The sequence below is a fragment of the Stenotrophomonas koreensis genome, from assembly GCF_001431525.1.
Taxonomy (GTDB): domain Bacteria; phylum Pseudomonadota; class Gammaproteobacteria; order Xanthomonadales; family Xanthomonadaceae; genus Stenotrophomonas; species Stenotrophomonas koreensis.
In genome coordinates this window covers 55,863-112,971 of record NZ_LDJH01000008.1, presented here as the reverse complement: position 1 = coordinate 112,971, position 57,109 = coordinate 55,863, and the positions used below count along the sequence as shown (strand labels likewise).

The following is a 57,109-nucleotide window of genomic DNA, read 5'->3' as shown; positions in this document are numbered from 1 at the left end:
AAGCGGGTGGAGTAAGTGGTGAAGTCGCGGTCGAGCAGGTTGTTGATGCGTGCGTTGACGGTGACAAAGTCATTGAGCGCATACGAGCCGCCCAGGTGCAGCACGGTGTAGTCGTGGTAGTACAGCGGCTCACCGGTGATGGCCGAAACGTCCTCGAAACGCTTGGCACGGGTTTCGCTGCTCAGCGACAGATGCAGGCGTTCGCTCAGCTTCCAGTTGAGGCTGGCATTGGCCATGTGGCGGGCGCTGTCGCTCAGGGGCTGGCCCTTGAGTTCACCACTGCGCTGTTCCGAATCGGTATAGGTGTAGTTGGCACGCAGGCTCCAGGCATCGTTGAACTGCCAGCTGCCGGCGACCTCCACACCCTGGATCACCACCTTGTCGATATTGACCACGCGGGTGGCCGCCGGGGTGTAGCCGATCTGGCCGAAATCGCCGGTGGCGGTACACTCGGTCAGCCGGCCCGGGCCGCAGGGCTGGGAGGCGATCTTGTCATCGAAGGTGTTGCGGAAGGCGGTGGCATTGAAGTTGTGGCCATCGGCGTGCTGCCAGTACACGGCCAGCTCGACGCTGGTGCTGGTTTCCGGCTCCAGGTCCGGGTTGCCGAACTGCGGGCTGGTGCCCTGGCCGCCAAAGCCGACGACGCCGTCATACAGCTGGGTGGTCTTGGGGGTCTTGAAGCCGGTGCTGGCGCCGCCCTTGAGGGTCCATTGCTCATTGACGGTGTAGATGCCGTACAGGCGCGGGCTGAGATGGCTGCCGAACACTTCGTGGTCGTCATGGCGCAGGCCGGCAGTGAGCGAGAACGGTGCGGCAATCTTCCAGCTGTCCTCGACAAACACCGAGACCATGTTGTGTTCCTGCTGGCTGCCGGCGGTACCGGCTTCCATGCCGAACACGCCGTCGGTCAATTCACCACGGATGACTTGTGCACCGATCACCGCCACGTGCTCGCCGGCGGCCTGGAAGGGAATGTCGAGCTTGGCGTCCAGGGTGTACTGGCTGCTTTCCAGCGTGCGCGCCGGCCGCGGCAGGTAGGCCTGCAGTGCGGCAAACTGCTCGGCGCCGAGGTTGCCCTGCATCACCACCAGCTTCTGCGCTTCGGACAGGTTGTTCCAGGCGTTGGCATTGCGATAGCCCATCGCCGCTCCCGGCGCGCAATATCCGCTGGCGCTGCTGATGCTGCCACCAAGGTTGCTGCAGGCGGCATTCCACAGCTGCTGCAGGCCCTGCCGCTCGGCCACGGTAAAGGGCAGGGTGCGGCCCTTGTTGTCGGTTTCCACATAGGCCAGGGAAACCAGCGAGTTGCCGAAGTCCCAGTTGCCTTCGTGGGTCAGGGAGAAATTGGTCCGGGTGAATTCCTGGGTCGGCGCATAGCCGGCGCGTGGTTCGATGCGGCCGTTGCTGCCCACGCGCAGCATTGCGCCGTAGTTGTCCACCGTGCCGACCGGGTACTCCTCCACGCCGGCATCGTTGAGCTTGATCGCATTGTCATAGCGCTGGCGCGAGCCATCCACATCCAGGGTGACGGTCTGGCTCAGCGACGGTGTCCAGGCCAGCGAAACGCCGGCCGAGGTGTTGGTGTTGTCCACGGTCTTGCCACCGCCGCCAAAGCCCAGCGAACGGTTGTGCGCTTCGCCGGCCGGGTCAGTCACTTCGGCATAGGTGGGGTTGGAGGCATCGCGCTGGTACCAGCTGCCGCGGGCACTGAGGTTGAGCACGCCCGGCAACAGCGGACCGGTGATGAACACGTCTGCGGTACTGTCATCGCCGTAGTCGCTGTTGCTTTCAAAGGTGCGGCCGGCGGTGAGCGAACCGGACCATTTGTCCAGCTCACGCTTGGTGATCACGTTGATCACCCCGCCCATGGCATCGGCACCGTACAGGGTCGACATCGGGCCACGGATCACTTCGATGCGTTCAATCGCATCCAGCGGCGGGATGTGGTTGAACTGGTTGCCGCCAAAGCTGTTGGGGTAGATGTCGCCGTGGTTGTTCTGGCGACGGCCGTTGATCAGCAGCAGGGTGTAGTCGGCGCCCATGCCGCGGATGGACACCGTGCCCTGGCCGGTCTTGTCACGCGTCTCGCCGATGTCCACGCCTTCCAGGTAACGCACCGCATCGAGCAGGGTGATGTATGGGCGCTGGGCCAGTTCCTCGGCGGTGATCACCGAGATGCTGGCCGGGGCCATGGTGATCTTCTGCTCGAAACCGGAGGCGGTGACCACCACCTTGTCCAGGGTGTGGGCATCGAGCTCGGTCTTGCTGCCGGTATCGGCGCTGGCCGCCAGCGGCGCGGCCAACGCCGCCAGCAGGGACAGGGTCAGGGTGGAACGGACGGCAGTGATGGTGCGATTGCAACGGTTCATCGGATTCTCGACGGTAAGGCCGGAAGGCTGGCGAGGGCTGGCCTGGCGCGAAATGAACGGGGACCACGGACAGGCCGCCATCCCCAACGGCGCCATATTATTGAGAATCACTCGCAACTGCAATTGATTTTCATCAACTCATGCCGATGGATTCACCTGTAGCGGGAGCAATGGCCGGGTGGAACGGCGTTGGCCGCTGGTTTGGGTCAGGCAGGAGCCAGGGACGCCGGGGCGCGGGCAGCCGCAGCGCAGAGGTGGCGGCGATGTGTACGTCGTCGCCAGCGCAGCACAGGCGCGCACCCGGCGCGTGTAGAAATGGCTTGCTGGTGTCAGAGTGGGGCAGTCGATCGACGCTGTGGCCGGTGTCGAGACCGCCGGGTGAAGCCACTGCCTGAGGTCCGCACAACTCCAGACAGTGCCAACGGCTGCCGACCGGGATCCGGCCAGACAGGTACAGACGGTCTGCGCATCAGCGCCGGTTGCAGGCAGCGGCCGGCGGCAACTCGCGGGCGCGGGTCTGTGGCTCATTGCCGATAGTGCGTGATACGGCGCGGCGCCGGGGCAGGTCAGGTCAGGCCTGCAGCGACCATCGGCACTCCACTCCACCGCCCATCCTGCGGCCGTGCAGCCATGCAGTCATGCAGCCATGCCGCGGGGGGGGCGACCGCCGGGCAGGGCGCTGCGGGCAGTGAACAATGCCAGGGCCACGTCAGCGCCACCGCTGTGTGCGGCAGTGGCAATGCTGCCGCGGGGAATCAGTCCTCGCGGTCGTCGCGCGCCCAGATGCCGTCATTCTCGCGCTTGACCGGAAAGCGGGTGGCCGCGGTGTAGGCCGGTGCGCACAGGGCGCGGCCGTCACGGACATCGAACCGGGCACCGTGCAGCACACACTCCACGCTGCCCTCATCGGCATTGAAGACACCAGCCGACAGCTCGAAATCCTCGTGGGTGCACTGGTCTTCCAGCGCGTACAGTTCGCCGTCCAGGTTGAACACCACGATCGGGGCTTCGGTGATCTCATCAAAACCGGTGCGCATTTCACCGGGCAGCAGTTCACTGCTGGCGCAGATAAAGGTCCAGTGGCTCATGCCTGTGGCTCCAGAGTCTTTTGCAGGATTTCAAAACGCAGGTCATCGCGCTTGGGCAGGCCGAAGCGTTCATCGCCATACGGGAATGGCTTGGTGATGCCGGTACGCACGTAACCCCGGCGCTGGTAGAAGGCGATCAGTTCGCTGCGGCAGTCGATCACCGTCATCTGCATCGTGGTACGCCCCCAGTGCTGCTGGACGTAACGCTCGGCCTGCGCCATCAGCTGTTTGCCCAGGCCGCTGCCCTGTTGCTGCGGGTCCACCGCGAACATGCCGAAGTAACCATGGCCATCCTCATCGGCCAGATGGCAGCAGCCGCGCAGCACGCCATCGACCTCGGCCAGCAGGATCACACTGCGCTCGCGTGCGATGTCGGCCTCCAGGCCGGCGGCATCAATGCGCTGACCCTCAAGAATATCGGCCTCGGTGGTCCAGCCGGCGCGGCTGGCCTGGCCGCGGTAGGCCGCGGTGACCAGGTTGATCAGGGCCGGAATGTCGGCGGCGGTGGCCGTGCGGAACAGCAAGGGTATGGAAGTCATGACAAATGATGCAGCGGTCTGGTCGTATCAAGTATCCCCGAATGCGCAGCGACGTGCGCAGGACATTGGTTGGGGCAGGCCAGAGGTAGTGGTTGTCATGGCAACATGTGCAGCAAGCGCAAACGACAGGGGAAAACGTGGAAAAGCAGCAAGAACCGCTGAGTGGGGAGTCAGTGGAGCAGCGCAAGTGGACAGGCCTGGTGGCTTGGCGCCTGATCGTCATGACGGTGGTATGGATTGTGGTTGGCGGGGCCTTCCTGCTGACCCAGGTGCTGGCTGTAGAAGGGACGATGCTTGCCTTTGGCGCGCAGTTGCTGGGCATTGTGTACCGCCCGTTGACCTTGCTGGTCGTTGCGGTGGCCCTGCTGACGCTGGTGCAGTGGTTCTATCGGGAGCGCTGGCTGGTTTTCCAGCAGAAGCGGGGGTGTCTGCTTCTGCTGGGTATCCTGGTGCTCGCCGGTTTTTATCCCGTTTTGATGGATCTGGATAATTTGCAGGTCGTGCCAGACAGCTCTGGTGACGCACTGCTGCATGACGCCGGACAGTTTGACTGACCGGTGTCATGGGCCGGCTCAGCCCAGCAGGCGACGCACCTTGGTCAGTGCAGCCATGAAGGCTTCGATTTCCTCATGGGTGTTGTAGAACGCCAGCGAGGCGCGGCAGGTGGCCGCCACCCCATAGAACTGCAGCAGCGGGTGGGCGCAATGCTGGCCCGAGCGCACCGCCACCCCTTCCAGGTCGAGCAGGGTGGCCAGGTCGTGGGCATGGGCGCCGTCGATCAGGAAGCTGACCACCGCCGCCTTGTCCGGCGCGGTGCCGATCAGGCGCAGGCCATCCACTTTTGACAGCTCTTCGCTGAAGTGGGCCAGCAGTTCGGCCTCGCGTGCCTGCACCTGGTCCAGGCCAAGCGTGGTTAGGTAATCGGCGGCCGCGCCCAGGCCGATGAAGCCGGCAATATTGGGCGTACCGGCTTCAAACTTGTATGGCGCATCGTTGAAGGTGGTGCCCTCAAAGGACACTTCCTTGATCATTTCGCCACCGCCCAGGAACGGCGGCATCGCCTGCAGGTGTTCGCGGCGCGCCCACAGCGCGCCGGTGCCGGTCGGGCCACAGACCTTGTGCCCGGTGAAGGCATAGAAATCACAGCCGATCGCGGCCACATCCACCGGCATGTGCGGCACGGCCTGGGAGCCGTCGACCACGCTGATGATGCCGCGCTTGCGCGCCATCCTGCAGATCTCGCGTACCGGGTTGATGGTGCCCAGCACGTTGGAGACATGGGCAATGGCCAGCAGCTTGACCGCGCCATCCAGCGCCTTGTCCAGCGCGTCCAGGTCCAGCGAGCCATCGGGCAGCAGCTCGGCCACCCGGATCTGTGCGCCGGTGCGCTCGGCAATCAGCTGCCAGGGCACGATGTTGGCATGGTGCTCCATCCGCGAGACCACGATGACATCGCCGGGTGCAAGCCGCGGCAGCGCCCAGCTGTAGGCCACCAGGTTGATCGCGAAGGTGGTGCCGCTGCACAGCACCAGCTCGTTGCTGCGTGCGTTGATCAGCCGTGCCAGGGTGCTGCGCGCGGCCTCGTAGGCGTCGGTGGCTTCGCTGCCCAGCGCGTGCACCGCGCGGCTGACATTGGCGTTGTAGCGGCGGTAGAAATCATCCACCGCATCGATCACCACTGCCGGCTTCTGCGCGGTGTTGGCGTTGTCGAAATAGACCAGCGGCTTGCCATGCACCTGCCGGCGCAGCAGCGGGAAATCATCGCGCACCTTGGCCCAGTCAATCGCACTCATGCCATGCCCGCCTTTTCCAGCGCGCTGCGCAGGTAACCGGCAAGTGCCGCGCGCAGCTGCTCGTTCACGGCCGCCAGCGGTTCGCTGCAGAACGCCGCCGACAGCATGGCCTGGGCGGATGCCGCCGGGATGCCACGCGAGCGCAGGTAGAACAGCGCGTTCTGGTCGATCTGGCCAACGGTGGCGCCGTGGGCGGCCTGTACTTCATCGGCATCGATCACCAGCACCGGCTGGGTGTCGATTTCGGCATTGGCCGACAGCAGCAGGTTCTTGTTGGACAGGTTGGCATTGGTGCCATCGGCGCCGGCACGGATGTTGATGCCGCCATGGAAGACCACCTTCGAACGTTCGGCACCGACGCCGCGCCAGAGCAGCTCGCAGGCGGTGTCACGGGCGATGTGCTCGATCCCCAGGCGGGTATCGATATGGCGGCGACCACTGCCCAGCAGCACGCCGTTGGCGCTCAGCCCGGCGTTGTTGCCTTCCAGCCTGGCGTTGAGTTCATGCCGGCTCAGGGCGGCGCCCAGCTCCAGGTCGACGCGGTGGTAGCGCGCATCGCGTGCCAGCACCGCATCGGTACGCAGGAAGCTGGTCAGGCCATCGCCCTGGGCCTGCACGCGGGCATGTTCCAGGGTGGCGCCAGCGGCCAGGTGGACATGCGCCACGCTGTTGACCAGGTGCCTGGCAGTGCCCTGCTGCAGATGATGTTCGACCAGCTGCAGGCGGGTGCCGGCGCGCAGTTCGATGAAGTGGCGCAGGTGCCAGGCCAGTTCGGCCTGCTCGGCCTGGGCGATGAAGACCAGATGCAGCGGGGTCTGGGCACGGGCGTTTTCCTCCAGCCGGACCACCACGCCTTCGTCGGCCAGTGCGCCGTTCAGGCGCGCAAAGATTTCTTCGGCCTTGTCATAACGGCGGCCAAGGAAGCGGGCCTGGTCATCGCCGTTGGCCAGCAGCTGCGACAGCGCCTGGACGCTGACCCCGGCCTCCAGCTCGGCCAGGTCCGAAGCGGCCGGGTCGAGACGGCCATCGACCAGCACCAGGCGCGGGGCCGGGATATGCGCAATCAGGCCGTGGTCAGCCAGGCTGGCCACGCCGGGAGCCGGCTGGAAACTACGGCGCTCCAGCGCCTTGAGCGGGGTGTATTTCCACGCTTCGTTGCGTGCGGCCGGCAGCCCGGCCTCCAGTGCGGCGTCGAGCTCGGCGCGGCGCGCGGCGCTGCCGTTGAAGCCTTCGGCCAGGGAAGTGAGCAGGGCGGTCATTACTGGGCGGCCTCGCGCACGACGCGGTCCTTCAGGAAGTCATAGCCGTGGGCTTCCAGCTCCAGGGCCAGCTCCGGGCCGCCGCTCTTGACGATGCGGCCCTCGGCCAGCACGTGCACCACGTCCGGCTTGATGTAGTCCAGCAGGCGCTGGTAGTGGGTGATCACCACGAACGAGCGCTCCGGGCTGCGCAGCGCATTGACGCCGTCGGCCACGCTTTTCAGCGCATCGATGTCCAGGCCGGAATCGGTTTCGTCCAGGATGGCCAGCTTGGGCTCGAGCACGGCCAGCTGGAAGATCTCGTTGCGCTTCTTCTCGCCACCGGAGAAGCCTTCATTGACCCCGCGGTGCAGCAGCTCGTCCTTCAGGTGCAGCACGGCCAGCTTCTGCCGCACCAGCTTGAGGAACTGCATCGAGTCCAGCTCGTCCTGGCCGCGCGCCTTGCGCTGGGCATTGAGCGCGGCGCGCAGGAAATAGGTGTTGTTGACCCCGGCAATTTCCACCGGGTACTGGAAGGCCAGGAACAGGCCGGCGGCGGCGCGTTCTTCCGGCTCCAGCTCGAGCAGGGCGATATCGTCGAACTGCACCGTGCCTTCAGTGACCTCATAGCCATCGCGACCGGCCAGCACGTTGCCCAGGGTGGATTTGCCGGCGCCATTGGGGCCCATGATGGCGTGCACCTCGCCCGGCTTCACTTCCAGCGAGAGGCCCTTGAGGATTTCCTTGCCGGCGATGCCGGCGTGCAGGTTGTCGATCTTCAACATGATGTTTTTCCGTGTGGCGGTGCTCACCGCCGGATAAGGGGCAGGGGGAAGGGGGAGCGAGCGCAGGCTCAGCCGACCGACCCTTCCAGTGACACGTCCAGCAGTTTCTTGGCTTCCACCGCGAACTCCATCGGCAGCTCGCGGAAGACCTGCTTGCAGAAGCCATCGACGATCATCGACACCGCATCTTCCTCGCTGATCCCGCGCGAGCGGCAGTAGAACAGCTGGTCATCGCTGATCTTGGAGGTGGTGGCCTCGTGCTCGACGGTGGCGGTGGGGTTGCGCACCTCGATGTACGGGAAGGTGTGCGCGCCGCACTGCTTGCCGATCAGCAGCGAGTCGCACTGGGTGTAGTTGCGCGCGCCCTCGGCGCCACGGTCCATTCGGACCAGGCCGCGGTAGGTGTTCTGGCCACGCCCGGCGCTGATGCCCTTGGAGACGATCTTGCTCTTGGTGCGCTTGCCGATGTGGATCATCTTGGTGCCGGTATCGGCCTGCTGGCGGTGGTGGGTCAGCGCCACCGAATGGAACTCGCCCACCGAGTCATCGCCCAGCAGCACGCAGGACGGGTACTTCCAGGTGATCGCCGAGCCGGTCTCGACCTGGGCCCAGGTTACCTTGGAGCGGGCACCGCGGCATTCGGCACGCTTGGTCACGAAGTTGTAGATGCCGCCGACGCCGTTCTCGTCGCCCGGGTACCAGTTCTGCACCGTGGAGTACTTGATCTGGGCATCTTCCAGCGCCACCAGCTCGACCACTGCGGCGTGCAGCTGGTTTTCATCGCGCATCGGTGCGGTGCAGCCTTCCAGGTAGGAGACATAGCCGCCGTCTTCGCAGATCAGCAGGGTGCGCTCGAACTGCCCGGTGTTGCTGGCGTTGATGCGGAAGTAGGTGCTCAGCTCCATCGGGCAGCGCACGCCCTTGGGGATGAACACGAAGCTGCCATCGGAAAACACGGCCGAGTTGAGCGCGGCAAAGTAGTTGTCGCCGACCGGCACCACCGAGCCCAGGTACTTACGCACCAGCTCCGGGTATTCGTGGATGGCTTCGGAGATCGAGCAGAAGATCACCCCCTTCTCGGCCAGTTCAGCGCGGAAGGTGGTGCCCACCGAAACCGAGTCGAACACCGCATCCACCGCCACGCCGGCCAGCTTGGCACGCTCGTGCAGCGGCACGCCGAGCTTGTCGTAGGTGTCCAGCAGTTCCTTCGGCACTTCGTCCCAGGACTTGTACTTGGGGCCCTTGGGCGCGGAGTAGTAGCTCAATGCCTGCAGGTCGATCGGGGCGATTTCCAGCTTGGCCCAGTCCGGTTGTTCCATGGTCAGGAAGTGACGGTAGGCCTCCAGCCGCCACTGGGTCATCCATTCCGGCTCGTTCTTCTTGGCCGACAGCGCGCGGATGGTGTCCTCGTTCAAGCCCGGCGGCAGCGATTCGGATTCGATATCGGTGACAAAGCCGGCGTCGTACTTGCGCCCGAGCTGCTCGTGGATTTCACGATTGGGGGTATCGGCGGGGGTGCCGGCATCAATAGGTTGGGTGGCCATCGGGCTGCCTGCTTGCAGGGGATATCAGGAAACCAGGGCGGCGTTGATCGAACGCTTGCCCGGGTTGTCGGAAACGGGGGGGAGCATCTGCGCCAGGCTCACGCTGCGCAGGGCATCGGCCAGCACGTCGTTGATCAGGCGCCACTGGGTGCGCACGCCGCACTGGTGGGCGATGCCGCAGTTGCTGTGGTCCTGGCTGCACTCGGTGATGGCCAGCGGACCTTCCATGGCCTGCACGACCTCGATCAGGGTGATCGCATCGGCACTGCGGGCCAGCCGGTAGCCGCCATTGACACCGCGCAGTCCAATCACCAGCCCGGCCTGCGCCAGCGGCTTGAGCAGCTTGGCCACGGTGGTGGCTTCCAGGCCGGCCGCTTCTGCCAGCTCGGTGGCGCTGAGCACCTGCTCCGGCCGTGCGGCAAGCACGGTCAGCACAACGGTGGCGTAGTCGGTGAGCTTGGTGACGCGCAGCATTGCCGATCACAGGACGTTCAAAGGGGACTGAAATTGTACGCTTTTTGCCCCGACCCTCCAAGCCGGATGACAGCGCAGGATTCAGCCGACGGTGAATGTGCCGGTGCTGGTCTGGCGCTTGGCTCGGCATGGCGGTGGCAGTGCTTGCCGGCTGCTGCCAGAGGCAGGGCTGGGCGTGGCCCCGGGGATCGCGCAGAATCAACCACTGGCTCAACCAATCGGCAGACTTCATGGCCCTGAAAATCCGGCGGCGCAAATCCAGCATCCATGGCAACGGCGTGTTCGCGGTGGCGGCCATCGCCAAGGGCGAACGCATCATCCAATACACCGGTGAGCTGCGCAGCCATGCCGAGGTCGATGCCGGCGAGGCCGGCGATGTCGAAAGTGGCCACACCTTCCTGTTCACCCTCAACGACGAGTGGGTGATTGATGGCACCCGTCGGGGCAATGTCGCGCGCTGGATCAACCACAGCTGCGCGCCCAACTGCGAGGCGCTGATTGTCGAGCACGATGGCGGTGACCGCCGCCGCGACAAGGTGGTGATCGAGGCGCTGCGCGATATCGCCGTCGGCGAGGAGCTGACCTACAACTACGGCATCCGCCTGGCCGAACGGCACACCCCGCGACTGAAGAAGATCTGGGCCTGTCACTGCGGTGCTGCCGGCTGCAGCGGCACCCTGCTCCAGCCCAAGCGTTGACTCGCCAGTACCAGGGTCCGGCTCAGCGTGCGATGCGCACGCGCAGGCGGCCGTCCTCGATCTGCAGCGACTGCACCGCACCGGCCAACGCCGCATACGCCGGTGGCAGCTGGTAGACCGGCTGCTGGTTGGCGTAGCTGGCCAGGACCTCGTTGACCATGCCGGCCGTCTGCGCATCGATCGGCACGGCGCGGCCATCGGCCTGGGTAAAGCCCAGCAGGCGCGGCTGCTGCAGGTACACCGCTGCCTGCAGCGGATCAAAACGCAGGCCGCTGGCCACCTGTGCGCGGCCAAGATCGGTGCGCTGGCCCAGTGTGGTGATGCTGATATCCACCGCCAGCTGTGCCTGCGCATCGCGCAGCTGCAGTTGCGGCTGGCGGAACTCCACGCTGACCACGCCGGGCATCAGCTCGTACTGCCACGGAAACTGTTGCTGCAGGTGCGGGGTGATCTGTTCGACACCGACGCTGAAGCCATCGCCATGCCGTTGCGGCATCGCCTGCCCGGGGGGGATCCACAGCAGGGTGGTCAGCAGGCTGCAGCAAAGTGTGGTGGTCAGGCGCATGGCGGGGGAGAGCAGGCGGGTGGGAACACATCCTGGCGGCTTGGCGGCGCTGATGGCAATGCCGTGGCAAGGCGCAGGCAGGCGCGGTTTAGCTGCGCGCATGAAAAACGGGACGCGATGTGGCGTCCCGTTCGTTGGCAGCCTGATTGAAAATCAGAGGGCCGCGTCCTTGAGCTTCTTCAGCGGGCGCACCTTGATCTTGGTGCTGGCCGGCTTGGCGGCAAAGACGGTTTCTTCCTTGGTGAACGGGTTGATGCCCTTGCGCTTGGGCTTGGCCGGCACATGCACGGTGGTGATCTTCATCAGGCCCGGCAGGGTGAAGCTGCCAGCCCCCTTCTTGTGCACCGAGGCGGTAACGGTGGCTTCCAGGGCGGCCAGCACGTTGCGGACCTCCTTGGCGGCAACACCGGAGGCTTCAGCCAGGTGTGCCACCAGACCGGACTTGGTCAGGGCTTCCTTGATCGGCTTGATGGGCGCCGGCTTTGCAGCAACCTTGGTTGCGGCTTTCTTCACTGCCTTCTTGGGGGCAGCCTTACTGACAGTCTTTGCCATTTTTTCCTGTTCCGTGAACGGTTGGGTTGGTAGGTCTGCCGACCCCGTCGGCACTGGAAATGTAGGGCAATCAGATTGCCGCGCCAATAGGCATTTGCCTTTTTACCGATAAAAAGATCGGGTTCTGTGCCGATGGCAGGCAAATGGCAGGCAAATTGCCGCGTCCGGCCCGCGCAGCGCATGCGCCAGCACGCAGCTGCAGGCAGGGAGTTGGATCCTGCTGGCCGGGTTGCTGGCATAGTGCGTGGACTGACTTTTCGGCGAGGGGGATATCGGATGCATCGACATTGGGCTGCTTTTACCGCGCTTGGCGCCTTGCTGCTGTCACCGCTGGCCGCTGCGCAGCTGCAGCTGGTCAGCGCCAGGGAGATTGTCACCGGTAACCCGGACCAGCCGCAGGTACAGGCCATGGTGATTGATGGCCAGAGCGGCCGGGTGCTGGCGCTGGGCGAAAAACACACCTTGCAGGCCCGCTATCCCCAGGCCAGCGCGCATGATCTGGGCCAGGCCACCGTGATCCCCGGGGTGATCGATGCCCATGCGCATCTGGTCAACCTGGGCCATGGCCTGAGCGAGGCCAACCTGTGGGGTGTGCGCAGCAAGCAGGAGGTGATTGCCCGGCTGCAGGCGGCCGAAGCGCAGTTGGCACCGGGCCAGTGGTTGATCGGACGTGGCTGGGACCAGAACCTGTGGCCGGGAAAAACCTTCCCCAGCGCCGCTGATCTGGATGCCGCGTTTCCGGACCGGCCGTTGTATCTGGACCGGGTCGATGGTCATGCGGCCTGGGTCAATTCGGCGGCGTTGCGCATTGCCCAGGCCCAGGGGCGCTCGCTGGCAGGCCACTGGCATCCGGAGGGTGGCCGGATCGAGCGCGATGCCGCTGGCCAGCCCACCGGCGTGCTGATCGATGCGGCTGCCGGCCTGGTCAGTGCGCATATCCCGGCGCATGCGCCGGAAGAACTGGACCGGCGTCTGGAGCGCGCGTTGCAGCTGGCGGTAGCCAACGGCCTGACCGGTGTCCACGACATGGGCGTGTCGCGCGAGGAGCTGGCGCGTTTTGCCCGCTTTGCCGATGCCGGCAAGCTGCCGTTGCGGGTGGATGCCTACGCCGATGGCGACGGCCAGGCGCTGGCCGACCTGTGCCGTGACGGCCTGTACCGGCATCCGGGCGGGCGCCTGCAGATGCGCGGGGTGAAGCTGTTTGTCGACGGCGCCCTGGGCAGCCGCGGCGCGGCCATGCTGGCCCCCTACAGTGATGATCCGCACAACCACGGCCTGCTGATGATGAGCCCGCAGCAGCACCTGGCGGCCAGCCGCAAGGCGGCACAGTGCGGGGTGCAGGTCGCCAGCCATGCCATCGGCGATCGCGGCAACCGGGTCGTGCTGGACAACTATCAGGCGGTACTGGGCGAGTCAGCGCCGGCGGACCTGCGCTGGCGGGTGGAACATGCGCAGGTGCTCGCCGCACAGGACATTGCCCGCTTTGCCCAGCTCGGGGTCATTGCCTCGATGCAGCCGACCCATGCCACCTCGGACATGGGCTGGGCCGAAGAGCGTGTCGGTGCGCAGCGTATCGTGGGTGCCTACGCGTGGCAGAGCCTGCGCCGCAGTGGTGCACGGCTGGCCCTGGGCTCGGATTTTCCGGTTGAACAGGTCGATCCCCGGCTGGGCCTGCAGGCAGCGGCGACCCGGCAGGATGGCCAGGGCCTGCCCGTGGGCGGCTGGTATCCGGAGCAGCGGTTGACGTCTGCTCAGGCGCTGGACGGGTTCACGGCCGGTGCCGCGTATGCCGGCTTTGCCGAGCTGGAAGTGGGGATGCTGCGCGAGGGCCTGCGCGCCGACTTCGTGGTGCTGGACCACAACCCGCTGCAGGTCGCGCCGCAACAGCTTTCCACCTTGAAGGTGCTTTCGACCTGGGTGGATGCGCAGCCGGTCTACCAGGCCGAATAGCCAGAACCACCACCGCTTGCCCAGATCAGCCCGGGCCGGAACCATCCCCGGCCCGGGCCGGGCTTACCAATCGATATGGCCATTGATGACCGGTTGCACGCTGCCGCCGATCCAGACCTGGCCCTGGTCATCTATCTGCACATGGACCTGGCCGTTGCGGCCACGTTCGCGGCCCTGGCTGGCCAGGTATTGGCTGCCTGCTGCCAGTTCCCCGGCCTGCAGCAGGGCGGCGGCGACCAGCGCATGGGCACTGCCGGTGACCGGGTCCTCGTTGATCCCGACCCCCGGGGCGAAGGCGCGCAACACGTACTGATAGCCCACATCCGGGCGGTCGGCCGGGGCGTACAGCGCAAGCTTGCCGCTGCCGGGCAGGGCGGCGATCGCTGCCAGCTCGGGCTGGTAGCGGCGCAGCTCCGCTTCGCTGCGGGCACGCAGCAGCCACCAGTCCGGGCCGTTGCTCCACAGCGCCGGTGTCGATCCGGGGTGGGCCAGTGCGGCCAGCCCGGTGGGCAGGGGGCCGATGGTCGCATCGCGGCGCTGCGCCGGTGGGGTGCGTACATGCAACTGGCGGAACCAGCGGCTGCCGACCACCTTCACCGGCAGCAGGCCGGCGGCGCACTGCTGGACCAGCTCACGGCTTTCCCCAGCCTCGGCCAGGCCCAGCTCCAATGCCGCCCAGGCAGCGCCGACGCTGGGGTGACCGGCAAACGGCAGTTCCTGGCGCGGGGTGAAAATGCGCAGCTGGTAGCTGGCGCCGGCGTCGGGCGGCAGCAGGAAGATGGTCTCGGACAGGTTCAACCAGCCGGCAATGGCCTGCATCGCGGCCGAATCCAGGCCCTCGCAGTCCACCACCACGCCCAGGGGGTTGCCCTGGCCGGCGCGTTCGCTGAAGACATCCAGTTGCAGATAGCGGCGTTGCATGCAGCAGGTTCCTCCCAAAACAAGGCAGCCAGCTTAACCTGCACGCATTGGGTCGGTCAGTGGCGCAGGCATTGGCATAGAATCGTGACCACGGCGTGATCTGCGCCGCGGCTGTCCCTTCCCCCGACCTTTGTTCAGGCTTTTATGTCCGCTCTCCCGCAAGGCGACCGTTGGGTCGTGCTCAAGTTTGGTGGCACCTCGGTGTCACGCCGTCATCGTTGGGACACGATTGGCAAACTGGCAAAAAAACGCGCTGACGAGAGCGGCGGACGCATCCTGGTGGTGGTCTCGGCGCTGTCCGGGGTGACCAATGAGCTGCTGGCCATCAGCGAGGGCGCGTCCGACAGCGCGCAGCGCGTGGCAGCCCTGGTGGGCCGTCACCGCGACTTCTGCATCGAGCTGGGCCTGGACCCGGAGCGTGTGCTGGGCGAGCGGCTGGCGCTGCTGGAAGGGTTGCTGGAGGATCCGCGCGCGCCAGCACGCAGCCTGGACTGGCAGGCCGAGGTGCTGGCCCAGGGCGAGCTGCTGTCCTCGACCCTGGGCGCGGCCTATCTGGCCGGGCCACGCGGCCTGGATTTTGGCTGGATGGATGCGCGTGACTGGCTGCTGTCGGCGCCGGCCGGCGAAAACCAGAGTGCCTGGTCCAGGCGCCTGAGCGTGAACTGCCAGTGGCAGGCACAAGGCGACTTCAAGGCCCGCTTCGATGCCCAGCCCCAGCGCATGCTGATCACCCAGGGCTTCATTGCTGCCCATGCCGAGGGCGGTACCGCCATTCTCGGCCGCGGCGGCTCGGATACCTCGGCGGCCTATTTCGGCGCGCTGCTGCTGGCCTCACGGGTGGAGATCTGGACCGACGTGCCGGGCATGTTCTCGGCCAACCCGAAGGAAGTGCCCGATGCGCGCCTGCTGACCCGGCTGGACTATTACGAGGCACAGGAAATCGCCACCACCGGGGCCAAGGTGCTGCATCCGCGGGCGATCAAACCCTGCCGCGATGCCGGCGTGCCGATGGCGATCCTGGATACCGAGCGCCCGCACATGCCCGGCACCTGGATCGACGGCAGTGCCGCGCCGGTGCCCGGGGTCAAGGCGATCAGCCGCCGCAACGGCATCGTGCTGGTGTCGATGGAAGGCATCGGCATGTGGCAGCAGGTCGGCTTCCTGGCCGATGTGTTTGCGCTGTTCAAGAAGCATGGGCTGTCGGTGGACCTGATCGGTTCGGCCGAGACCAATGTCACCGTGTCGCTGGATCCGAGCGAGAATCTGGTCAGTACCGACGTGCTCAATGCGCTGTCGGCCGATCTGGCGCAGATCTGCAAGGTAAAGGTGATCGTGCCGTGCGCGGCGATCACCCTGGTCGGTCGCGGCATGCGTTCGTTGTTGCACAAACTCTCCGATGTGTGGGCCACTTTTGGAAAAGAACGCGTACATATGATCAGCCAGTCCTCCAACGACCTGAACCTGACCTTCGTCATCGATGAGGCCGCCGCCGATGGCCTGCTGCCGATCCTGCACGAGGAGCTGATTGATTCCGGTGCGTTGCCGGTCGCCAGCAGCGACGTTTTCGGCGTGCGCTGGCGCGAGATCACCGGGGACATCCGGCCGCGGCCGACGCCGTGGTGGAAGAGCCAGCGCGAGAAGCTGCTGGCGCTGGCCTGGGAGGGCACCCCGCGCTATGTCTACCACCTGCCCACGGTGCGGGAGAGGGCGCGCGCGCTGGCCGCGATCAGTGCCATTGACCGCCGTTACTACGCGATCAAAGCCAATCCGCATCCGGCGATCCTGCGTACCCTGGTCGAGGAGGGGTTTGGTCTGGAATGCGTGTCGCTGGGCGAGATCCGCCATGTGCTGGCCAGTGTTCCCGGCCTGAGCCCGCAGCAGGTGCTGTTCACCCCCAGCTTTGCCCCGCGCAGTGAATACACCGAAGCGCTGGCGCTGGGGGTGACGGTGACCGTGGACAATGTCGAGCTGCTGCAGCGCTGGCCGGACATCTTCCGTGGCCGCCAGCTCTGGCTGCGCATCGACCTGGGCCGTGGCGATGGCCACCATGCCAAGGTCACCACCGGTGGCAAGGATTCCAAGTTCGGCCTGCCGACGGCGCGGGTGGAGGAGTTCATGCAGCTGGCCCAGGCGCTGGAGGTACGCATCGTCGGCCTGCATGCCCACCTCGGCAGCGGGGTTGGCAACCGCGAGCACTGGCGGCTGATGTATGACGAAATGGCCGGGTTTGCCCGCCGCATCGGCTCGGTACGCACGATCGATATCGGTGGCGGCCTGCCCATTCCCTACAGCGCCGATGACGAGCCGTTTGACCTGGAGGACTGGGCCGAAGGGCTGGCCGAACTCAAGCGGGTGCATCCGCAGTTCGAGCTGGTCATCGAACCGGGGCGTTACCTGGCCGCCGAAGGCGGCGTGCTGCTGGCATCGGTGACCCAGGTGGTGGAGAAGGAAGGCATCCGCCGCGTTGGCCTGGATGCCGGCATGCACACCCTGCTGCGCCCGGCGCTGTATGACGCATGGCATGACATCGACAACCTCAGCCGTCAGGGCGGCTATGCCGATGCCGAGTTCGATGTGGTCGGGCCGATCTGCGAATCCTCCGACATCTTCGGCCGTGGCCGCCGCCTGCCGGCCTCCACTGCGGCCGATGATGTCATCGTGATCAGCGATGCCGGCGCGTATGGCTATTCGATGGCCAGCCACTACAACCTGCGCGGCCTGCCGGCCCAGGACATCCTCGATGACGCCGGTTGAGTGGCTTGCCACCCCGGCTGTTGTTTCCGCCCCGTTCCGCCAGGGCGCGCGAAAACCGCGCGCCGTTTGATTTTCCAGGTTGCCCATGACTGCTTTTGACAAACACCAGGTCACTTGTTTCCGCTTCGTCCGTTGCCGCCTTGACCCGGCTACCGGTGTGGTGGAGCTGGTCTACGCCTTCGATGATGGCGCGCCGATGACCGAAACGGTGACCATTCCCGGGGCGCCGTTTGCGCTGGATGCCGCCCGTGCCGAGGCGGTCGAGCGTGCGCTGCGCCTGCTGCACCTGGTCGCCGGGGTCAGCTACTACAAGGCGGCAGTGCCGGCACAGGTCAGCGTGGACAGCTACAGCGTCGATGCCGAGACCGCCGAGCTGGTGGAGGGCATCTATCTCAATGGTCTGGGCGAGTTCGCCTACCGCAACGGGCTGGACCTGCGCGGCCGTTTCAGGCTGCCGGTGGCCGGCCATGCCCTGACGGCACCGGCGCTGGGCCTGGGCGCCGATGCGCTGGTGGCGATCGGCGGCGGCAAGGACTCGCTGGTGTCCATCGAAGCGCTGCGCCGCGCCGGTGTGGCGCAGAGCGTGACCTGGATCGGCAACTCGCAGCTGATCCGTGCCTGCGCCGAGCGTACCGGCCTGCCGACGCTGAACATCGGCCGCAGCCTGGCCCCGGCCTTGTTCGAGCTCAACCAGCAGGGCGCCTGGAACGGCCACATCCCGGTGACCGCGGTCAATTCGGCCATCCTGGTGCTGGCCGCGCTGCTGCGTGGCGCCGGGCAGGTGGTGTTCTCCAACGAGCGCTCGGCCAGTTACGGCAGCCAGATTCCCGGCACCGGCGAGGTCAACCACCAGTGGTCCAAGGGCTGGGCCTTCGAGCAGGCCTTTGGCGAGCATGTGGCCGCGCATGTGGCCGCCGACCTGCAGTACTACTCGCTGCTGCGTCCGCTGTCGGAGCTGGCGGTGGCACGCCAGTTCGCCCGTACGGATCACTACGACGCGCATTTTTCCAGCTGCAACCGCAACTTCCACATCCTCGGCGAGCGCCCGGTCAACCGCTGGTGCGGGGTCTGCCCGAAGTGCCACTTCGTGTTCCTGGCGTTGGCCCCGTTCATGCCCAAGACCCGTCTGGTCGGCATCTTCGGCCGCAACCTGCTCGATGATGCCGACCAGGTCGCCGGCTACGATGCGCTGCTCGAATACGGTGACCACAAACCGTTCGAGTGTGTCGGCGAGGGCCGCGAGTCGCGCGCGGCGATGGCCGCGCTGGCTGCCCGTGCCGACTGGAACCAGGACCTGATCGTGCAGCGCTTTGCGCGCCAGATCGCGCCCCAGCTCGACCCGCAGGCGCTGCAGCTGGAGCCGCAGCTGGTGCTGGACCGCAGCCACCGTATTCCTGCCGCCGTCTGGGACAAGGTCCGTGTTGATTTCGCAGCTTGAAGGCAGGTCGGTAGCGCTGTGGGGCTGGGGGCGTGAGGGCCATGCGGCGTATGCCGCCATCCGCGCGCGCCTGCCGCAGCAGCCATTGACCCTGTTCTGCCCGGCCGGGCAGGCCGACAGCGCGCGCGCGCTGGGCGATGCCTTGCTCGATGTCCAGGGCGAACCGGATGCCGCCGCGCTGGCTGCCTACCAGGTGGTGATCAAATCGCCGGGGATCAGCCCGTACCGGCCCGAGGCCGTGGCCGCGGTCGCCGCCGGCAGCGAACTGATCGGCGGCAGCAGCCTGTGGTTTGCCGCCCAGGCCAATGCCGCCGGCGTGCTGGCCAATACCGTCTGCGTCACCGGCACCAAGGGCAAGAGCACCACCACCGCGTTGCTGGCGCACCTGCTGCGCTGCGCCGGCCACCGCACCGGGCTGGCCGGGAATATCGGCCTGCCGCTGCTGGAAGTGCTCGACCCGCAGCCGGCACCGGAGTACTGGGCGGTGGAACTGTCCAGCTACCAGACCGGCGAGGTCGCCCGTGCCGGTGTCCGTCCGGCCGTGGCTATCGTGCTCAATATCTTTCCCGAGCACCTGGACTGGCATGGCAGCGAGCAGCGCTACATCGATGACAAGCTGGCGCTGGTGACGGCCGGACATCCGCGCATCGCCGTGCTCAATGCCGCCGACCCGCATCTGCAGGGCCTGCAGCTGCCGCACAGCCAGGTGGTCTGGTTCAACCAGCCCGAGGGCTGGCACATGCTCGGCAGCGTGGTGTACCGCGGCCAGCAGCCGGTGTTTGATACCGCCACCTCCCCGCTGCCGGGGGCGCACAACCGCGGCAACCTGTGTGCGGTGCTGGCGGCCATCGAGGCGATGGGGTTGGATGCGGTGGCGATGGCGCCGGCGGTGCAGTCGTTCCAGCCCTTGCCCAACCGTCTGCAGTGGCTGGGCCAGCGCGATGGCGTGGCCTGGGTGAACGATTCGATCAGCACCACCCCGCATGCCTCGCTGGCAGCGCTGGAATGTTTTGCCGGGCAACGCATCGCGCTGCTGGTCGGCGGCCATGACCGCGGGCTGGACTGGCAGGACTTTGCCCGCCAGGTACAGCGGCAGCCGCCACTGGAAATCATCACCATGGGCGCCAATGGCCCGCGCATCCATGCCCTGCTGCAGCCGGTCGCCGACGGGCGTTTTGGGCTACATGCGGCCAGCGATCTTGCCCAGGCCGTGGACCTGGCGCGCCAGGCGCTGGGGCGACAGGGTGGGGTGGTACTGCTTTCACCCGGAGCGCCGAGTTTTGGTGCCTATCCGGATTATGTCGCCCGTGGCCGTCATTTTGCCGAGCTGGCCGGGTTTGATCCGGCACGGATCAGCCAGATTCCCGGGCTGGGCATCCGCTGACCCGGGCGCCAGGCCGCCGTGCCGGCACGGCGGCTTTCAGCGCGCCTGCGGCGTTGCCATCACTTGCTCCAGCGCGGCATTGAACTGGGCCAGGCTGAACGGTTTTTGCAGGTGATGAATCCACGGTTGGCTGCTTTTCTGCTCGGCAATGGCAATGCCGGAAAGCACCACCACCGGTAAATCGTGGTGGCCGTCGGTTTGGCGTATTGCCTGGATCAGCGCGTGGCCATCGAGGACCGGCATCACCAGATCGGTGAACAGCGCGGAAAAATGCCGCGTTTTTGCCAGCTCCAGCGCCTGTGTCGAATGTTGCGTGGTTACCGCCTGATACCCGGCATTGCTGATCAGGATCTGGATCAGATCCAGCAGCTCGGCGTTGTCATCGACAACCAGGATGGGGTCCAGCGTCGTTGTCATGCCTGCTTCCCCTTCGCCAGAGAAACGTGCCGGTAATGCCTGTAAGGCTAGCCGGCTTGCCGCGGGCAGGCAAACGCCGCCGGCAACGCGACGCCGTGCATTGCCTGTGCGGTTGGGAATACATCCTGATAACCGGAACGCGTCGATGGGTTGGCATCGTCCGCGCCGGCAGTGGCCCGGTCACAGCGTTTTTTCCGCCATTCATCCGGGCCTTCAAGCAGCCAGCAAAGCAACGGCGCTGACCGGCCCGGAGGCGCGCTGGGTCACAGTGCCTGTGGCCGTGTGCCGGTCTGCGCCAGTGCAGTGGGCCTGGCTGCATGATGGGTGGCAGCCCGTGCAGGCCAGGCATGTGGTCATTGTCCACGGCGCGGGCAAGCCGTTTTCCCTGGCTGGCAATGAGGTCGCTTAGCGTGGTGCGGCATGCCCGGGCGGGGCAGGCCGCGGCTGCACGATGGCGGGCAATCCTGATGCCTGCGGGATGTGGCAGCCGGCTGGAGAGCATTAAAAAACCCCGGCACGCAACGGCGTGTCGGGGTTGTTCGGCCAGGGAGCGGCGCGTATCAGAACGGGATGTCGTCGTCGGCAAAGTCGTCCATCGGCGGCGCCTGCGGCGCCGGAGCCGGGCGCTGCGGACGCTGCTCATAGCCGCCCGATCCGCCAGCGGGAGCGCCGCGGCCGCTACTGCGGGCACCGCCATAACCACCGCCCTGGTCGTTGTCATAACCCTGCTGCGGGCGCGCCGGGCGCGGGGCCCGCTCACCGCCCATGCCGCCGCCTTCTTCACGGCCGCCCAGCATCTGCATGTCGTCGGCGATGATGTCGGTGGTGTACTGCTTCACGCCATCCTTTTCGTAGGAGCCGTATTCGATGCGGCCCTCGATGTAGACCTGGCGGCCCTTGCGCAGGTATTCGCCGGCAATTTCACCGAGCTTGCCGAACAGCTTGACCCGGTGCCATTCGGTTTTTTCCTGCTGGTTGCCGTCACGGTCCTTGCGCGAGCTGGTGGTGGCAAGGCTCAACGTGGTGATGGCCATGCCGGACTGGGTGTACTTCACTTCCGGGTCGTTACCGAGATTGCCGACCAGGATGACCTTGTTGATGCCGCGTGCCATGGGAGTCCTTGAGTATTTCCGTTGGGAGCCCCGCTTCGATGCGCGGGCCTAGCCAGTAGATTATAGCCCTCTGGCTGGCGCTGTCAGGGCTTGCCCGAACCGGGCCTGGGAGCGTGCCGGATCTGGCCGTGGCGGGTGGATGACAGGCCAGTGAGCGGGCGGACACGACTGCGGCAGCCTATAATCATTGCCGGCATTCACCGTACCGATCGCATGACCATCCTCCAAGCCTCCCGTCCCGCCCTGGGCCTTGCCCAGATCCAGACCTTCGCCGCGCCGGACATGGCCGCGGTCGACACCCTGATCCGTGCGCGGCTGGCTTCGGATGTGGTGCTGATCAACCAGATCGCCGACCACATCATCTCCGCCGGCGGCAAGCGTCTGCGCCCGATGCTGGTGATGCTGGCCGGCCGCGCGGTTGGCGGCTCGGGCCCGGCCCACCACCAGCTGGCAGCGATCATCGAGTTCATCCATACCTCGACCCTGCTGCACGATGACGTGGTCGACGAGTCGGACCTGCGCCGCGGCCGCAGCACGGCCAATGCGCTGTGGGGCAATGCGCCCAGCGTGCTGGTCGGTGACTTCCTGTATTCGCGCAGCTTCCAGCTGATGGTCGAGCTGGACCAGATGCCGGTGATGCGGATCCTGGCCGACACCACCAACAAGATCGCCGAAGGCGAGGTGCTGCAGCTGCTGCATGTACATAACCCTGACACCGATGAAGCGGCGTATCTGCGGGTGATCGAGCGCAAGACCGCGGTGCTGTTTGCCGCCGGTACCCAGCTCGGAGCCCTGGCTGCCGGTGCCGACGAGGCGGTGCAGCGCAAGCTCTACGATTACGGCATGGCCCTGGGCTATGCGTTCCAGATCGCCGATGACGTGCTCGACTACTCGGCCAATGCGCAGGAGCTGGGCAAGAACCTGGGCGATGACCTGGCCGAGGGCAAGGCCACCCTGCCGCTGATCCACGCCATGGCCCACAGCGATGCCGTCACCCGCGCGCGCCTGGCGCAGATCATCGAGCAAGGCGACAGCAGCGCGATGGACGAGGTGCTGGCCGCCATCCATGCCACCGGCGGGCTGGACTACAGCCGCCAGCGCGCGGTCGAATATGCCGATGCGGCCGAGGCCGCGCTCGATGGCCTGGGCGAGAACGAGGCCATTGCCGCGCTGCGCGGCCTGGCCCGCTACGCGGTCAGCCGCAACCACTGAAGATTCCCGCTGGCGCAGGCCACCCGGATCCGGGCGGCTTGCCTGCCGTGGCATGTCCGGTGATACCGGTCACATTCCCGTTTCCACGCCTGTTCAGCTGGTGGCAGGCTGATCTATATTGCGGCCATTTGCACAATGGGGCGGCAGGGATGCGACGTGGTTTGCTTGTTGGTTTTCTCTTTGGCTGTCTGCCGCCGGCGCTGATGGCCGCGCCGGTGAACCTGGATACCTTCCTGGCGCGTGATCAGTTCCAGCAGATCCAGCTCTCCCCGGATGGCAGCCACATGGCGGCCTCGGTGCCGCTGGATGACCGCACCGGGCTGGTCATCATCCGGCTGGCTGACAATACAGTGACGGGTACTTTCTCCCCGCCCGGTAACAACCATGTGGCCGACTTCAGCTGGGCCAACCGCGACCGGGTGCTGTTGTCGCTCGGCGAAAAGCTCGGACGCCTGGAGCAGCCGCAGCCGACCGGAGAGATCTATTCGGCCAGTGCCAGCGGTGGCCGGGGCGAGTTGCTGGTGGGCTACCGGGTGCAGTCCAACTCGGCTGGAACCCGGATTCCCGGCAAGCAGGCCGAGGGGGTGGCGGCGCAAGTCATCGCCGGCGGTCAGGTGGATGCCGATCATGTGCTGATCCGGGTCATCCCCTTCAGCGAGCAGCCAGTGACCCGGGTCGAGCGCATGAATGTACGCACCGGCAAGCGCACTCTGGTGGTACGCGCGCCGGTACGCCGCGCCGATTTCCTGACCGACCCTGCCGGTGCGGTGCGGTTTGCCTGGGGGGCGGAGAGTGACAATGCACAGAAGCTCTACCATCGTTCGCCGGCAGGTGAGGGCTGGACCCTGGTCAATGACCAGCAGGCCAGCGGTCGGGTGGAGCTGCCGCTGGGCATGAACGAGGCCGGCACGGTGGCTTACCTGCGTGTCAGCCAGCCGCTGGGGCCCGATGCGGTGGTGGCCTGGGATATTGCCAGTGACCAGCGCCGCGAGATCCTGCGCCCGGCCGTGGGCGACCCGGTCCGGGTGTTGTACCGCCCTGGGACGCGCATCCCGGTCGGGGTGGAGGTGGCCCTGCCCACGCCGCATACCCTGTTCTTCGATGAAGCCTCGGCCGATGCCCAGCGCCAGCGCAACCTGGAAACCGCCTTCGGCGGGCCGGTACGCGTGACCAGTACCAGCAGCGATGGTCGTTGGCTGTTGGTCAATACCTACAGTGACCGCAATCCCGGGGATTTCTACCTGGTTGACAGCCAGAACCAGAAGGCCCAACACCTGGTCAGCCGTGCCCGCCAGATTGACCCGGAGGCGATGGCGCCGACCCGGGCCATCAGCCTGCCGGCGCGTGATGGCCTGATCCTGCACGGTTACCTCACCGTGCCGGCCGGGGGCGGGGAGGGGCCGCGGCCGATGGTGGTGCTGCCGCATGGTGGTCCGTATGGGATCCATGACGAATGGGAGTTCGATGGCGAGCGCCAGCTGCTGGCCGCGGCCGGCTATGCGGTGCTGCAGCTCAATTTCCGCGGCTCCGGTGGCCTGGGCATGGCTTACCAGCGTATCGGCGCGCGCCAGTGGGGGGCAACGATGCAGGATGACCTGACCGATGCCACCCATTGGGCGGTGGCGCAGGGTGTGGCCGATCCGCAGCGCATCTGCATCTACGGAGCCAGCTATGGCGGCTATGCCGCATTGATGGGAGTTGCCCGCGAACCGGCGCTGTACCGCTGCGCGGCCGGCTATGTCGGGGTGTATGACCTGCCGATGCTGCACCGTGAGCGCGCCGACCAGGCGCGCTGGGCCGGCAAATGGTCGCTTGAGTGGGTGGGCGATGACATGCAGCAGCTGCGTGCACGTTCGCCCAGCGCCCTGGCCGGACAGATCCGGGTACCTGTCTTCCTGGCGGCCGGTGGCGAGGACCGGATCGCGCCGGTGCGGCATACCGAGCAAATGGAGGCCGCGCTGCGCCAGGCCGGGGTGCCGGTGACCACGTTGTACCGGCGCAACGAGGGGCATGGTTTCTACCTGCCGGAGAACCGCCGCGCCTACTACGCCGCCCTGCTGGACTTCCTGGCCGAGCATATCGGCGGCGAGCGCGCCGCGCCTTGAGCGGGCCCACCCGGGTTGCCGGGACGTGGAAACAACAACGGCGCCCTGCGGCGCCGTTGTTGTTGGTGGCTGTGGCCAATCAGCCTTCGCGGGTCAGCCGCTTGAGCAGCGGGGTGGCCAAGAACAGCAGGCCGCCGGCGACCAGGCCGATCCACATCATCGAAGTGAACACGCCGGTGTAGGTGGCCAGGGCCATTTCACGGCTGGCCTCCGGCGGGATCGCCGCCCAGGTGCCCAGCCGACCGGCGATGATTTCACCGAAGGCCGAGAACAGGAACCAGGCGCCCATCATCATGCCCACTGCGCGTGGGATTGACAGGCTGGTCACCGCCGACAGGCCAACCGGCGAGAGCACCATCTCGCCCATCACCAGCACGAAGTAGGCCAGGATCATCCACCATAGGCTGACCAAGCCGGTATCGGCGGCCGGGTTGGCGGTGGCATAGGCCAGCACGGCGAAGGCCAGGCCGCAGAACACCAGGCCCCAGGCGAACTTGGCCGGGTAGGAGGGGTTGAGTCCGCGCTTGTCCAGGCGCGGCCACAGCCAGGCAAATACCGGCGACAGGCTGATCACGGCCAGCGCGCCGATCGCCGTGGTCTGCGCCGCGTTCCAGGTGATGCCGAAGGTGGTCAGGTCCATCGCCCGGTCGGCCAGTGCCACCCACGGGCCGTAGGTCTGCTCGTACAGGCCCCAGAACAGCGCGCTGACGGTGATCAGCACCATCAACATGACCATCCGGCCCTTCTCGGCCGCCGAGATGCCACTGAGCAGCAGGCCGATGAACCAGGCATACAGGCCGATGCCCAGCACCACCGCGACCAGTTCGGTCAACGTCACCTCGTGGCCACCGACCAGGGCCGACAGCGGGCCGAAGTCGATCCGGGTCTGCAGCACCTGCCAGACCACGAAGGTCAGGCCGACGCCAGCGGCATAGATCAGCCATTCGGTGCGTGCAGTGTGGCTGGCCGGCGGTTCGGCCTGGCCGAGCAGGTGACGCCGGCCGAGCATGAACTGCACCAGGCCCAGGGCCATCATCACCCCGGACAGGCCAAAGCCCCAGCCCCAGCCGTAGTTGATGCCGACATAGCCGACGATCAGCGAGGACAGGAAGGCGCCGACGTTGATGCCCATGTAGAAGATGGTGAAGCCCGAGTCGCGGCGGGGATCGGCTTCCGGGTACAGACGGCCGACGATGGTGGAGATGTTGGGCTTGAGAAAGCCGACGCCGACACCGATCAGCGCCAGCGAGAAGTACATGATCTGGATCGCACCGGCGTCCTGTACCGCCTGGCCCTGCACACCTTCGGCGGCGTGGCCGGTCCAGGCCATGCCGAGCTGGCCCAGCACCAGCAGGATGCCGCCGTAGATCACCGCCTTGCGCATGCCGATCCAGCGGTCGGCGAGGATGCCACCGAGCAGGGGCAGCGCATAGGCCAGGCCGGCATAGGTGCCCAGCAGCAGGTAGCCGTCGGCATCGGCAAACAGATGGTGCTTGGTGAGGTAGAGCAGCAGCAGCGCCTTCATGCCGTAAAAGGCGAAGCGCTCCCACATTTCGGTCAGGAAGCAGACGAACAGGCCCTTTGGATGGCCTAGCAGCTGCTCGCCGGCCATCAGACGGGCTGGGGCGGTAGTGGACACGGGAGGGAATTCCGCAATGAATGGGTGGCCGGCAGTATAGGCCCGCACTTGCGCCGACGGCACGGCATGACTGCCGGCCCTTGGACTGCGCCACCACCCGCACTACCATCGCTGGTTTGCCGTAAACCATCTGGAGAGTGCGATGACGCTTCGCTACGCCCTGCTGCCGCTGTGCCTGCTGGCTGCCCTGCCCACGATAGCCACGGCTGCGCCGACCCGTGGCCTGCAGGTCGAGGATCTGGTCTCGATCACGCGCGTCTCCGCGCCGCTGCTTACCGCCGATGGCCGCCATGTGCTGTTTTTGCAGCGCAGTGCCGATGCCGACTACAAGGGCAGCAGCGCGGTCTTCATCCGCAACCTGCTCACCCGGGACCTGCGCGAGCCGGAGCAGCTCACCCCGGAAGGCTGGAATGTCAGCGCGCCGAGCCTGTCGGCTGATGGCGCCACCCTGTATTTCCTTTCCGCCCAGTCCGGCAGCAACCAGTTGTATGCGATGCCGGTGACCGGCGGCACCCCGCGTCAGCTGACCGCCCTGGCCCGTGGCATCGATACCTACAAGGTCGCCCCGACGGGTGACCGCGTGCTGTTCTCGGCCGATGTGTTCCAGGACTGCGGCTCGGACCTGGCCTGCACCACCACCCGTCTGGACGCCAAGAAGGCCGACAAGGCCAGCGGCGTGCTGTTTGACGGCGTGTTCGTGCGCCACTGGGACAGCTGGGCCGATGGCCGCCGCAACACCCTGTTTGTCGCGCCGCTGCCCAGCGGCGATGCCGCGCCGGTGGCTGGCGCCTCGGCCATCAGCGCCACCCTGGCCGGCGATGCGCCGTCCAAGCCGTTTGGCGGCAGCGAGGACTACAGCTGGTCGCCGGACGGCAAGTCGATCGTGGCCGCAGTACGCGTGGCCGGTGCCGGCGAGCCGTGGTCGACCAATTTCGACCTGTACAGGCTCGATCCGGCCGGCCGCAGTGCGCCGGTCAACCTGACCGCGGCCAACCCGGCCTGGGATGCGGGCCCGGTGTTCAGTGCCGATGGCAAGACCCTGTACTACCGCGCGATGACCCGCCCGGGCTTCGAGGCCGACCGTTTCGGTTTGATGGCGATGGACCTGCGCAGCGGCAAGACCCGCCAGATTGCCCCGGACTGGGACCGCTCGGCCGATGGCATCGTGTTGTCCGATGACGGCAAGACCCTGTACACCGCCGCCCAGGACACCGGCGAGCACCCGCTGTTTGCGGTGGACATCGCCAGCGGCCAGGTCAACAAGCTGGTCGGGCAGGGCAGCATCGGCAGCTTTGACGTCGCCGGTGACACCCTGGCCTTTACCCGCAACACCCTGCACAGCAATGACCAGGTACTCGTGACCAATGCCAGCGCCGCCGCTCCGCTGCGCGCGATCACCCCAAGTGCGGCCCAGCAGCTGCCGGAGGTGGGCTTTGGGGCGTTCGAGCAGTTCAGCTTTGCCGGCTGGAACAACCAAACCGTCCATGGTTACGTGGTCAAGCCATGGAACTACGAGCAAGGCAAGCAGTACCCGGTCGCCTTCCTGATCCACGGCGGCCCGCAGGGCAGCTTCGGCAATGCCTGGAGCCAGCGCTGGAATCCGCAGACCTATGCCGCCCAGGGCTATGCGGTGGTGATGATCGATTTCCACGGCTCCACCGGCTATGGCCAGGCCTTCACCGATGCGATCAGCCAGCACTGGGGTGACCGCCCGCTGGAAGACCTGCGCAAGGGCTGGGCCGCTGCGCAGCAGAAGTATGCCTTCCTGGACGGCGACAACGCCTGTGCGCTGGGTGCCAGCTACGGCGGCTACATGATCAACTGGATTGCCGGCAACTGGACCGATGGTTTCAAGTGCCTGGTCAACCACAACGGTGTGTTCGACACCCGCTCGATGGGCGCGGTGACCGAGGAGCTGTGGTTCACCGAATGGGAATTCGGCGGCCCGCTGTACAGCAAGCCGGAGGGCTACGAGGCCTTCAACCCGGCCCGTCACATCGACAAGTGGCAGACCCCGATGCTGGTGGTGGCCGGCCAGAACGACTTCCGCGTACCGCTGGACCAGAGCCTGTCCACCTTCCACACCCTGCAGCGCAAGGGCATCGAGTCCCAGCTGTTGTATTTCCCCGACGAGAACCACTGGGTGCTCAAGCCGCACAACTCGATCCAGTGGCACAACACCGTCAACGCCTGGCTGAAGCGACACCTGGGCCAGTAAGTACCTGCCTGTCGGCGCACGGCCCGGTGCTGTGCGCCGTTTTCCTGCCTGCAACCAATTTCCTGGAGGGGCGATGACGCCCGAAAGCACCACTGTCCTGATCACCAACGACATCGTTGGCCTGGGCCTGATCGCCGCCACCCTGGCGTTGATTTTCCACCTGGCCGGCAAGCGCGAGGGTTTCTGGCAGAAATTCTTCGCCATCGTCCCGGCCCTGCTGCTGTGCTACTTCATCCCGGCCATCTACAACACGGTCGGCCTGATTGATGGCCACACCACCAAGCTCTACAACCCGGTCGCGCGCGATGTGCTGCTGCCGGCGGCGCTGGTGCTGCTGACCCTGTCCATTGACCTGAAGGGCATCCTCAGGCTCGGCCCGAAGCTGTTGATCATGTTCGTCACCGGCACCATCGGCATCATGCTCGGTGCGCTGGTGTCCTTCCAGGCGATGAAGCTGATCCATCCGGCAACCGTGGCCGGTGACACCTGGGCCGGCATGGCCGCACTGGCTGGCAGCTGGATCGGCGGCGGCGCCAACATGGCCGCCATGCGCGAGACCTTCAACGTCGATGCGACCACCTTTGGCCAGTTCGCGGTGGTGGACGTGGTCTGTGCCAGCATCCTGCTGATGCCGGGCTTGATCTGGCTGGCCGGGCGTGCGGAGAAGATCGATGCACGCAACGGTGCCGATACCTCGGCCATTGACGACATGAAGCGCCGGATTGCCGATTACCACGCCAAAAGTGCGCGTATCCCGACCTTGACCGACCTGATGGTCATCGTCGGTGTCGGCCTGGGGGTGGTAGGTGCTGCGCACGCCCTGGCCGCTCCGTTGGCGTCGTGGTGCGCGGCCAACATCAGCTTTGCCAGGCAGGCGTCGCTGGACAACCAGTTCGTCTGGGTGGTGATGCTGTCCACCTTTGCCGGTCTGAGCCTGAGCTTTACCAAGGTGCGCAATCTGGAGGCCGCGGGTGCTTCCAAGGTCGGCACCCTGTTCCTGTACTTCCTGATTGCCTGCATCGGCATGCAGATGGACCTGCTCTCCCTGCTGGAGCGTCCATGGCTGTTCCTGCTCGGTGTGATCTGGATGGCCACCCACGTGCTGCTGCTGTACGTGGTCGGCCGCCTGCTCAAGGCACCGATGTTCTTCCTGGCCATCGGCTCGCAGGGCAATGTCGGTGCGGCGGCCTCGGCGCCGGTGGTGGCGGCGGCCTTCCATCCGACCCTGGCCCCGGTCGGCGTGCTGCTGGGTACGGTTGGTTATGCCACCGGCACGGTGCTGGCCTATCTCACCGGGCTGATGCTCAAGTGGATGGCCGGCGCCTGAGCCGCCGGCAGCTGTCGGACCGAGCCAAACAGCAAGGGCGCCCTCGGGCGCCCTTGCTGCATGATGGAAGTGGCCTCAATGGCTGGCTACGGCGGCACGTGCCTGGCGCTGCTGATGGCTGGCTTCCTGTTCGTGCTGCTGTTGGCAGCACTGCTCCAGCCGTTGGTAGCTTTGGCTGGCCGGCTCGCGTGCGGCCGCTTCAGCCAGGACCACGCTGCGGCGCTGCGCGGGGTCATCGACCGCGCCCTGCACCGCGACCAGGCGCTGCTGGTCCGGGGTGGCGATCAGGTGGTCGATGCGCTGCAGCCCATCCTGGCTGGCATGGGCAGCGACATGGCTGGCGGTATTGAAGAAACGGCTGTCGTCATGCAGGCCGAGCGGGGCGCGCTGGGTGGACAAACCGCGTGCGGCATCCAGCAGCAGTTGCTGCTCGCGACCCGGCGCCTGGGCCTGCCAGGGGCGCTCGTCCAGGTCAGACTGTTGCTGTGCCTGCAGCACCGCATCGATGCCATGCAGGTCGAGCCGGTGCTTGAGCATGACCCCGGGCACCATCCGCTCGAAAAAGCCCTTCGGGTCCGGATCCGGCAGCTCGATGCGGTGGCCGGGTGCATCGGGCATCACCCAGCGGGTCAGCAGGCTGTCTTCCTGCAGGTAGGTCAGCAGTTCGTTGCGCACCTCGTAGCTGCGCACCAGCCCCTGTTGTGCCTGCTGCTTGAGTACGCCCGGATCACGGTCATACCGCTCCAGGGTGGCGTCATGCACGCCGGCGGCATTGAAGGTGACGGTGGGAATGTTGCTGACCATGCCGGCGGTGGCGGCCAGACCCCCGCCCAGCGAGTGCCCGCTCAGCACCAGGTCCTGGCCGAATGCCTGCTGCGCCTTGCTGGTCAAGGCAATGGCCTGGTCGTACTGGACATCGGTCAGGCCCAGGCCCTGGCGCAGGTTGCTGCGCCAGTCGCGGCCCTGGTCGGTGCCGTTGAAGGCCAGCACGACCAGGCCCTGGTCGTTGCGGTACAGCGCGGCATCAAAGCCGCTCTTGGCATCGCTCAGGTCGGCCGGATGGATGCCAGCGCGCAGCAGCTCGCTGCCGTCCAGTGCGTGCCAGCCGGCAGGCAGCGGCTGCACGGCAACGGCCGGGTCGCGGCGCTGGGCAGCCACGGTATAGGTGCTGGCCAGCAGCTGGGCCAGTTCGCGATCGACCACGTGCGGGTTCTGCCCGTGAATGGCACCGGCCAGGCCGGAAGAGGGGTTCTCAAGCAAAGACATGCGCAGATCCTTGTGCAGGCCGACGGCTGGAATGAGGAAACATCAACGGTTGGCGGCCAGCCAGTCCTGCACGGCCTGGCGTTCGGCACGCCCCTTGGCATTGAGCCGTGCGGGGTCTTCGGCAAACAACAGGGTCTGGAACGACACGCCGCGGCTGTTGGTGGCATCGGGATTGGCACCGGCCTGCAGCAGCTGCAGGACCCGGCCGGCATCGCCGACTTCGGCGGCCACATGCAGCAGGGTGTTGCCCATGGCGTCGCTGCGGTTGATGTCGGCACCGGCTGCCAGCAGCAATTCAAACTGCGCACTGCGACGGCTCTGCACGGCACGGAAAATCGGCGTGCGTCCGGCCTTGCCGCCGGTCAGGTCCACCGCTGCGCCGTGTCCGATCAGCACCTGCAGGTAACGCGGGTCATCGACACTGGCTGCCAGGTGGGCGACGCTTTCGCCATCCATGCCCGGGATGGACGGATCCATGCCGGCCTGGAGCAGGGCGGCCAGGGAATCGGCGCGGCGGTTCCAGATCGCCCATTCCAGCAGGGTGACATTGTCCTGGCCGTGGGCTGACGGCGGCGCCTGCGGGGTGAGTCTGGCGATGGTGTCGGTATCGCCTTCGGCCACTGCCTGTGCCAGCGGGTGCAGGGCGCTTGGGAACGGCGTGGATACGGTTGTCCCTTGTGACAGGGTCGTGGGCATCTTCTCGGCTCCAGCTGGTGACGTCGCGGCGGTGAGGGCAAGGGCCAGCACCGCGGGCAACGACAGGGGTGACGGGCGTGCAGGCATCGGCATGCTCCGGGCTCGTACGGATGGATTACTCGACGCCGTCGATCCTACCGTGGCCGTCCCGTGCGGTGGGCGCTGATTTTGTGATCCCCCTCCCAGCTCGCCAAGCGCGTCTGGTTCAGCAGCAGCGGCCGCCACCCTTGCCGCCATAGCGGGCGTCCTGGCGCTCACGGAAAAACGTGGCGTAGTCCATCACCGGCTGGTCCGGGTGATGCAGGCGCATGTGCGCGCGGTAGGTGTCGTAATCGGGCAGGCCACAGGCCAGACGTGCGGTCTGGACCAGCCGCCGGTAGAGGTGGCCGATGGCCTGCCCGAGCTTCTTCATTACGGCTGTACCTGTTCCGGCCGCAGGGCGACGTAGGCACTTTCCCGGTCGCTGCGTTGCGGGTTGGCCCGCGCGGCGCGGATGGTCCGGATCGAGTAGACCAGCACGGCCAGCACCACGAACAGGAACAGCACGGTCAGGCCGGCATTGATGGTGTTGTTGATCATCACCTGCTGCATCTGGCCAAAATCCTTGGACGGGGGCAGCAGGTTGCCGGCAGCGATGGCGTCACGGTAGCGGCTGGCCTGGGCTACGAAGCCCACGCCCGGGTCGCTGGCGAACAGCTTGATCAGGCCGGCACTGATGGTGCAGATCAGCAGCCACACCGCCGGAATCGCCGGTACCCAGGCATAGCGGTCCTTCTTCATCTTGAACAGCACCACCGTGCACAGCAGCAGGGCCACGCCGGCCAGCATCTGGTTGGCGATGCCGAACAACGGCCAGAGCATGTTGATGCCGCCGAGCGGATCGGTCACACCCTGGTACAGGAAGTAACCCCACAGCGCGACACAGCCGCCGGTGGCGATGAAGCTGGCTACCCACGAGTCGGTCTTGCCCAGGGCGGGGACGAAGTTGCCCAGCAGGTCCTGCAGCATAAAGCGGCCGGCGCGGGTACCGGCATCGACCGCCGTGAGGATGAACAGTGCCTCGAACAGGATCGCAAAGTGGTACCAGAAGGCCATCATGCCCTCGCCGGGAATCACCGCATGCAGGATCTGGGCGATGCCCACCGCCAGCGTCGGTGCGCCGCCGGCACGCGAGAGCACGGTGGATTCGCCGATGTCATGCGCGGTCTGGGTCAGCTGTTCGGGGGTGATTGCAAAGCCCCAGTTGCTGACCACCTGGGCGGCATGGGCGACATCGGTGCCGATCACCGCGGCCGGGGAGTTCATCGCAAAGTAGATGCCCGGTTCGATGATCGAGGCAGCAACCATGGCCATGATCGCCACGAACGATTCCATCAGCATGCCGCCGTAGCCGATGTAGGCCGCATGGCCTTCATTGGCCAGCAGCTTGGGCGTGGTGCCCGAGCTGATCAGCGCATGGAAACCGGACACCGCGCCACAGGCAATGGTGATGAACAGGAACGGGAACATCGAGCCCTTCCAGACCGGGCCGGTGCCGTCGGTGAACTGGGTCAGGGCCGGCATCTTCAATTCCGGCATCACGATCAGGATGCCGACGGCCAGACCGACAATGGTGCCGATCTTCAGGAAGGTGGACAGGTAGTCACGCGGCGCCAGCAGCAGCCACACCGGCAGCACCGCAGCGACGAAGCCGTAGCCGATCAGCATCCAGGTGATCTCGACCCCGGTAAAGGTGAACATCGGCCCGAAAGTGGGGTGCTCGGCGACCTTGCCGCCGTAGACGATGGCCAGCACCAGCAGGACCAGGCCGACGATGGAGATCTCGCCGATCTTGCCCGGGCGGATGTAGCGCATGTAGATGCCCATGAAGATCGCGATGGGCATCGTCGCGATCACCGTGAACATGCCCCAGGGGCTGCCTTCCAGCGCCTTGACCACGATCATCGCCAGCACCGCGAGGATGATGATCATGATCATGAACACGCCGAACAGGGCGATGGTGCCCGGCACCGAGCCCATTTCCTCGCGGACCAGTTCGCCCAGCGAACGGCCATTGCGCCGGCTGGAGATGAACAGGACCATGAAATCCTGCACCGCACCGGCCAGTACCACGCCGGCAATCAGCCACAGCGTGCCCGGCAGGTAGCCCATCTGCGCGGCCAGCACCGGACCGACCAGCGGCCCGGCGCCGGCGATGGCGGCAAAGTGGTGGCCAAACAGCACGTGCTTGTTGGTCGGCACATAGTCCAGGCCGTCATTGCGGGTCCAGGCCGGGGTGGCCCGGGTGGTGTCCACGCCGAGGACCTTGTTGGCGATGAACAGGCCGTAATAACGGAACGCCACCAGGTACAGCGAAACTGCCGCCACTACGATCCACAGCGCATTGATGTGCTCGCCCCGGCGCAGCGCCACCACACCAAGGCAGGCGGCGCCCACGATGGCCAGTAGCGCCCAGAGGCCCTTGTTGAACCCTTTCATCGACCTGTCTCCAGCCAATAGGTGAATATTCGATTAAAGCGCGTTGCGTACCGGGCGGCCATGCTGCTTTGGGCCTAGACGGCGGTGGTCAGCGGTTGCCAAGCCGGGGGGTGTTGTCCAGCCGCAAATGACTGATCTGCTCGATCCGGGTTTCCAGTTCGGCCTGGTCAGTGGCGTTGAACCACAGCTGGGCATACTGGTCCTTGCCAAGTCTGCTTACCGTGATACGGCGGTATTGCGCCTGCTCTGCGGCGTCATTGGCCAGGTCCATGCGGTACCAGTGGATGTCCTGCCCGGCGAACTGCGCCCGTTCGGCGCGCAGGGAACGGGCAAGCCGCAGGTTGGGCTCGTCGCCGGTGAGCATCAGGTTGAAAGCCGGATTGCCGTGCTCGTCTTCAGCACGGCACAGCAGGTAGCCATCGCGCTGCTGTTGCTGCCAATGCAGGGTGCTGCCGCCGGGCAGGTCGGGGCAGTGGTCGCTGCCGGCAGGCTGGGCCTGGGCGCTCATTGCAGCGGTCAACAGAAAAAGGGTCAAGGCAGTGGGTTGCAGGTAATTCACTTCGACTCCCGGTAGACATGCCCGTGGGGGCGGATCCAGGGCGCAGCCCATCGGCCGATGGCAGTGCGCCAGACGAGTTGGCAGAACAGCGGGTGAGGCAGTTACGGCAACAGCACATGCTGTGCAGGGATCTGCATATCTGAACGAATGATGTACGGATAGTTGTAGCGCATTTATGCCGTCGGTGCGAGCGCAGACGCTAGCGGCCGGGGCAGATGTCGGCACGCGCCGGCACCCGGCGACCGGGCGTTCGGGCCCCCTGGGCTATCGGCTCGGGCGTGATGACGCCCGCGCCAGCGGGCCAGGCTGGCGGGCGATCAGGCGACGCCATCCCGGCCCTTTGCAGCCATCGCTCAGCGATCAGGCTGGCCCAGACGGCGGTACAGGCTGCCGCCAATCACCCCGCCGATGATCGGCGCCAGCCAGAACAGCCACAGCTGCGACAGCGCGCCACTGCCGGCAAACAGTGCCACGGCGGTGGAACGGGCCGGGTTGACCGAGGTATTGGTTACCGGGATGGAGATCAGATGGATCAAGGTCAGTGCCAGCCCGATGGCAAGCGGGGCAAATCCGGCCGGCGCGCGGTCATCGGTGGCTCCCATGATCACGATCAGGAACATGGCGGTCAGGGTGATTTCGCTGATCAAGGCTGCCGTCATGCTGTAGCCGCCCGGCGAAAGGGCGCCATAGCCATTGCTGGCAAAGGCTCCGGCCGTATCGGCAGGCAGGGTGAAACCGGGCTGCCCGCTGGCGATCAGGTACAGCACCAGGCCCGCCAGTGCGCCGCCCAGCACCTGGGCGAGCAGGTAGGGCAGCAGTTGAGCAGCCTCAAAACGTCCGCCTGCCCACAGTCCGATGCTCACGGCCGGATTGAAATGACCGCCGGAAATATGCCCCAGTGCATAGGCGCCGGTCAGTACGGTCAGTCCGAAGGCCAGTGAAACACCCACCAGTCCAATCCCCAGTGGGTTGCCGTCGCCGCCGAAATTTGCCGCCAGTACCGCACTGCCACAACCGCCCAGGACCAGCCAGAACGTGCCGATGAACTCGGCAGCCAAACGTTTGGACATCTGCATGCTGAAACTCCTTCGGAAGGGGTGACGCATGGGGATCATGCGCCGCTTGGTCCCCCGGGTGAAGTGCTGACTGCCTGTGCTGGGGTGCGCGGCGGCCGGCAGTTACACTAGGGCCCCTTGTTGATGCCCCGGAGACACCGCAGTGACCCGTACCCTTGTGCTGTTGCGCCACGGCCAGAGCCAGTGGAACCTGGATAACCGTTTCACCGGCTGGGTGGACGTGGACCTGACCGAGAAGGGGCGCGCCGAAGCGGTGGCCGCCGGTGAGGCGATGCGCGCCGAGGGCCTGCAGTTCGATGCGGCCCATACCTCGGTGCTCAAGCGCGCCATCCGCACCCTGCAGGGGGCGCTGGGGGCGCTGGACCAGGACTGGCTGCCGGTGGCCAAGACCTGGCGTCTGAACGAGCGTCACTACGGTGCGCTGCAGGGCCTGGACAAGGCCGAAACCGCCGCCCGTCACGGCGAGGACCAGGTCAAGATCTGGCGCCGTTCCTATGACATTCCGCCGCCGCCGATGGACATCAGCGATGCCGGCCACCCGGCCAATGACCGCCGTTATGCCGGTCTGGACCCGGCCGCGTTGCCGGGGACCGAATCGCTGGCCACCACCCTGGAGCGCGTGCTGCCGTACTGGCACGATGCCATCGCCCCGCAGCTCAAGGCCGGCAAGACGGTGCTGGTCACCGCCCACGGCAACTCGCTGCGCGCCCTGTACAAGTACCTGACCGGCGCCAGCGAAGCGGAAATCCTGGAGGTCAACATTCCCACCGGCATCCCGCTCAAGTTCGAGCTGGACGACAACCTGAAGTTGATTTCCTGGCGTTACCTGGGCGACCAGGAAGCGGCCAGGGCCGCCGCCGAAGCGGTGGCCAACCAGGGCAAGGCCCGCTGACGGCAGGTCGTTCAAACAAAGCCCGGCTTTGCAAGCCGGGTTTTTATTGACCGCTGACCGCAACGGAGGCCGGCCCGAGGCGGTTACCGGCGCGTGGCGGCCGGCTGCTTTGCGAGTAGTTCAACGAAAGCGGCAACCACCTGCGGATCCAGGCGGTTGCCCGCCTCCTGCTGCAGGATCGCGACGGTGGTGTCCAGCGCCAGTGGCTGCCGGTAGGGGCGGGTGGTGGTCATGGCATCAAAACCATCCACCACGGCCAGGATGCGTGCGCCGAGCTGGATCTGTTCGCCGGCCAGCCCGTCGGGGTAGCCGCTGCCGTCAAACGCTTCGTGATGGTGGCGGATCAGCCGGCCGATTTGGCTGGCATCATCGCGCCCGGTGGCCAGGAAGACCCGTTCGCCGCGGACAGCGTGGCTGCGCATCACCGCCATTTCCTGCTCGTCCAGCCGTCCGGGCTTGAGCAGCACGGCATCGGGGATGCCGATCTTGCCGATGTCGTGGAAGCGTGCAGCCAGGGTCAGCTCCCTTAGCCCCTGGCCCTGCATGCCAAAGCATTGTCCCATCTGCAGGGCCAGCCGGCAGACACGGTCGCAGTGGTCGTTGGTATAGGTATCGCGTTCATTCAGCGCGATGGTCAAAGCTCGAACCGAATTGTTCAGATACTCGGTATCGATCGGACTGGCGCAGTCATTCAAATCGAACATTCAGGTCACCGCTTGCGTGAGGCGCAAGCGGCGTTTCAGGTGGGGGAGCGCAGTTTAGCTGTTTATCAAGTTCGACAGGCCTTCAGTGCTTTTCCCGATCAGGCGCGAGCGTGGCAAGCAGCGCGCGCGCGGCATTGAAGCGATCCTCGGCCTCCGGCAACGGGTGCTTGATGCGCAGCTTCTCCGGGCCATCCATCTGGTACAGCGCTGGCTGCTTCTGGATCATCGTGATCACCGCCAGCGGGTCGACCTTCGGCTGGCTGGTGAAAACGATACGGCCACCGCCCGGGCCCAGCTCCAGCTTGGTGATGCCCAGTGCGTCGGCCTGCAGCTTGAGTTCGGCAATGGCGAACAGGTGCTTGGCCGGGTCCGGCAGCAGGCCGAAACGGTCGATCATCTCCACCTGCAGCTCGCGCAGCCCGGCGCTGTCACGCGCGCTGGAAATGCGCTTGTACAGGGTCAGGCGGGTGTGCACGTCGGGCAGGTAGTCGTCGGGAATCAGTGCCGGCACATGCAGGGTGACCTCGGCGCCGCGGGCTTCCTCGCCCAGGTCCACGCTGGCCAGCTTGCCCGAGCGGATCGCCTTGACCGCGCGTTCGAGCATCTCGGTGTACAGGCTGAAACCGACCTCGGCCATCTGTCCGCTCTGGTCCTCGCCCAGCAGCTCGCCGGCGCCGCGGATCTCCAAGTCGTGGGTGGCCAGGGTGAAGCCGGCGCCGAGCTCATCCATCGACGCAATGGCTTCCAGCCGCTTGTGTGCATCGGCGGTGATCGCCTTGCGGTCCGGCGGGATCACCAGGTAGGCATAGGCGCGGTGGTGCGAGCGGCCGACGCGTCCACGCAGCTGGTGCAGCTGGGCCAGGCCGAACTTGTCGGCGCGGTTGATGATGATGGTGTTGGCGTTGGGGATGTCGATGCCCGATTCGATGATCGTGGTGGCCAGCAACACGTTGAAGCGCTGTTTCTGGAAATCGAGCATCACCCGCTCCAGTTCGCGCTCGGGCATCTGCCCGTGGGCGATGCCGATGCGTGCCTCCGGCACCAGCTCGCCCAGCTCGCGGGCCATCCGGCCGATCGACTCGACATCGTTGTGCAGGAAGTACAGCTGGCCGCCACGGCCCAGCTCGCGCTGGAACGCCTCGCGCAGCAGGGTGTTGTCCCAGCCGGTGATGAAGGTCTTGACCGCGAGCCGGTTGGACGGGGCGGTGGCAATGATCGACAGGTCACGCAGCCCGGCCATGGCCATGTTGAGCGTGCGCGGGATCGGGGTGGCGGTCAGGGTCAGCAGGTGGACGTTGGCGCGCAGGGCCTTCAGCCCCTCCTTCTGGCGCACGCCAAAGCGCTGCTCCTCATCGACGATGACCAGCCCCAGGTCCTTGAATTTCACATCCGGCTGCAGCAGGCGGTGGGTGCCGACGATCACATCGATCGTGCCCTCGGCCACCTTGTCCAGCGCGGCCTTGATTTCCTTGGTCGACTTGAAGCGCGAGAGCACTTCAACCCGCAGCGGCCAGTCGGCAAAGCGGTCGGCGAAGTTGCGGTAGTGCTGCTCGGCCAGCAGGGTGGTCGGCACCAGCACCGCGACCTGCTTGCCGGCACTGGCGGCAGCGAAGGCGGCGCGCACCGCGACCTCGGTCTTGCCGAAGCCGACATCGCCGCAGACCACCCGGTCCATCGGCTGGCTGGACTGCAGGTCACGCAACGCCGCCTCGATCGCGGCCAGCTGGTCGGGGGTCTCCTCGAACGGGAAGGTCGCCGCGAACGGCTCGTACATCGCGCGGTCGATCTTCAGTGCCAGCCCCGCCCGGGCCCGGCGGCGGGCCTGGATTTCCAGCAGCTCGGCGGCAACATCGCGCACCTTTTCGGCGGCCTTCTTTTTCGCCTTGGTCCACTGCTCGCCACCGAGCGAATGCAGCGGCGCGGTTTCCGGCGAGGCGCCGGAGTAGCGGTTGATCAGGTGCAGCTGGGCGACCGGCACATACAGCCGGTCGCCCTTGGCGTATTCGATTTCCAGGAACTCGCCGGGCATGCCGCCCACGTCCATGCTCACCAGGCCGCGGTAACGACCCACGCCATGGTCTTCGTGGACGATCGGTGCGCCCTCGCTCAGCTCGCCCAGGTCGCGGATGATCGCGTCCGGCTCGCGCCCGGCGCGGCGGCTGCGGCGCACGTTGCCCGAACGTTCGGGGAACAGCTGGCGCTCGGTGAGCACGGCAATGGCCGGCTGCTCCAGTGCAAAGCCGTCTTCCAGCATGGCCACGGCAATGGCAAAGCGCTGCTCCCCCTGCAGGAACGGCTCAAAACCACCCACCACCTCGGGTTTGAGGTCGCCGGCCAGCAGTACCTCCAGCAGCGCCTCGCGGCGCCCGGCCGTATCGGCAGCAATCAGCACCCGGCCGCGGTAGCCCTCCAGGAAGCCCTGAAGGGCAGCGCCCGGCGCCTGGTTGGGCGCGGCGATCGGCAGCGGCGGCAGTGCAACGTCGCCCAGTGCGTGGGCCTGCTCGAAACGCGGATGGTCCGGCGGGCAGACCTCGATGCGCGGATGGATGTTCAGCCGTTCGCGCAGCTGGTCCGGGCTCAGGTACAGCTCGGCCGGTGGCAGCAGCGGGCGTTCGACATCGTGCCGGCGCTGCTCGTAGCGCTGGGCGGTCTGTTCCCAGAAGGCGTCCGAGGCAGCCACCGTGCCCGGGGCGACCACGGTGAGCAGGTTCTCCGGCAGGTAATCGAGCAGGGTCGCGGTGTCGCGGTAGAACAGCGGCAGGTAGTACTCGATGCCGGCCGGCAGCACCCCGGCCTTCAGGTCCTGGTACAGCGGGCTGCGCCGGGTATCGACATCAAAGCGCTCGCGCAGCTGGTCCATCGCCCGGCCCAGGGCTGCTTCGTCGTTGGGGACCTCGCGCCCGGGCAGCAGGTGCACCGAGGAGACCGGGTCCAGTGAGCGCTGGCTTTCCGGGTCGAACACGCGGATGGTGTCGATCTCATCGTCGAGCAGCTCGATCCGCAGCGGTGCCTCGGTCCCCATCGGGAACACATCGAGCAGGCCACCGCGCACGGCAAAGTCGCCCGGGTCCATCACCTGCGGCACGTTGCGGTAGCCGGCCGCTTCGAGCCGGCGCTTCTCCGCGTCCATGTCCAGCTGCTGGCCCAGGCTGAGGTTGAAGCTGCTGCCGGCAATATGTGCCACTGGCGCCAGCCGTTGCAGCAGGGTCTGCACCGGCACCACCACGATCCCGCGCTTGAGCGAGGGCAAGCGGTGCAGTGCCGCCAGCCGCTGGCTGACGATTTCCGGGTGCGGCGAGAACTGGTCGTAAGGCAGGGTTTCCCAGTCCGGGAAGGCGATCACCGGCCGCTCGGCATGGCTGCCGGCCAGCGTGGCCAGATCGGCCACCAGTTGCTGGGCACCGTGGTTGTCGCGGCTGACCACCAGCAACGGGCCCTCATGGGCACGTGCAGCGGCGGCGATATGCCAGGCCAGGGCCGAAACAGAGACAGGGGCGCGCCACCAGGCGCGTGCTTGGCCAGCGCGCGGCAGCGGCGGCAGGGGGAGGCGATCGTGCGACATGACCGGCCGATATTAACAGACCGGCCGCAGCTGCCCCACGCTGCTCAGGTATCCAGTTCCAGCACCATGCGCACCAGGCCGTTGGCAGCGTCCGGGTGGTTGTCAACCCGCTCAAAGCCCAGTGACTGGGCCAGCTGCAGCATCGGCAGGTTGTCCTCGGCGACATAGCCGTAGAGCCGGTCCAGGTACTTGCCGCGGGCCCACTTGACCAGCTTGCGCATCAATTGCCGGCCCAGGCCCTGGCCGGCCAGGAAGCGGCTGACCAGGATGGCGTATTCGGCCTCGCGGGTGCCGGGGATGATGCTGGCACGGGCAATGGCGCCGACCACGGCCTCGCCGGGGTTTTCCGGTTCGGCGGCGACCAGGCAGATCTCGGTCTTCGGGCTGGGATGGGTCAGGCGTTCGGCGGTCTGGTCGGACAGCTCGTTGACCGCCTGCAGGAAGCGGTCACGCACTTCCTCGGGCCCGAACAGCGAGAAGGCGCCCTGCAGCGGCGCAGCGTCTTCCGGACGGATCGGGCGGATCAGCAGCTCGCGGCCGCTGGGTGCCTTGAAGTGATCATGCCAAGGCGGCATGCGGTTGCGCGTTGCCATCGTCCGGACAGCTCCTGTGGATTGGCGCGATTCTGGCATTGCCTGTTGCGATGAATTGTGAATATGCACGATTCACCGCCCGCCGGCTCACTCCGGGGCCTTGAGCCACTCCAGCCGGTGGCTGCTGCCGGCCTGGCCCAGGTGTGCGCGCAACGAGGCCAGGGCCGGTGCCAGCACCTGGTCGAACTGCCAGGGCGCGTTGAGCAGCAGCATGCCGCTGCCATTGAGCCGCAGTGGCGAATCATCCGGGTGGATCATCAGTTCGGCGATCAGGGCCGAGCGGACCGGCAGCTTCTGGCAGGCACGGAAGAACGGCTGCAGGGTGCGTCGCTGCTTGATCGGGTACCAGATCGCGAACAGGCCCTGCGGCCAACGCGCCAGGCCGTCGCGCACCGCTTCGATGATGCGCGGGTACTCGGCCTGCTGGTCTTCGTAGGGCGGGTCGATCAGGACCAGGCCGCGACCGATCTTGCTGCCATCGGCCTTGGGCGGCAGGAACGCGCGCATGCCGGCATAGCCATCGCCGGCACGCACCTGGATGCGCGCATCACCTGCGAACAGGAACTTGAGGGTGTCCAGCTCTTCCTGCTGGAGCTCGCACACCGCCATCCGGTCCTGCGCACGCAGGCAGCGGCTGGCCAGCAGCGGCGAGCCGGGATAGGTCAGCAGCGTGCCGGGCTGGTTGTCGGCCTGTACCGCCTTGAGGTAACGCTCCACCGCTTCCGGCAGGCGCGGGGCATCCATCAGCTTGAGCACGCCGTCGGCTGCCTCGCCGGTCTTGCGGCTTTCCTCGCTGTGCAGCAGGTAGCGGCCGGCGCCACCGTGGGTGTCCAGCACGAAGAACGGGCTGTCCTTGCGCTGCATCTGATCCAGCAGGGCGAGCACGGTGACGTGCTTGAGGACATCGGCATGGTTGCCGGCATGGAAGGCGTGGCGATAATTCATGCCGGCAAGTGTACGGGGTGTGGCCCGGGCCAGCTATGCTGCCGGCATGAATGCCCCAGCACACATCATCGTGGTCGAGGATGAGGCCGCCATTGCCGCTGCCGTGGTCTATGCGCTGCAGGCCGAGGGCTGGCAGGTCGAACATCTGGGCCTGGGCAGCCAGGCGCTGGCGCGGCTGCAGGCCGGTGGGGTCGATCTGGTCGTGCTCGATGTCGGCCTGCCCGACATCAGTGGACTGGAGGTGTGCCGGCAGCTGCGCCGTTTCAGCCAGATCCCGGTGCTGTTCCTGACCGCCCGCAACGAGGAGGTGGACCGGGTGCTGGGCCTGGAGCTGGGCGGCGATGACTACCTGGGCAAACCCTTCTCGCCCCGCGAGCTGGTGGCGCGGGTGCGGGCGCGCCTGCGCCGGCCGGCCCTGCAGTCCGACGAGATGCAGCAGTGGCAGGTCGTCGGGCAGCTGCAGATCGACCGCCAGGCCAGGCGGGTGCGCCATGGCCGGCAGCTGCTGGAGCTGACCCGCTATGAATATCTGCTGCTGCAGGCCCTGGCGCAGCGCCCCGGGGCGATCCTGAGCCGGGCGCAGTTGATGGACCGGATCTGGGATGCCGCCAGCGACAGTGCTGACCGCACCGTGGATACCCATATCAAGACCCTGCGCGGCAAGCTGCGCAGTGCCGGGGCCGATGAGCAGATGATCCGTACCCACCGCGGGCTGGGTTACGCGCTGGAGGGCTGAGCGATGCGACGTCTGGCCCTGAAGGTGATGCTGGCCTTCGCCCTGGTCGGCAGCCTGGCCGGCCTGTTCGTGGCCCAGGTGCTGGTGGCCGAGGTCAAGCCGGGCGTGCGCCAGGCGATGGAGGCCAACCTGGTCAACAGTGCCAACCTGCTGGCCGAACTGGCGGCCACCGACATGGCTGCCGGGCAGATCGGCAACGGGCCATTCGCCGCCGCGGTGGCGCGGGCGGTGCAGCGCGACCCGGACGCGGCCATCTGGCGCTTTCCCAAACATGCCATCGAGCTGGAAGTACGGATTGTCGACCCTGCCGGGATCGTGGTGTATGACTCCAGTGGCCGCCACCTGGGCCAGGACCATTCGCGCTGGAATGATGTGCTGCTGACCCTGCGCGGCCAGTACGGGGTGCGCTCCAGTCCGGTCGATGCCAATGATCCCCAGGGCCCCAGTGCGATGCATGTGGCCGCCCCTGTCCGCGACCGCGATGGGCAACTGCTCGGGGTGCTGACCGTGATCCAGCCCAATGCCAGTTTTGATCCCTACATCACTGCGGCCGGGCAGGCGGTGGTACGCAAGGGCATCTGGCTGGCCCTGCTGTGCACGCTGATTGGCGGCGCCTTTTCGGCCTGGCTGGCCTGGCGGGTAGGGCGGCTCCGGCGCTATGCCGAAGCGGTGACCCTCGGCGCGAGCGCGATCCAGCCCGAGCGCAGCCGCGATGAGCTCGGCCAGCTCGGCCGTGCGCTGGCAACGATGCGCGAGCAGCTCGATGGCAAGGCCTATGTCGAGCAGTACGTGCAGACCCTGACCCATGAAATGAAAAGCCCGCTGGCCGCGATCAATGCCAGCGCCGAATTGCTGGGTGCCCCGATGCCGGAGGCTGACCGGGCGCGCTTTGCCGCCAGCATCGGCGAGCAGGGGGCGCGCCTGGCGCAGATGATCGACCGCCTGCTGGCCCTGGCCACCCTGGAGCAGCACCGCAGCCTGCCCGAGCGCACGCCGGTGGACCTGGGCGAACTGGTGCGGCAGCAGGTGGCGGCCAGTGAAGCCAAGGCGCGCCAGCGTGGCCTGGCCTTCCAGCTGCGGCTGCCGGCAGCCGCGATCGTGCAGGGCGATGGGTTTTTCCTGCGCCAGGCGCTGAGCAACCTGCTTGACAACGCGCTGGACTTTGCCGCTGACGGGCCGGTCCAGGTGGCGGTGGAGGCGGCCGATGGCGGTTACTGGCTGTGGGTCACCGATGATGGCCCGGGGGTTCCCGATTACGCCCGGGCGCGGGTGTTCGAGCGGTTCTACTCGCTGGCACGGCCGGCGACCGGCCAACGCAGTTCCGGCCTGGGCCTGAACCTGGTGGCCGAGGTCGCCCGCCTGCATGCCGGCCGGGTGGCGCTGGACAACCTGCCCACAGGCGGGGCCTGCGCCGGGATCTGGCTGCCGGCTGGCTGAGCCGGCTTCACCCTGACTTCAAATTCGCTTCGATCTGCCCACACCACGCTGGCGCAGGCTGTGCGCTCCCGGACGATGGAGAGCACAGGCGATGGAAAGTTTGCGATTGTTCGGCCGCATTGCGGTCGCTGGCGTGGTGGTGGTTGTGTTGATGGTGGCCTTGCTGCTGGTGCGCTCACTGGTCAGTGAGCGGGCCCAGTTCCGTGACCAGGCCGTGGCCAGGGTGGCGGCCAGCCGTGCGGGCGAGCAGCTGTTGACCGGCCCGCTGCGGGTGATCCCGTGGACGGAGCAGCAGCTCCGTGTCGATGAGCAGGGCGTGCAGCGCATGCGCACCGTGCACGGGCATGAACTGCAGATGCCGCAGCTGCTGCAGGTGGATGGCCGTCTGCTGCCCGAGCAGCGGCGGGTAGGCATGTTCAAGGTGCCGGTGTACACCTGGCGCGGCAAGCTGGCCGCACGCTTTGCTGCGTTCGAGCCTGCTGGCGTACCGGGGCGGGTATACGGCAAGCCCTACCTGGTGATGGGGATTGCCGATGTGCGCGGGCTGGTGGGTACGCCGGTACTGCAGCTGGATGGCCGCCGCGTGCTGCTGCAGGCCGGTACCCAGGGCCTGCATGACAGCATCGGCGGGGTACATGTGCCGCTGCTGCCCGATGACGCTGGCCGCCTGCCAGCCTCGGCATTGCAACTGGAACTGGTGCTGGATGGCACCCGTTCGCTGGCCCTGCTGCCGGTAGCCGACGACAACCGCGTGCAGCTGGCATCGAGCTGGCCGCATCCTTCTTTCGGCGGGGCGTTCGCGCCGGCCCGGCGTGAGGTCGGTGAGGGCGGCTTCAGCGCCAGCTGGGCAGTGTCCTCGCTGGCTTCCAAGGCCCAGGACCAGCTGCAGCAGGCCATCGCCCAGGGCCAGGGCATGCACGGCGAGCAGATCCAGGTCAGCCTGGTCGACCCGGTCGATGTGTATACCCAGGCCCTGCGTGCGGCCAAATACGGGGTGTTGTTCATCGTGCTGACCTTCGTCGGTTTCGGCATCTATGACCTGGTCAAGGGCCTGAACCTGCATCCGCTGCAGTACCTGCTGGTCGGCCTGGCGCTGGTGATGTTCTTCCTGCTGCTGCTCAGCCTGTCCGAACAGCTGCCGTTCGTGCTGGCCTATCTGGTGGCCAGTGCCGCCTGCATCGCGCTGCAGGCCTGGTATCTGTCCGGGGTATTGCGCAGCTGGCCGCGCGCGCTGGGGTTTGCCGCCATGCTCACCGCCTTGTATGCCGCCTTGTACGGGTTGCTGGTGAGTGAGCAGAACGCCTTGCTGCTGGGTTCGCTGCTGCTGTTTGCGGTGCTGGCGGCGGTGATGGGCCTGACCCGCCGGCTGGACTGGCGTCAGCTCGGACGCAGCCATGAGTGAACTGCTGATGCCTGCCGGGCGCCTGTGGCAGCGCCTGCGCCGGCAGTTGCCGGCAGACATGGCCCTGGCTGGATGGTGGCGCTGGCCACGGCCATTGCACGACCGTCGTATGTCCCTGCAGCTGGCCCGGCCGTGGTCGCCGCAGCCGGCGGACCTGGCCGGTGGCTGGCAGTGGCAGGGCCGGCGTTGGTGCCGGCAGTGGGCGGGATGGTGCTGGTGGCTGTCGGCTGATGGCCGCCGGCTGTACGCCTGCCGTCGGCACTGAACCCGGGGCGGTGGTGGGATAATGCCGGCCATGACCACCACTGCCTTGACCATCGAAGTACTGCGCGGGGCGCAGGTGCTGCCGCATCTGGAGGCCGTGGCCGCCTTGCGGATGACGGTTTTTGCCCAGTGGCCGTACCTGTACCAGGGCGATGCCGGCTACGAGCGTGACTACCTCGCCGCCTACGCGGCCTCGCCGGGTAGTGTGTTCGTGCTGGCGCGCACGCCGGCCGGGGAGGTGGTCGGCGCCTCGACCGGGCTGCCGCTGGTTGATGACGGCCCGGGATTTGCCGCCCCGTTCGCCGCTGCCGGCATCGACCCGGTCAGCGTGTTCTACTTCGGCGAATCGGTGCTGCTGCCGGCCTGGCGCGGCCAGGGCCTGGGCCATGCGTTCTTCGATGCGCGTGAGCGGCATGCGCAGGCGCTGGGTGGCTTTGCCCTGACCGCGTTTGCCGCGGTGGAACGTGCCGACGATGACCCGCGGCGCCCGCCGGGCCATCGCGACCATGCCGTGTTCTGGGCCGGGCGGGGCTATACCCGGCAACCGGGACTGGTCATGCAGCTGGCGTGGCAGGAGGTCGGACACGCCAGCGTTGACCACCGCCTGACCTTCTGGACCCGGCCACTGCCGGGAGCCGGCCACCCGGAGCCATGATGAAAATTGCCGTTGCCAAGTACCCGGTCCACGCGCCGGCCAGCTTTGCTGATTTTGCCCGGCGCATCACCACGGTGTTGGGCCAGGCCAGGCAGCAGGGGGCACGGATTGCGGTGCTGCCGGAGTACCTGTCGCTGGAGCTGGCTGCCAGCCTGGGCGAGCCGGTAGCGGCCGATCTGAAGGCCTCGCTGGCCGGCATCCAGGCCTTCCGGCAGGCCTGGATGGCATTGTTTTCCGGGCTGGCGCAACAGCTGGGGATGGACATTGTTGCCGGCAGCTTCCTGCTGGAGCACCAGCCCGGGCGCTACCGCAACCGCTGCGACTGGTTCTGCGCCGATGGCCGCCAGCTGTGGCAGGACAAGCTGCAGCTGACCGGTTTTGAAAAAGCCACCGGGGTGATCGACCCGGGTGATGCGTTGAAGGTGTTTGTGGTCGATGGCGTGCGGGTGGCGGTGGCGGTCTGTTATGACAGCGAGTTCCCGCTGCCGGTGCGTGCCCAGGCCGAAGCCGGGGCGCAGCTGCTGGTGGTGCCCAGCTGCACCGACACCCCGGCCGGGGCAATGCGGGTGCGGGTCGGCTGCCTGGCGCGGGCGCTGGAAAACCGGTTGTTTGTGGCCCAGGCGGTCACCGCCGGGCTGGCGCCATGGAGCCCCGCGCTGGATGTGAACACCGGCGAGGCGGCAGTGTTTGCGCCGATGGATGTGGGCTTCCCGGCCGATGGTGTGCTGGCGCAGACTGCGGGCGAGCAGCTGTGGGCCATTGCCTGGCTGGATTTTGCCGCCTTTGCCGCCAGCCGCGGCAAGGCCCAGGTGGCCAACGACCGCGATTGGCCCGGGCAACTGGCGCCAGCGCTGCGCCGGGCCAGGCTGGAAGGCTGAGAGCCCGCGCCCGCGCCGGGGCATGACCTGTGGCCCGTTTGCCGGCCGCGCTGCTTCATTAAGCTGTCATCCTGTTGACCTTATGGAGTCGTGCGCGTGCTCAAGCGTTGCCTGTTGGCCTTGGCCATTACTGTTGCTGCCCCGCTGCCTGTCGCCCTGGCTGCACCTGCGGCCGTGGAGCCGGTGGATCTGGAGATGGTTACCCGCATCCGTGCCGAGGCCTTCCACAACTCGCAGGTGATGGATCACCTGACCCACCTGACCGAGAACATCGGCCCGCGCCTGACCAACTCGCCGCAAATGGCCGCGGCCAATGCCTGGAGCCGCGGCAAGTTCAACGAGTGGGGCCTGAGCAACGTGCACGATGACGCCTTCCCGGCCTTCGGCCGTGGCTGGGAGTTCACCCACGCCAGCGTGGAGATGCTCGGTGACCGCGTGCTGCCGCTGCATGCGCTGCCCAAGGCCTGGACCCCGGGCACCGACGGCAGCGTGGAAGGCGAGCTGGTCCAGGTGGAAATCAAGAAACTGGCTGACCTGGACAAGTACAAGGGCAAGCTGGCCGGCAAGGTGCTGCTGCTGGGCGATGCGCGCGCCTACAAGCGCGGTACCGAGGCCGACAGCCACCGGCATGACGCCACCTCGCTGGAAGGGCTGCAGCAGTTCACCATTCCGGCCACCGCCGCGGCCGACCGCGACAAGCGCCTGCGCGAATACAACGAGCGCCAGGAGCTGGCCCGCAAGACCAATGAGTTCTTCGTTGCCGAAGGGGCGCTGGCCGCGATCTCGCTGTCGAGCTGGGACAACGGCATCATCCGTGTGGCCGGTGGCGGTTCGCGCAAGGCTGGCGAGTCGGCCGGCATCCCCGAGCTGACCATGATCACCGAGCATTTCAACCCGCTGGTGCGCGCGCTGCAGGCCGGCGAGACGGTCAAGCTGCGCATCCGCGTGGATGCCCGCTTCACCGACGAGGGTGACCAGCCCGGCTACAACACCCTGGCCGAGATTCCCGGCAGTGGCGCCAAGGGCGGCGAGATCGTGATGATCGGCGCGCACATGGATTCCTGGCATACCGGTACCGGCGCGGCCGACAACGGTGCCGGGGTGGCGGTGGCGATGGAAGCCATGCGCATCCTCAAGGCACTGGGGGTCAAGCCCCGGCGCACCATCCGCGTGGCGCTGTGGAGCGGCGAGGAGCAGGGGCTGATCGGCTCGCAGGATTATGTGGCGCGCAACTTCGCCCATTTCCCCGAACCGACCGATCCGGCCCAGCTGGCGCTGCCGGCCAGCCTGCGCGAGCCGACCGGCCCGCTGCGCAAGCTGCGTGATTACGACCGGCTGTCGGCCTACTTCAACATGGACAACGGCTCGGGCCGCTTCCGTGGCATCTATGCCCAGGAGAACCTGGCGGTGATGCCGATCTTCGAGGCGTGGCTGAAGCCATTCAACGATGTCGGCGCCACCACCGTGGTCACCCGCAACACCGGCTCAACGGACCACATCGCCTTTGACCGGGTCGGCCTGCCGGGCTTCCAGTTCATCCAGGACCGGCTGGACTATTTCTCCAACGTCCACCACACCCACCTGGACACCTGGGACCACATCGAGGCCGAAGACCTCAAGCAGGCTGCCGCCGTGATGGCCAGCTTTGCCTGGCATGCGGCGATGCGTGAGGAGAAGCTGCCGCGCAAACCGGAGCCGAAGCCGGCGCCGTAAGCCTGCGGGGCAGGGGATCTTTCAGCAGGGGGCCGGGCAACCGGCCCTTTGCCTTTCCGGCGGGTCGTCAGCCGCTGCCGTACAGGTCAGGCAAGCCGCTGCCGGCCGGGGTAAAATCGCCGGATATCTGTTTCCCAGTGCCTTCGACATGACCGTCCGTACCCGTTTTGCTCCCAGTCCCACCGGCTACCTGCACATTGGTGGTGCGCGCACCGCGCTGTATTGCTGGCTGCAGGCCCGCCACCACGGTGGCCAGTTCGTGCTGCGCATCGAGGACACCGACCGCGAACGCAGCACCCAGGGCGCGATCGACGCCATCCTGGAAGCGATGGACTGGCTGGACCTGAATTACGACGAAGGCCCGATCTACCAGACCGCCCGCGTGGCCCGCTACCTGGAAGTGGCCGAGCAGCTGGTCGCCGAGGGCAAGGCCTATTACGCCTACGAGACCCGCGAGGAACTGGACGCGATGCGCGAGGCCGCGATGGCCAAGCAGGAAAAGCCGCGCTACAACGGCGCCGCGCGTGAGCTGAACCTGCCGAAGAAGGATGACCCCAACCGGGTCATCCGCTTCAAGAACCCGCTCGATGGCGTGGTCGTGTTCGATGACCTGATCAAGGGCCGCATCGAGATCGCCAACAGCGAACTGGATGACATGGTCATCTTCCGCCCGGATGGTTTCCCGACCTACAACTTCGCCGTTGTGGTCGATGACATGGACATGGGCATCAACCAGGTCATCCGTGGCGATGACCACATCAACAACACCCCGCGCCAGATCAACATCTACAAGGCACTGGGCGTTGAGGTGCCGGCCTTCGGCCACATGCCGATGATCCTGGACGAGCAGGGCGCCAAGCTGTCCAAGCGCACCGGCGCGGCCGACGTGATGCAGTACAAGGATGCCGGCTACCTGCCGCACGCGCTGCTCAACTACCTGGCGCGGCTGGGCTGGTCGCATGGTGACCAGGAGATCTTCAGCCGTGACGAACTGATCGCGCTGTTCGACGTCACCAACTGCAATTCCAAGGCCTCGCGTCTGGACATGGCCAAGCTGGGCTGGGTCAATGCGCATTACCTCAAGAGCGATGCGCCCGAATCCATCGTCCCGCACCTGGTCTACCAGCTGCAGAAGCTGGGCCTGGACCTGGCCAATGGTCCGGCTCCGCTGGATGTGGTGATCGCCCTGCGCGAGCGGGTGCAGACGCTGAAGGAAATGGCCGAGAAGGCCGTGGTCTGGTACACCCCGCTGACCACTTATGACGAAGCGGCCGTGGCCAAGCACTTCAAGCCGGGCGCCGAGAAGGCACTGGCCAAGGCGGCCGAGCTGCTGGCTGCACTGCCGGAATGGACGGCTGAAAACGTTTCGGCTGCCCTGCACGATGCCGCTGCCGCGCTGGAAATCGGCATGGGCAAGGTCGCCCAGCCGCTGCGCGTGGCCATCACCGGCACCCAGGTCAGCCCGGATATCTCCCACACCGTCTACCTGGCCGGCCGCGAGCAGGCGCTTGCCCGCATCCACGCCGCCGTGGCCATGGTCCCGGCCGGCTGAGGCCGCGCCGCAAGGAGTCTGTCATGCCGCATTCCCACGCCTGCACCGCCCCCCACCACCATGTCGATGACGCGGCCGCCTTCATCGCCGTGGTGCAGCGGGTCTGCGCCGAGCGTGGGTTGCGGCTGACGCCGATCCGCGCCAATGTGCTGCGCCTGATCGCCGAGGCGGGCAAGCCGGTCAAGGCCTACGAGCTGCTGGACTGGGTGCGTGCCGGCAAGGGCGTGGGCGCCGATGCCCCGCCCACGGTGTACCGCGCGCTGGATTTTCTGATGGCCAACGGCTTCGTGCACAAGCTGGCCTCGGTCAACTCGTTTGTCGCCTGCCACCATCCTTCCAGCCACCAGCACTCGGTACCGTTTCTGATCTGCAATAGCTGCCACAACGCGGTGGAGCTGGAAGACAGCGAGATCGTGCGCCTGCTCGATGCACGCGCCCGCGCGCTGGGCTTCAAGCCACAGGCGCAGACCCTGGAAGTGCACGGCCTGTGCGCCAACTGCGCCGGTTGAGGCCTGCCAGCTGTTGATCAACGGAAAGGCCGCACATGGTGCGGCCTTTGTTTTTCAGCGGACCGGGCGGCTCCTGCAATCACTTCGGGCCGGAGCCCGCTCCCGCAGGCCGAACCGGGCGTTACCCCGGCCGGCGCGGTGTTTCAGTGCTGGTGGCCGAAGCCGGTGCCGGCCAGGCGTCGGGCGCATTCGGGGGTGTCCGCGCAGGAGACGCTGCTGTTGGCGTTGGTCGCGTCGTAGACCACCTCGCCATCCTTGATGGTCTGCAGCACCTTGATCGAATGCAGGCCGGCGTGGGTGATGGTCAGCGGGTTGTCCGAGAGCACCACCAGGTCGGCGCGCTTGCCGGCCTCGATCGAGCCCTTGCTGTCCTGCTCGCCGTATTGCTCGGCCGCCCACAGGGTCAGCGCCTTGAGCGCCTCCAGCGGGGTGACCCGTTGCTCCGGGCCGAGCACCTGGCCGCTGCGGGTGGTGCGGTTGACGGTGGCATCGAGCACCCGCATCGAATCGGGGAATACCACCGGCGCATCGTGGTGGGAGGTGAACTTCATGCCGGCATCCAGCACCCAGCGGGTGGGCGAGATGTTCTCGGCTCGCTCGGGCCCCAGTACCGATTCGCGGTGCCAGTCGCCCCAGTAATAGGTGTGCATCGGAAACAGCGACGGGAAGATGCCCAGCCGGGCGATCTGCGGCACCTGGTCGCGGCGCAGGGTCTGGCCGTGGACCAGCACCGGCAGCAGTGTCTTGCCCGGATGGGCTTTTTGGGCCGCGCCCACGGCGTGGATGAACTGATCGATGGCCGCATCACCGTTGGCGTGGGCCAGCACCTGCCAGCCGCGCTCCCAGGCGCGGGTGATCAGGTCATCGGCCTGGGCGTTGGTAAAGATCGGGTAGCCGGCGTAGGAGGGCTGCTGGCCTTCGGGCACCTGGTAGTAGGGCTGGCTGAGCCAGGCGGTCTTGCCCTGCGGCGAGCCGTCCAGGGTGATCTTGACCCCGCCGATGCGGAAGTGGTCGGTGTACTGGCGGCCGTAGTACGGGCCCTGCATCGTCGGGCTGCTCAATGCCACCTCGATGTTGGGGTAGGCGACCACGTCGATCCTCAGCTTCCCGGCCTTGCCGGCCAGCGGCAGCATCGCCAGGGTGCCGGCATCGGTATTGCCGTCCTGGGCGGTGGTATAGCCGTGCTTGATGTACAGCGCCTGGCCGGCCTGGAGCATGGCCATGGCCTGTTCCAGGCCCAGGGTGGGCATCAGCCTGGTCAGGGTGAGGTTGTGCGCGGTTTCCTCCATCACCCCGTTGGGAACCAGCGAGCCGGGTTCGCGGCGGATCACCCCGCCTTCCGGATCGGGGGTGGCGGCATCGATGCCGGCCAGCTCCAGCGCCTTGCTGTTGTAGGCGCCCAGATGGCCGGACTGGTGCATCAGGATCACCGGAACATCCGTGGTGATGGCATCCAGTTCCTGGCGGTTGGGGTGACGGCCTTCGGCCAGCTGCGAATCGTCATAGCCGAAGCCGATCAGCACCGGGTAACCACCGGGTGTGGCGGTGTCGGTGAGGAACTGACGCATGATCCGCTGCAGGTCCGGGATCGAATTGCCCTGGCCATCGGGCGCTGGCAGCAGGTTGGCCGACAGTGCCTGCAGGCCGGTACCGGAAACATGGCTGTGGGCATCGATGAACCCCGGTGCCAGGGTGTGCCCCTGCAGGTCGACCACGCGGGCCTGCGGGCTGAACTGCATCGCCGCCTGGCGGCTGCCGACAAATGCAATGCGGCCATCGCGCACCACCACCGCCTCGGCCTGCGGCTGGGCCTGGTTGATCGTGATCACCGGGCCGCCAGCGTACAGGGTGTCGGCTGCGTGGGTGGCAGGGGTGACCAGCAGGGCCAGCAGAGGGGTAGCCAGCAGAGGCTTCATGACCGGTGTCCGCAGTGAAGGTTGCCGGTAACGCTAGCGTGGCGGCATGTGCACGGCAGGTATGGAAACGGCAGCCAGCGCGGCCGTGCAGGTGCCTGCTGTGCTGGACCGGCTGCCCGGACCACGCCCGCCATGGCGGCGGGCGTGGTGGCGGGAACTCAGAACCAGGCGCGCACGCCGAAGGCGATGCCGCGGCCGGGCAGCACGGTGTAATCGCGCAGCTGCGAGGTGTGCTCGCGGGCCAGGCGGTCGGTCAGGTTGCGGCCATCGACGAACACCTCCCAGGCCTTGCCATCGTTGCCGTCCACGCGCCAGGCGAGGCTGGCGTTGACCAGGGTGTAGCCGGCGGTTTCTGCCTCGTTGGCGGCCACCTTGTCCTGGCGGGCATGGTGGGTGGCACCCAGGCTGGCACGCCAGTTGCCCAGGCTCCAGCGGACTTCGCTGCCCAGTCGCGCCGGGGCGATCCGCGGCAGGTAGCCGCTGTTGGGCAGCTCCACCAGGTAGTGGTGGGCATGGTTGCCATGCGGCACATCCATCTGCACGCTGCGCTGGCCCGAGCCATCAAGCTTGGCGCGGACGATGTCACCGAACAGATGCAGGTCCCAGTCGCCAGCTGCGCCGTGGTTCAGGTGGAAGGTCGCCTGGGCTTCGGCACCGCTGAACACCGCGTCCTGCTGGGTCCACAGGCGGACCGGGGTGCCGTCCTCGACCACGCCGGTCTGGGCCAGGTAGACATAGTCGGCAAACCGGGTGTGGTAGAGCGCGGCCTGGAATTCGACACGGTCGGTGTGCGTGTGCAGGCCCAGCTCGATGCGCTGGCCGCGTTCGACTTCCAGCGCCGGGTTGCCGATCTCGATGCTGCCGGTGGCCACGTGCAGGCCGGAGGCGTACAGCTCCTCGTGTGCCGGCGCACGCTCGGTATGGTCCACCGCAAAGCGCAGGTCCAATGCCGGCGAGACGCTCCAGATCCCGGCCAGCGAGGCGCTGGTGGCGTTGAAGCTGCGCTCGGGCTGGCCATCGCGCGGACGCAGGCGGCTGTGGTCATGGCGGGCGCCCAGTTCCAGCTTCAGCTCGCCAAAGCGCTTTTCCTGCAGCACGAAGAGGCCGGCGGTGCGGGTATCGGTGCCCGGCACGAAGGCTTCGGCACCATCGGCGCGGAAACGGGTATCGGCCAGCTGCAGGCCAAACGCGCCGTCCCAGCCATTGATGGTCTGCTGCACGGCCTCCAGGCGGGTTTCCAGTCCCTGGTTGGCGAAGCGGGTGATCGCCTGGCCATCCTCCAGTTCATGGTGCTCGTAATCGGTCCAGGCGCTGCGCAGATGCAGCCCCTTCAGCCAGCCGGTCGGGTTGTCCAGGCCGGCACGGAATTCGACCCGGTTGCTGACCATGTCCACCCGCACCACCGGATCTTCGGCATGCACTTCATCGGCGTGTGCATCGTCGCCGTGGTCATCATGTCCATGTCCATGTCCATCTTCGCCATGGACATGGGCGCCGAGCGGGATGCCGTACTTGCTGCGATAGGTGCTCAACGCCAGCCCGGCATAGGCCTCATCACCGAACCAGGTGGCACCGACGCCGCCGGCATGGGTGGACAGCCGGCTGTTGCCCAGCCGGCCATTGAAGACCGCAGGCACCTCATCGGCATGGCCCGGGTCATGGTCGTGGTCATCGTGTCCGTCCTCGGCCAGCAGCGCCGGGCCGGGAATCCGGGTGTCGTTGGTATTGCGGACCAGGCCGTCCACATGCAGCACCCAGTTGTCATTGGCCACGCCGTCCAGGCGGAACATCCCGCTGCGCTCGTCGTTGACGCTGTTGCCGCGCAGTTCGGCGCGGCCACTGAGCGCGCGTTGCGGCAGTTCGCGCGCGATCCGGCCATCGGCCAGGTTCACCGCCCCGCCCATCGCTCCGCTGCCGAACAGCAGGGTGGCCGGTCCCTTGAACACCTCGATCTGGTCAGCCAGGAACGGCTCGACGCTGCTGGCATGGTCCGCGCTCAGACTGGAGGCATCGACGCTGGCCAGGCCATTGCTCAGTACCTGCACGCGCGGACCATCCTGGCCACGGATGATCGGCCGGCCGACGCCGGTGCCGAAGCTGGCGTTATGCACACCGGGCAGGTTACCGATGGTCTGGCCCAGGGTGGCGCCCTTGGCGCTGTCCAGCGCTTCGCCGGCCAGCACGCTGACCGGACGGGCCAGTGATTCGGCATCGCCACGCAGCGGCGAAGCGGTGACCCTCACCGCGCTCAGCTCGGTCAGGTGGTCGCCATGGTCATGCGCGCTGCTGGCAGGGGTCGATTGCGCCATTGCCAATGGGCTGAGCAGGCTGGCAATGGTGGTGGCCAGTACGCGGCGGGACAGGGGAAGGGGCAGTAGCATGGGCGGTTTCCGTTGTTACTGTGTATCAGTCGAGGGGCGAAGTAATGCCGGCGTTCTGCCGGCCTGCGAGAAATGTTATAGTATTCCAATACAGTCAGCCAGCAGTCGAAAGTAATGTCCCCACGAAGCGCAATGCGAACCCTGCTTGATCGATTTGGCGCGCTGTGGTCGCTGCTGTGTGCCGTCCACTGTGCGTTGCTGCCGTTGGTGCTGGTGGTCGCTCCCGGATTTGCGCTGGGGGTGTGGTGGGATGACCGGGTCGAACGGATCACCGTGCTGCTGGTGACCGTGGTGGTACTGGTTTCGCTGGGATCGGGCTTTGCCCGTCACCGTGGCTGGTCGGCGATTGCGTTGATGGTGCCTGGCCTGTTGCTGATGTGGTCAGCCCTGGTGGTGCCGCCGGTGCATCATTCGGTAGCGGCCCATGCGGCGGCAATGGCCGTGGGCGGCGTGCTGGTCGGAATGGCGCACCTGGCCAACCTGCGGCTGAACCGTGGTCATGTCCACGGTCCGAATTGTGCCCACTGAATAGCGTGCTAGTCTGCAGGGGCCTGCTGCTTTGCCTCAGGACATCACTGCTGTAGATACCTGTGCAAGCGGCTTGGATACCACTATTTTCCAGGAGTGAAGAAAGATGGGTAAGGGTGACCGCAAGACTGCCAAGGGCAAGCGTTTCAATTCCAGCTATGGCAATTCGCGCCGGCATGCATCGAGCAGCAGCGCCTTTGCAGGCAGCAGTGCGGCCGTTGCAGTCAAGCCTGCCACGCCGGTGG

The 57,109-nt window shown here is 66.7% G+C and carries 48 protein-coding genes (2 of these 48 only partly in view); 22 read left to right on the top strand and 26 right to left on the bottom strand.

From position 1 onward, the window contains the following. From ABB25_RS05640 to ABB25_RS05630, 3 genes are all read right to left on the bottom strand, one after another. Positions 1-2,369: the 5' portion of a TonB-dependent receptor domain-containing protein gene (locus ABB25_RS05640; RefSeq protein ID WP_057664806.1), read on the bottom strand. 121 nt of this gene lie to the left of the window's left edge; 2,369 of the gene's 2,490 nt are visible here — the first part of the coding sequence; its start codon is at positions 2,367-2,369; its stop codon lies beyond the left edge, outside the window. A gap of 755 nt (positions 2,370-3,124) precedes the next feature. Beyond that, positions 3,125-3,457 carry a non-heme iron oxygenase ferredoxin subunit gene (locus ABB25_RS05635; RefSeq protein ID WP_057664804.1) on the bottom strand — a complete coding sequence of 111 codons (333 nt, stop codon included), beginning with the start codon at positions 3,455-3,457 and terminating at the stop codon, positions 3,125-3,127. After that, the gene (locus ABB25_RS05630) at positions 3,454-3,996 is read right to left on the bottom strand and encodes a GNAT family N-acetyltransferase (RefSeq protein ID WP_057664802.1); all 543 of its coding nucleotides are present in this window, start codon (positions 3,994-3,996) and stop codon (positions 3,454-3,456) included. Before ABB25_RS05630 ends, ABB25_RS05635 begins: the two co-directional genes overlap by 4 nt. 137 nt (positions 3,997-4,133) lie before the next feature. Between ABB25_RS05630 and ABB25_RS05625 the strand changes: the two genes are divergently transcribed. Beyond that, a complete protein-coding gene (locus ABB25_RS05625; protein ID WP_152981041.1) occupies positions 4,134-4,550 on the top strand; it encodes a hypothetical protein in 417 nt (138 codons plus the stop codon). Positions 4,551-4,568: 18 nt separating this feature from the next. Here the strand turns inward: ABB25_RS05625 and ABB25_RS05620 are convergent, their stop codons facing one another. From ABB25_RS05620 to ABB25_RS05600, 5 genes are all read right to left on the bottom strand, one after another. Continuing rightward, on the bottom strand, positions 4,569-5,789 hold the full coding sequence (locus tag ABB25_RS05620; RefSeq protein ID WP_057664799.1) for a cysteine desulfurase: 1,221 nt from the start codon (positions 5,787-5,789) through the stop codon (positions 4,569-4,571). Further along, positions 5,786-7,048: a Fe-S cluster assembly protein SufD gene (gene sufD, locus ABB25_RS05615; protein ID WP_057664797.1), complete on the bottom strand. Its 1,263-nt coding sequence runs from the start codon at positions 7,046-7,048 to the stop codon at positions 5,786-5,788. Before sufD ends, ABB25_RS05620 begins: the two co-directional genes overlap by 4 nt. After that, positions 7,048-7,812 (bottom strand): Fe-S cluster assembly ATPase SufC, encoded by a 765-nt coding sequence (sufC, locus tag ABB25_RS05610; RefSeq protein ID WP_057664884.1) that lies wholly within the window; start codon positions 7,810-7,812, stop codon positions 7,048-7,050. Before sufC ends, sufD begins: the two co-directional genes overlap by 1 nt. A gap of 68 nt (positions 7,813-7,880) precedes the next feature. Further along, complete coding sequence (gene sufB / locus ABB25_RS05605) at positions 7,881-9,356, bottom strand: Fe-S cluster assembly protein SufB (protein WP_057664793.1); 1,476 nt, start codon at positions 9,354-9,356, stop codon at positions 7,881-7,883. 24 nt (positions 9,357-9,380) lie between these two features. Further along, positions 9,381-9,830 carry an SUF system Fe-S cluster assembly regulator gene (locus ABB25_RS05600; protein WP_057664791.1) on the bottom strand — a complete coding sequence of 150 codons (450 nt, stop codon included), beginning with the start codon at positions 9,828-9,830 and terminating at the stop codon, positions 9,381-9,383. Positions 9,831-10,060: 230 nt separating this feature from the next. On the opposite strand from ABB25_RS05600, the gene ABB25_RS05595 reads away from it, so the two are divergent. After that, positions 10,061-10,528: an SET domain-containing protein gene (locus tag ABB25_RS05595; RefSeq protein WP_057664788.1), complete on the top strand. Its 468-nt coding sequence runs from the start codon at positions 10,061-10,063 to the stop codon at positions 10,526-10,528. A 22-nt stretch (positions 10,529-10,550) separates the two neighbouring features. On the opposite strand, the gene ABB25_RS05590 is transcribed toward ABB25_RS05595, so the two are convergent. Together ABB25_RS05590 and ABB25_RS05585 are read right to left on the bottom strand one after the other, a co-directional pair. Further along, complete coding sequence (locus ABB25_RS05590; RefSeq protein WP_057664786.1) at positions 10,551-11,093, bottom strand: DUF1439 domain-containing protein; 543 nt, start codon at positions 11,091-11,093, stop codon at positions 10,551-10,553. A gap of 153 nt (positions 11,094-11,246) precedes the next feature. Then, complete coding sequence (locus ABB25_RS05585) at positions 11,247-11,645, bottom strand: HU family DNA-binding protein (RefSeq protein ID WP_057664784.1); 399 nt, start codon at positions 11,643-11,645, stop codon at positions 11,247-11,249. Between the two features lie 276 nt (positions 11,646-11,921). Here ABB25_RS05585 and ABB25_RS05580 point away from each other — a divergent pair, with 276 nt between their 5' ends. Then, positions 11,922-13,595 carry an amidohydrolase gene (locus ABB25_RS05580; protein ID WP_057664782.1) on the top strand — a complete coding sequence of 558 codons (1,674 nt, stop codon included), beginning with the start codon at positions 11,922-11,924 and terminating at the stop codon, positions 13,593-13,595. Positions 13,596-13,658: 63 nt separating this feature from the next. Here ABB25_RS05580 and ABB25_RS05575 read toward each other — a convergent pair whose 3' ends face one another. Further along, a complete protein-coding gene (locus ABB25_RS05575; protein ID WP_057664781.1) occupies positions 13,659-14,516 on the bottom strand; it encodes a PhzF family phenazine biosynthesis protein in 858 nt (285 codons plus the stop codon). A gap of 144 nt (positions 14,517-14,660) precedes the next feature. Between ABB25_RS05575 and ABB25_RS05570 the strand changes: the two genes are divergently transcribed. The 3 genes from ABB25_RS05570 to murD all read left to right on the top strand — a co-directional run bounded on the left by ABB25_RS05570 (position 14,661) and on the right by murD (position 20,092). Further along, positions 14,661-17,270, top strand: coding sequence for a bifunctional aspartate kinase/diaminopimelate decarboxylase (locus tag ABB25_RS05570; protein WP_057664780.1), 2,610 nt, complete (start codon positions 14,661-14,663; stop codon positions 17,268-17,270). Positions 17,271-17,355: 85 nt separating this feature from the next. Further along, positions 17,356-18,708 (top strand): UDP-N-acetyl-alpha-D-muramoyl-L-alanyl-L-glutamate epimerase, encoded by a 1,353-nt coding sequence (gene murL / locus ABB25_RS05565; RefSeq protein ID WP_057664779.1) that lies wholly within the window; start codon positions 17,356-17,358, stop codon positions 18,706-18,708. Continuing rightward, positions 18,689-20,092: a UDP-N-acetylmuramoyl-L-alanine--D-glutamate ligase gene (murD, locus tag ABB25_RS05560; protein WP_057664776.1), complete on the top strand. Its 1,404-nt coding sequence runs from the start codon at positions 18,689-18,691 to the stop codon at positions 20,090-20,092. Before murL ends, murD begins: the two co-directional genes overlap by 20 nt. A gap of 36 nt (positions 20,093-20,128) precedes the next feature. Here the strand turns inward: murD and ABB25_RS05555 are convergent, their stop codons facing one another. Beyond that, a complete protein-coding gene (locus ABB25_RS05555; protein ID WP_057664775.1) occupies positions 20,129-20,509 on the bottom strand; it encodes a response regulator in 381 nt (126 codons plus the stop codon). A 560-nt stretch (positions 20,510-21,069) separates the two neighbouring features. Continuing rightward, complete coding sequence (ssb, locus tag ABB25_RS05550; protein WP_057664773.1) at positions 21,070-21,621, bottom strand: single-stranded DNA-binding protein; 552 nt, start codon at positions 21,619-21,621, stop codon at positions 21,070-21,072. A 213-nt stretch (positions 21,622-21,834) separates the two neighbouring features. Here ssb and ABB25_RS05545 point away from each other — a divergent pair, with 213 nt between their 5' ends. Beyond that, the gene (locus tag ABB25_RS05545) at positions 21,835-22,833 is read left to right on the top strand and encodes a polyprenyl synthetase family protein (protein ID WP_057664771.1); all 999 of its coding nucleotides are present in this window, start codon (positions 21,835-21,837) and stop codon (positions 22,831-22,833) included. Positions 22,834-22,982: 149 nt separating this feature from the next. Further along, entirely contained in the window at positions 22,983-24,938 is a 1,956-nt protein-coding gene (locus ABB25_RS05540) for an alpha/beta hydrolase family protein (protein WP_057664769.1), read from the top strand. A 79-nt stretch (positions 24,939-25,017) separates the two neighbouring features. Here the strand turns inward: ABB25_RS05540 and ABB25_RS05535 are convergent, their stop codons facing one another. Next, positions 25,018-26,577: a peptide MFS transporter gene (locus tag ABB25_RS05535; RefSeq protein ID WP_425477310.1), complete on the bottom strand. Its 1,560-nt coding sequence runs from the start codon at positions 26,575-26,577 to the stop codon at positions 25,018-25,020. A 142-nt stretch (positions 26,578-26,719) separates the two neighbouring features. Here ABB25_RS05535 and ABB25_RS05530 point away from each other — a divergent pair, with 142 nt between their 5' ends. Next, a complete protein-coding gene (locus tag ABB25_RS05530) occupies positions 26,720-28,795 on the top strand; it encodes a S9 family peptidase (protein ID WP_057664765.1) in 2,076 nt (691 codons plus the stop codon). Positions 28,796-28,868: 73 nt separating this feature from the next. Next, positions 28,869-30,122 (top strand): DUF819 family protein, encoded by a 1,254-nt coding sequence (locus ABB25_RS05525; protein ID WP_057664764.1) that lies wholly within the window; start codon positions 28,869-28,871, stop codon positions 30,120-30,122. Positions 30,123-30,197: 75 nt separating this feature from the next. Here ABB25_RS05525 and ABB25_RS05520 read toward each other — a convergent pair whose 3' ends face one another. From ABB25_RS05520 to aqpZ, 6 genes are all read right to left on the bottom strand, one after another. Continuing rightward, positions 30,198-31,388, bottom strand: a complete 1,191-nt coding sequence (locus ABB25_RS05520; protein WP_057664762.1) for a Tle-like phospholipase domain-containing protein — start codon at positions 31,386-31,388, stop codon at positions 30,198-30,200. Between the two features lie 42 nt (positions 31,389-31,430). Then, the gene (locus ABB25_RS05515) at positions 31,431-32,084 is read right to left on the bottom strand and encodes an ankyrin repeat domain-containing protein (RefSeq protein ID WP_057664761.1); all 654 of its coding nucleotides are present in this window, start codon (positions 32,082-32,084) and stop codon (positions 31,431-31,433) included. A 205-nt stretch (positions 32,085-32,289) separates the two neighbouring features. After that, positions 32,290-32,496, bottom strand: a complete 207-nt coding sequence (locus ABB25_RS05510; RefSeq protein WP_057664759.1) for a YbdD/YjiX family protein — start codon at positions 32,494-32,496, stop codon at positions 32,290-32,292. Continuing rightward, positions 32,496-34,562: a carbon starvation CstA family protein gene (locus ABB25_RS05505; RefSeq protein ID WP_057664757.1), complete on the bottom strand. Its 2,067-nt coding sequence runs from the start codon at positions 34,560-34,562 to the stop codon at positions 32,496-32,498. The genes ABB25_RS05510 and ABB25_RS05505 overlap by 1 nt, the downstream gene beginning before the upstream one ends. Before the next feature lie 88 nt (positions 34,563-34,650). Next, positions 34,651-35,121 (bottom strand): hypothetical protein, encoded by a 471-nt coding sequence (locus tag ABB25_RS05500; protein ID WP_152981039.1) that lies wholly within the window; start codon positions 35,119-35,121, stop codon positions 34,651-34,653. A gap of 353 nt (positions 35,122-35,474) precedes the next feature. Further along, the gene (aqpZ, locus tag ABB25_RS05495) at positions 35,475-36,197 is read right to left on the bottom strand and encodes an aquaporin Z (protein ID WP_211259287.1); all 723 of its coding nucleotides are present in this window, start codon (positions 36,195-36,197) and stop codon (positions 35,475-35,477) included. A gap of 142 nt (positions 36,198-36,339) precedes the next feature. Here aqpZ and gpmA point away from each other — a divergent pair, with 142 nt between their 5' ends. Continuing rightward, positions 36,340-37,089 (top strand): 2,3-diphosphoglycerate-dependent phosphoglycerate mutase, encoded by a 750-nt coding sequence (gene gpmA / locus ABB25_RS05490; RefSeq protein ID WP_057664753.1) that lies wholly within the window; start codon positions 36,340-36,342, stop codon positions 37,087-37,089. A gap of 83 nt (positions 37,090-37,172) precedes the next feature. On the opposite strand, the gene ABB25_RS05485 is transcribed toward gpmA, so the two are convergent. The 4 genes from ABB25_RS05485 to ABB25_RS05470 all read right to left on the bottom strand — a co-directional run bounded on the left by ABB25_RS05485 (position 37,173) and on the right by ABB25_RS05470 (position 42,893). Continuing rightward, positions 37,173-37,793, bottom strand: a complete 621-nt coding sequence (locus ABB25_RS05485; RefSeq protein WP_057664751.1) for an HD-GYP domain-containing protein — start codon at positions 37,791-37,793, stop codon at positions 37,173-37,175. Positions 37,794-37,875: 82 nt separating this feature from the next. Then, positions 37,876-41,355: a transcription-repair coupling factor gene (mfd, locus tag ABB25_RS05480; protein ID WP_057664749.1), complete on the bottom strand. Its 3,480-nt coding sequence runs from the start codon at positions 41,353-41,355 to the stop codon at positions 37,876-37,878. A 44-nt stretch (positions 41,356-41,399) separates the two neighbouring features. Then, entirely contained in the window at positions 41,400-41,948 is a 549-nt protein-coding gene (locus ABB25_RS05475) for a GNAT family N-acetyltransferase (RefSeq protein ID WP_057664748.1), read from the bottom strand. Positions 41,949-42,035: 87 nt separating this feature from the next. Further along, positions 42,036-42,893: a 23S rRNA (adenine(2030)-N(6))-methyltransferase RlmJ gene (locus tag ABB25_RS05470; RefSeq protein WP_057664747.1), complete on the bottom strand. Its 858-nt coding sequence runs from the start codon at positions 42,891-42,893 to the stop codon at positions 42,036-42,038. A gap of 46 nt (positions 42,894-42,939) precedes the next feature. On the opposite strand from ABB25_RS05470, the gene creB reads away from it, so the two are divergent. The 9 genes from creB (at position 42,940) to ABB25_RS05425 (ending at position 52,039) form a co-directional block, all read left to right on the top strand. After that, entirely contained in the window at positions 42,940-43,629 is a 690-nt protein-coding gene (gene creB / locus ABB25_RS05465; protein WP_057664880.1) for a two-component system response regulator CreB, read from the top strand. 3 nt (positions 43,630-43,632) lie between these two features. Then, complete coding sequence (gene creC / locus ABB25_RS05460; RefSeq protein WP_057664745.1) at positions 43,633-45,066, top strand: two-component system sensor histidine kinase CreC; 1,434 nt, start codon at positions 43,633-43,635, stop codon at positions 45,064-45,066. 91 nt (positions 45,067-45,157) lie between these two features. Further along, positions 45,158-46,468 carry a cell envelope integrity protein CreD gene (gene creD / locus ABB25_RS05455; protein WP_057664743.1) on the top strand — a complete coding sequence of 437 codons (1,311 nt, stop codon included), beginning with the start codon at positions 45,158-45,160 and terminating at the stop codon, positions 46,466-46,468. Continuing rightward, positions 46,461-46,733: a hypothetical protein gene (locus tag ABB25_RS05450; RefSeq protein ID WP_057664741.1), complete on the top strand. Its 273-nt coding sequence runs from the start codon at positions 46,461-46,463 to the stop codon at positions 46,731-46,733. The genes creD and ABB25_RS05450 overlap by 8 nt, the downstream gene beginning before the upstream one ends. A 21-nt stretch (positions 46,734-46,754) precedes the next feature. Then, complete coding sequence (locus ABB25_RS05445) at positions 46,755-47,387, top strand: GNAT family acetyltransferase (protein ID WP_057664739.1); 633 nt, start codon at positions 46,755-46,757, stop codon at positions 47,385-47,387. After that, the gene (locus ABB25_RS05440; protein ID WP_057664737.1) at positions 47,387-48,265 is read left to right on the top strand and encodes a carbon-nitrogen hydrolase family protein; all 879 of its coding nucleotides are present in this window, start codon (positions 47,387-47,389) and stop codon (positions 48,263-48,265) included. The genes ABB25_RS05445 and ABB25_RS05440 overlap by 1 nt, the downstream gene beginning before the upstream one ends. A gap of 126 nt (positions 48,266-48,391) precedes the next feature. Continuing rightward, positions 48,392-49,978: a M20/M25/M40 family metallo-hydrolase gene (locus ABB25_RS05435; protein ID WP_057664878.1), complete on the top strand. Its 1,587-nt coding sequence runs from the start codon at positions 48,392-48,394 to the stop codon at positions 49,976-49,978. Between the two features lie 148 nt (positions 49,979-50,126). Beyond that, positions 50,127-51,530, top strand: a complete 1,404-nt coding sequence (gene gltX, locus ABB25_RS05430; protein ID WP_057664735.1) for a glutamate--tRNA ligase — start codon at positions 50,127-50,129, stop codon at positions 51,528-51,530. A gap of 23 nt (positions 51,531-51,553) precedes the next feature. After that, positions 51,554-52,039: a Fur family transcriptional regulator gene (locus ABB25_RS05425; RefSeq protein WP_057664733.1), complete on the top strand. Its 486-nt coding sequence runs from the start codon at positions 51,554-51,556 to the stop codon at positions 52,037-52,039. A gap of 143 nt (positions 52,040-52,182) precedes the next feature. Here ABB25_RS05425 and ABB25_RS05420 read toward each other — a convergent pair whose 3' ends face one another. Together ABB25_RS05420 and ABB25_RS05415 are read right to left on the bottom strand one after the other, a co-directional pair. Then, a complete protein-coding gene (locus ABB25_RS05420; RefSeq protein ID WP_083488125.1) occupies positions 52,183-53,955 on the bottom strand; it encodes an amidohydrolase in 1,773 nt (590 codons plus the stop codon). A gap of 158 nt (positions 53,956-54,113) precedes the next feature. After that, positions 54,114-56,336 (bottom strand): TonB-dependent receptor, encoded by a 2,223-nt coding sequence (locus ABB25_RS05415; RefSeq protein ID WP_057664731.1) that lies wholly within the window; start codon positions 56,334-56,336, stop codon positions 54,114-54,116. 114 nt (positions 56,337-56,450) lie between these two features. Between ABB25_RS05415 and ABB25_RS05410 the strand changes: the two genes are divergently transcribed. Together ABB25_RS05410 and ABB25_RS05405 are read left to right on the top strand one after the other, a co-directional pair. Next, on the top strand, positions 56,451-56,864 hold the full coding sequence (locus ABB25_RS05410) for a MerC domain-containing protein (RefSeq protein ID WP_057664729.1): 414 nt from the start codon (positions 56,451-56,453) through the stop codon (positions 56,862-56,864). A gap of 106 nt (positions 56,865-56,970) precedes the next feature. Continuing rightward, positions 56,971-57,109, top strand: partial view of a 30S ribosomal protein THX gene (locus ABB25_RS05405; protein WP_057664728.1) — the 5' portion only. Its footprint extends 86 nt past the window's final position; only the first 139 of its 225 coding nucleotides appear in the window; the start codon lies at positions 56,971-56,973; its stop codon lies off the right edge, out of view.

Excerpts from the sequence above, each read along its gene's own strand:
- ABB25_RS05635 (WP_057664804.1), bottom strand. The coding sequence starts at position 3,457 with ATGAGCCACTGGACCTTTATCTGCGCCAGCAGTGAACTGCTGCCCGGT.
- ABB25_RS05630 (WP_057664802.1), bottom strand. The coding sequence starts at position 3,996 with ATGACTTCCATACCCTTGCTGTTCCGCACGGCCACCGCCGCCGACATT.
- ABB25_RS05620 (WP_057664799.1), bottom strand. The coding sequence starts at position 5,789 with ATGAGTGCGATTGACTGGGCCAAGGTGCGCGATGATTTCCCGCTGCTG.
- sufD (WP_057664797.1), bottom strand. The coding sequence starts at position 7,048 with ATGACCGCCCTGCTCACTTCCCTGGCCGAAGGCTTCAACGGCAGCGCC.
- sufC (WP_057664884.1), bottom strand. The coding sequence starts at position 7,812 with ATGTTGAAGATCGACAACCTGCACGCCGGCATCGCCGGCAAGGAAATC.
- sufB (WP_057664793.1), bottom strand. The coding sequence starts at position 9,356 with ATGGCCACCCAACCTATTGATGCCGGCACCCCCGCCGATACCCCCAAT.
- ABB25_RS05600 (WP_057664791.1), bottom strand. The coding sequence starts at position 9,830 with ATGCTGCGCGTCACCAAGCTCACCGACTACGCCACCGTTGTGCTGACC.
- ABB25_RS05595 (WP_057664788.1), top strand. The coding sequence starts at position 10,061 with ATGGCCCTGAAAATCCGGCGGCGCAAATCCAGCATCCATGGCAACGGC.
- ABB25_RS05590 (WP_057664786.1), bottom strand. The coding sequence starts at position 11,093 with ATGCGCCTGACCACCACACTTTGCTGCAGCCTGCTGACCACCCTGCTG.
- ABB25_RS05585 (WP_057664784.1), bottom strand. The coding sequence starts at position 11,645 with ATGGCAAAGACTGTCAGTAAGGCTGCCCCCAAGAAGGCAGTGAAGAAA.
- ABB25_RS05580 (WP_057664782.1), top strand. The coding sequence starts at position 11,922 with ATGCATCGACATTGGGCTGCTTTTACCGCGCTTGGCGCCTTGCTGCTG.
- ABB25_RS05575 (WP_057664781.1), bottom strand. The coding sequence starts at position 14,516 with ATGCAACGCCGCTATCTGCAACTGGATGTCTTCAGCGAACGCGCCGGC.
- ABB25_RS05570 (WP_057664780.1), top strand. The coding sequence starts at position 14,661 with ATGTCCGCTCTCCCGCAAGGCGACCGTTGGGTCGTGCTCAAGTTTGGT.
- murL (WP_057664779.1), top strand. The coding sequence starts at position 17,356 with ATGACTGCTTTTGACAAACACCAGGTCACTTGTTTCCGCTTCGTCCGT.
- ABB25_RS05555 (WP_057664775.1), bottom strand. The coding sequence starts at position 20,509 with ATGACAACGACGCTGGACCCCATCCTGGTTGTCGATGACAACGCCGAG.
- ssb (WP_057664773.1), bottom strand. The coding sequence starts at position 21,621 with ATGGCACGCGGCATCAACAAGGTCATCCTGGTCGGCAATCTCGGTAAC.
- ABB25_RS05545 (WP_057664771.1), top strand. The coding sequence starts at position 21,835 with ATGACCATCCTCCAAGCCTCCCGTCCCGCCCTGGGCCTTGCCCAGATC.
- ABB25_RS05540 (WP_057664769.1), top strand. The coding sequence starts at position 22,983 with ATGCGACGTGGTTTGCTTGTTGGTTTTCTCTTTGGCTGTCTGCCGCCG.
- ABB25_RS05530 (WP_057664765.1), top strand. The coding sequence starts at position 26,720 with ATGACGCTTCGCTACGCCCTGCTGCCGCTGTGCCTGCTGGCTGCCCTG.
- ABB25_RS05525 (WP_057664764.1), top strand. The coding sequence starts at position 28,869 with ATGACGCCCGAAAGCACCACTGTCCTGATCACCAACGACATCGTTGGC.
- ABB25_RS05520 (WP_057664762.1), bottom strand. The coding sequence starts at position 31,388 with ATGTCTTTGCTTGAGAACCCCTCTTCCGGCCTGGCCGGTGCCATTCAC.
- ABB25_RS05515 (WP_057664761.1), bottom strand. The coding sequence starts at position 32,084 with ATGCCCACGACCCTGTCACAAGGGACAACCGTATCCACGCCGTTCCCA.
- ABB25_RS05510 (WP_057664759.1), bottom strand. The coding sequence starts at position 32,496 with ATGAAGAAGCTCGGGCAGGCCATCGGCCACCTCTACCGGCGGCTGGTC.
- ABB25_RS05505 (WP_057664757.1), bottom strand. The coding sequence starts at position 34,562 with ATGAAAGGGTTCAACAAGGGCCTCTGGGCGCTACTGGCCATCGTGGGC.
- aqpZ (WP_211259287.1), bottom strand. The coding sequence starts at position 36,197 with ATGCAGATGTCCAAACGTTTGGCTGCCGAGTTCATCGGCACGTTCTGG.
- ABB25_RS05485 (WP_057664751.1), bottom strand. The coding sequence starts at position 37,793 with ATGTTCGATTTGAATGACTGCGCCAGTCCGATCGATACCGAGTATCTG.
- mfd (WP_057664749.1), bottom strand. The coding sequence starts at position 41,355 with ATGTCGCACGATCGCCTCCCCCTGCCGCCGCTGCCGCGCGCTGGCCAA.
- ABB25_RS05475 (WP_057664748.1), bottom strand. The coding sequence starts at position 41,948 with ATGGCAACGCGCAACCGCATGCCGCCTTGGCATGATCACTTCAAGGCA.
- ABB25_RS05470 (WP_057664747.1), bottom strand. The coding sequence starts at position 42,893 with ATGAATTATCGCCACGCCTTCCATGCCGGCAACCATGCCGATGTCCTC.
- creB (WP_057664880.1), top strand. The coding sequence starts at position 42,940 with ATGAATGCCCCAGCACACATCATCGTGGTCGAGGATGAGGCCGCCATT.
- creC (WP_057664745.1), top strand. The coding sequence starts at position 43,633 with ATGCGACGTCTGGCCCTGAAGGTGATGCTGGCCTTCGCCCTGGTCGGC.
- creD (WP_057664743.1), top strand. The coding sequence starts at position 45,158 with ATGGAAAGTTTGCGATTGTTCGGCCGCATTGCGGTCGCTGGCGTGGTG.
- ABB25_RS05450 (WP_057664741.1), top strand. The coding sequence starts at position 46,461 with ATGAGTGAACTGCTGATGCCTGCCGGGCGCCTGTGGCAGCGCCTGCGC.
- ABB25_RS05445 (WP_057664739.1), top strand. The coding sequence starts at position 46,755 with ATGCCGGCCATGACCACCACTGCCTTGACCATCGAAGTACTGCGCGGG.
- ABB25_RS05440 (WP_057664737.1), top strand. The coding sequence starts at position 47,387 with ATGAAAATTGCCGTTGCCAAGTACCCGGTCCACGCGCCGGCCAGCTTT.
- gltX (WP_057664735.1), top strand. The coding sequence starts at position 50,127 with ATGACCGTCCGTACCCGTTTTGCTCCCAGTCCCACCGGCTACCTGCAC.
- ABB25_RS05425 (WP_057664733.1), top strand. The coding sequence starts at position 51,554 with ATGCCGCATTCCCACGCCTGCACCGCCCCCCACCACCATGTCGATGAC.
- ABB25_RS05420 (WP_083488125.1), bottom strand. The coding sequence starts at position 53,955 with ATGAAGCCTCTGCTGGCTACCCCTCTGCTGGCCCTGCTGGTCACCCCT.
- ABB25_RS05415 (WP_057664731.1), bottom strand. The coding sequence starts at position 56,336 with ATGCTACTGCCCCTTCCCCTGTCCCGCCGCGTACTGGCCACCACCATT.
- ABB25_RS05410 (WP_057664729.1), top strand. The coding sequence starts at position 56,451 with ATGTCCCCACGAAGCGCAATGCGAACCCTGCTTGATCGATTTGGCGCG.